Genomic DNA, 56,443 nt, shown 5'->3' on the forward strand with positions numbered 1-56,443 from the left:
CGAAATCATTGGGAATTTGTCTTACCCTGTTTTGTATGATTTTATTTTACGGTTAGGCGCTTTTTTCTGTTTTGGTTTCCTGTTGGGCTTCCTGTTCCAGTTTCTCAATGGCCAAAGGGGCGTTCTTTACTTCGTCCGGAATGACGACTTCTTTTCCCTGGTCGTAGAACAGCTGGATATCCAGGCTGGAGGTGGAGCTGTCAATCAGGCTCTGAATCATTTCCTTTTTCCGGTCATCCAGGTTCTTTTCCTTGGACACGGTTTCCAGAACGCTTTGGCCCAGGGAGTGGACCAGGGGCGTAAAGTTAAAGGAAATCCGGTTGTAGCGGGTCTTTTCCTTATCGATGGACACGTTGTAGCTGAAGTCCTTCATACTGGCCAGGGCCTTGCGCATTTGTTCGTGCTGTTTTTTCAAGGTCTTGGCCCAAAGGCTGTCGGAATTGTCACCAAAAAGCCGCTCGTTGTCCAGGGTAATCTTGATCAGCTGTTCCATTTCCGAATCCTGGAGTACTTGGACGGAACGCACCATTTTTTCAAAATCGGGCAGCATTTCTTCCTGTTTTTTGGCTTTTTGCAGGGTTTTCTGATCCAGTACTTGGACGGTTTTGGTCCAGCCTTTGCCGCTGTTGAAGTATTGGGTCACCTGCTTATCATCTTTGGACGCATAGAAAGAAAAAGGAATCTTTTTGCTGCCTACCCCGGCCAGGGGAACCACTTCTGCCGTGCCCTTGCCTTCCAGGATGTATTGGGGTTCGGCGGCTTTTTTGTCAGCCTGTTCCTGCTGCTGGACCATCCGGCCGTTTAGGGTCATGGTCCCCATCCCCAGCGGAGAAAAGATATTGCTGTGGATCTGGTATTGGATATATTTTTCCTGGTTGGTGTTTTTCTGGGCTTGGACCACTTCTTTTAACGCTGCCTGGTCCACTTTGGCGGCCTGGGCCGGAACCAGGGGAGAGAACAGGAAGCAGAGGGCTGCGGCCAGTCCTAAAACGCGTACGTTCTTAAAAAATGTCATAATAATCCTCCTTTGGCATATCTGACAATTACAGCATATAAGGATAGAATTACACATTGGAAGCAAAAAGTCAAATCCAGTTGCCCTAAATGGCAAATAAACTGAGAAAAGAATGGAAATATGGTATAATGAAACAAACGCTAAGAGAAATTTATTCTTAATTAATAGAACCCCATCTATAGATGGGAGGGAGGCTGATTTTTATGAAAATGCCCGTAATTTTTTCCGGTCACGGCAGTCCCATGGTGGCCCTGGAACATAATGCCATTACCCAGGAAATGAACCGGGTGGGGCAGGACGTATTGGCCAACTTTGGCAAGCCCAAGGCCATCCTGGCCATTTCTGCCCACTGGTTCACGCCAGGCACGTATATCCAGACGGCGGCGGAGCCCGACCAGATTTACGATATGTACGGTTTCCCCGATGCTCTGTACCAGGTAAAATACCCGGTGAAAGGCTATTTGCCCCTGTCCCAGGCCGTGGAGCAGCTTTTGGGAGAGAAAGTTTCCGTAAATGATGACTGGGGCATTGATCATGGCACCTGGGTGGTGCTGAAACATATGTTTCCCCAGGCGGATATTCCCGTGGTTCAGCTGTCCGTGGCCCAGGGCAGTACGAAAGAGGCCTATGCCCTAGGGCAAAAGCTGGCACCTCTTAGGGAACAGGGCTATTTGCTTTTTGCCAGCGGCAACGTGGTCCACAACCTGAGACGGGTGGAATGGGATAATCCCGGCGGCTCTCCTATGGCCCTGCGGTTTTCCCAGTACATTGCGGAGGCGGTGCTGAGCCGCCAGGACGAAAAGGTGCTCCACTATAAGCAGGCCCAGGACGCCGCCTATGCAGTACCCACCCTGGACCATTTTATGCCCCTGGTATACGCTTTGGGCGCTTCCCAGGGAGAGAAACCTCAGCTGTACAACCATTTGTGCAATATGGGGTCCATGGATATGACCGGCTATACCTTTGGTCTGGAAAAACCGGAAGCCTAGAAACCCAGCAAAATGGTGTGCTATAATAAAGCTGATTGCAGCAGGACCTGCGGTTTTCCCTGGGTCCTGCGTTTTCCTAAAGGAGGCTAATCCTATGAATAATGAAGTGTTGGAATCCATCCAGCTGCGCCGCAGCATCCGCAGCTATCGTCCAGATCCGGTACCCAAGGAGCTTTTGGAAGCGGTCATCAAGGCAGGCCTGTATGCTCCCAGCGGCAAAGGGTCTCAGGAAACCATCATCCTGGCCATTACCAATCCTGCTATGGTGAAACGGCTGTCCAAACTCAACTGCGAAATCGGCGGCTGGAAGCCGGATTTTGATCCTTTCTACGGGGCTCCGGCGGTTTTGGTGGTCCTGGCCAAGAAAGACCGTCCTACCCGGGTTTACGATGGCTCCCTGGTGATGGGAAACCTGATGCTGGCCGCCCATTCCGTAGGCTTGGGCAGCTGCTGGATCCACCGGGCCAAGGAAGAATTTGAACGGCCGGAAGGCAAGGCTCTGCTAAAATCCCTGGGCGTAGAAGGGGAATACGAAGGCATTGGCCATTGCATTTTGGGCTATGTGGACGGGGATATTCCTGTTGCCGCCCAGCGCAAGGAAAAACGGGTCTATATTTTGTCCTGATAAAAAAGCTCTGCACGTCCGGAAATTGCGGACGGCAGGGCTTTTTTCTTGGTTCAGGCTTTGGGCAGGAATACCACCGAGGGCGCAAGCTTCTGGTAATGGCTTTCCAGCATGGCCTTGTGGGACAGGAAACGGGCATCGTCAAAATACTTGGCCTTTTGGGGGCAGTACACCACGCAGGCCTGGCATTTGATGCAGATGCCGGGAACTTCATCAGTATTTTCCGGATTGATGGAGCCCATGGGGCAGACCTTGGCACAGATGCCGCAGTGGTCGCATTTTGCGCTGTCCGTCAGGGGTTTGGCTTTAAGGAATTTGGCGGGCTGTCCGTCTTCGCCCAGGGGAATGTAGTAGGGCGCTACGGGCTTTTCGTCCCCCAGGGTTACGGGCTTTAGGGGTTTGCCGCTTTTTAGGACTTCGGCGGCAGCCTGGGCAAGGGCTGCAAAAGCTTCCTTGTCCTGGGCGGTGGGGTGCTCTCCGCCAATTTGGGCAAAGGCATGGGGAGCAGCAAAAGCACCGGCTCCCAGCACCACAAAGCCATGGTCCTGGAGCTCATTGCGCAGTTCCGTCAGGGAACTGTCGTAGTTCCGGTTGCCGTAGGTTACCAGGGCAAGGGCCGGCGTACCCTTGCCTTCAAACAGGGTTTCAACAAAGGGCAGGGCTTTGTTGGGTACCCGTCCGGCGTAGGTAGGTGTACCAAAAACCACCAGGGTATCAGGGCCGTATTGGCGTTTTTCTTTTTGGCCAGCCGGCAGGGTAAAATCCTCGTGGTTAACGGGCAAGCCCAGCTTTTCGCCCAGGGTTTTGCCCAGCTGCTCCACCAGGGTCCGGGTTTGGCCGGTGGGACTGAAAACAACCGTTGTAATCTGTGTAAGCAAAATTATTCCTCCCCTAATCTAAAAACGACCTGAATTTTCACTCTTTTTGTATCATACCGCATTAACGGCCAATTGGCCATACTCTTTTTTTCTAGAGTGTTTGCACCGGGTAGCGGAATTTACTATAATAAAAGAGATTCGTACCTGACTTGGAGAGGGCGTGGAAAGAATGAGTGAGCTTGTGATTCGCGATGCAGCCTTAACGGATGCACCTGCTTTATGGAGCATTTATAAACCCTATGTGGAAAAAACGGTGATTACCTTTGAGACGGAAGTTCCCACGGTGGAAGAATTTGGCCGCCGGATCCAAAAGGTCCAGGAGCGGTATCCTTACCTGGTGGCTCTTTTGGAGGGACGCCCGGTGGGGTACGCCTATGGTCACCCGTTTGTGGGCCGGGCTGCCTACGATTGGGCGGCGGAACTGAGCATCTACGTAGCTGAAAACCTGCGCCATGCCGGAGTGGGGGGACAACTGTACGCAGCTCTGACAGACGCCCTGAAAAAGATGGGGGTGCTGAACCTGTACGCCTGTATTGGGGTACCGGACCAGGAAGACGAGTACCTGAACTTCAACAGTGCCCAATTCCACGCTCACCTGGGTTTTAAGGAAATCGGAACGTTTCATGCCTGCGGCTACAAATTTAACCGCTGGTACAACATGATTTGGATGGGAAAGACCATTGGGGAACATCTGGCCAAGCAGCCGCCGATTATTCCCTATCCCCAGCTGAGAAAAGGGTAAGGGAAACCAGGGCCTGGGAGTGGGGCCGGAAAGGAAGTCAGCAGCCATGGAACAAGAAGTGGTTTTGATTACCGGAGCCAGCAGCGGCATCGGCCGGGAAACGGCCATATTGCTGGCCAAGACCGGACATATTGTTTATGGGGCGGGACGGCGGATTGATAAGCTGGAAAGCCTGTCCGCCTTTGGGGTGATTCCCCTGTACATGGATATTACCAAGGAATACACCTGCGAAAATGCCATCAAGCGGATTTGGCAGGAACAGGGTTCCCTGGATATTCTCATCAACAATGCCGGCTACGGCTCCTACGGGGCCATTGAAGACGTGCCTCTAAGTGAGGCCCGGCAGCAGCTGGAAGTAAATGTGTTTGGGGCCATGCGGCTGGTCCAATACGTGCTGCCCATTTTCCGCCACCAGCATCGGGGCAGGATTGTTATGATTTCTTCCATTGCCGGCCGGGTGACGGGACCCTTTGGGGGCTGGTACCATGCCAGCAAGTATGCCCTGGAAGCCCTTACGGACGCCCTGCGCATGGAAACCAGCGGCACGGGCATCAAGGTGGTGCTGGTGGAGCCGGGCCTGGTAAAAACCGATTGGGGGCATATTGCGGCGGACCACCTGGAGTCTGTTTCCCAGGGAGGCCCCTATGCCCGGCTGGCAGCCCACGTGGCGGCGGGGATGCACAAGCTGTACAAAAGCCGCTGGTGCAGTCCTCCCGCGGAAGTAGCCAAGGTGGTCTTTCTGGCCGCCAACGCAGCCCAGCCCCAAAGCCGGTATCTGGCTGGCCGGGGTGCTTATCTGATTTTGTTCCTCCACGCTATTTTGCCCACCTCGCTGTTTGACGCCCTGGCCCGCCGGGTCATGAAAAAACTGTAAGAAGGTGAACCTATGGATGTAATTCGCTTGGGCAATCTGCAGCTTTCCCTGTTTCTCATGATCCTGATTGGCCTGGTGCTGATGAAACGGGGCATTATTGACGAAAGCGGCAAGCGCTGCCTGACGGATTTGTGCGTGAATGTGATTATTCCCTGCAACATCATCAAGTCCTGTTTGTTCCCCTTCAAGGGCAACCTGTTTGTAACCTGCGGCACCATTTTGCTGTGCGGGGCACTGCTGCAGCTTGCCTTTATGGTGCTGAACCAGTTCCTGTTCAACCGTTATCCGCCAGCCCGGAAAAAGGTGCTGCAATACGGCACCCTGGTGTCCAACAGCGGCTTTTTGGGCTACCCGGTGGCGGAAGGGGTGTACGGGACCCTGGGGCTGTTCTACGCCTCGGTCTTTCTCATTCCGCTGCGTATGGTCATGTGGTCCGTGGGGACTTCCTATTTCATGCAGCAGCCGAATCTGAGCCGCAGTGCCACGCTGAAAAAGGTGCTGACCCACCCCTGCCTGGTGGCCGTGTACCTTGGCATTGCCATTATGGTGACCCAGGTGAAGCTTCCGGGCTTTTTCACTATGACAGTGACCTACATCGGGAACTGCAATGCGGCCATTACCATGTTTCTTATTGGCACCATTTTGGCAGATGTGCCTTTCCGGACCATCTTTAACCGGGACAGCTTTCTCTACAGCCTGCTGCGGCTGCTGCTTTTGCCCGCCCTGGCGCTGGGTATCAGCCGGCTGCTGCACCTGGATCCTGTGGCCACGGGGATTGCCGTGCTGATGACCGGTATGCCGGCGGGGGCTACCACGGCTATTTTTGCCGCCCGCTACAGCAGTGATGCGCCCTTTGCTACCCAGCTGACCATTCTGTCCACCCTGCTGTCCATGCTGACCATCTTCTTCTGGTGCTACATTCTGCCTCAGCCTTAAAAAAACGGATGCCGTAAGGGCATCCGTCAAAATACTTCTTGGTCGATTCCTGTGGGAATCGGCTTTTTTTTTAGGGGCTATTCCACCCGCTGGACAAACTGCTGGACCGCCCGGGTGTACGCTTCCGGGTCCTCCGGCATTTCCATGGCGTGGGCTACCCCCTGGAACAGGACCAGCTGTTTATCTTTGCTGGTGCACTGGTCCGCCAGCTTCTGGGCAATGTCCGGGGGAATCAGGGTATCCGCGCTACCGTGGAGAAACAGTACCGGAGTGTCCATGTGGGCCACCTGGGAAAGGGGATCCAGGTCGGACATCCATTTGTGGGTATGGTAGTAAAGGGCCAGCTGGAAGAAGGGGTTCAGGGCGTCCATGCCCAGCACGTAATGGTCATCTTCCGTGTACTTGTATAGTTTTTCCTTGCCCAACTCCAACAGGTTTCCGTAGGAACTGTCGGCCACATAAAATTTCATTTCATGGCCCTGGGGACTGGCGGCGTAAAGCAGGGACATCCCGGCCCCCAGGGAAATGCCGTGGAAACCAATCTGTACCTGGGGGTCCCGGCTGCGCAGGAAGGCCACCCAGCCGTCCATATCCTCAATATCGTGGACACCCCAATCCGTATGGGTGCCATCACTTTCCCCATGGCCTCTCAGGTCCGGCATCAGCACGTTGTAGCCCAGGTTACGGTAAATGGAGGCGTAGCCCAGGCACATGGTCCGGTTCTGGAACAGGCCGTGGAGCAAGATGACTGCCCGGTGGCTCTGGGGATCGTTTTCTATATAGGTGCCCCGGAGCTTGGTGCCGTCCTTGGAGGTAATGACCACCTGCTCCCAGCCGTAGCGGGCTTCGGCCCGGTGGACCTGGTCCAGGTCATCCCGGTGGTTTTCCATCCCCAGAATCTTGTCCCAGGGGGCGCTAAAAAGCTGGTTATAGGCCGTATTTCCGGCGTACAGCCCGGCTCCCAAAAGGAGCAGCAGGCAAAGATAGATTACATAACGGATAAAATCCCAAATAAAACGCATGGCGCTGCCATCCCCACTTTCACTAAACCTCTATGAATAACAATCATAGAAACTTTTCGTTAGGAATGCAACGAGAAAATTTGACGAAACCGTGAAAAATTATGAAATCCCTCTCTGGGGGATAGGAAATTTATCATAAAACCATTATTATGTAAAAAGGAGAAAAAAGTCAACTCTTGTAATTTTATAGTTTAGGGCTATGATAACAATGGGAGAATTTATTTTTTAGAAAGGAGGTTTGCGCCATGCTTTTCAAGGAACGGACCAAAAGTCTGTTTGCAGATGCGCTGACCCGACTGTTGGAAAACAAAAGCCTAGACAAGATACGGGTGTTGGATATGGCTAAAGAATGCGGCGCAACGCCTCAAACGTTTTACTATCATTTTCATGATAAGTACGAACTGTTAGCCTGGATGTTTTTACGGGACTTCATGGGCTTTATGGGGCTCTCCCGCATTACACTGTCTGCCCAGCGCCTCACGGCGATGATGCAGGAATTGGAAGAGAAACGCGGCTTTTACCAAAAAGCGCTGCCGGAGGAATTGATTCCCCAGGTGTATCCCTATGTGGCTGCTTTTATGGAACAGGTGACAGAAAAAGCGCTGACCCAGCAAAAAGGAGCAGAAGCTTCGCTGGAGGAACGCTTGGACATCCGCTACCATATTTATGGCACCATTGGGTTATTGGCCGATTGGATCCATGGGCGGATTCCTCTGTCCGCAGCTGAACTGCAGCAGGTTTTTACGGCCCATACGCCGGCAGAGCTGCAGGCTGCATTGGACAACACGGTTTATTTTCCCGGGGATCTTGCGTTAAACAAAAGTAAAAATAAGAAGGAAATCGAAGGGAAACGGGGAAATAAATAGTAGAGCATGTTGTGCGTAAGTTATGTACAAGAGTACATAGACAACCAAGGGTTTAGCCGCTTCCTATGAGGCCAAGCGGAAAATCCGAAGCTCCTTTGCATGGATTTATAGCCAAACGAGGAGGGTTATTATGGAATTTACGAAAACGGTTCTCACGAAGATTGTCCAGGAAACCAGTGATACCTATAGCTTTATCATGGACGTGCCCGCAGGTTTTACCTGGAAGGCCGGCCAGCATGTAGCCTGGCAGATTCCTGGTTTTCAGCTGGATCCGGAAGACCGGAATACCCGTGTCTTCACCATTGCTTCTGCTCCGGAAGATGGGTATCTGATGTTTACCACCCGGATTGCAGAACCCCATACCAGCCTGAAAGAAGTGCTGCTGCACCAGATCAAACCGGGGGCAGAAATTGGTGTTGCCAAACCCATGGGCAAATTTGCCCTGGATACAGAGCACTACAAGGAAACCCTGATTTTGGCCGGGGGCATTGGGGTAACGCCCATTCGTTCCCTGCTGCGGCACTATATGGAACAGCCGGTAAACGGGCACAAGATTACCCTTTTGTATTCCGATGACCGGGGCGAATTTGCCTACGGGGATTTCTGGAAGGAATTGGAAAAACGGGTACCGGGGCTGGACCTGAAATTGATCTCTGTGCGGGATGAATTTACTGACGGCACCGATGCCTATGCCAAAGCTCAGGGCAATGCTGCAGAGTACCTGGTAGCCGGGTCTCCGGGCATGAACAAAGCCTTTACGGAACGCCTGGAAAAACTGGGCGTAGCTGCAGAAAATATCAAGACCGATGTGTTCATGGGCTACAAAGACTAACACCATGTGCTGTGCGTATGAAACTGCATAATTGATAGGTATTATACATATGCCAAAACCTGAACTACAATAGAGATGCCAAAGGCATCTCTATTTGTTTATGCCTAGGGGATGCTGAGAAATACAAGTTTGTGGGGGAGTGAGCAGGGTGAACAAACAAATGCAAAAAATTGCCGGACTGGTGCTTACGGTTTTGGTGGTGGGAGGCCTGGCCTGGGGGATTCGGGCTTACCAGCAGAAGCCGGCGGAAACCTCTGGCAGCGGGGCAGCGCCCAGTACCCAGGCACAGGACGGACTGGTGCTGATTCCCCAGGGAACGTTTACCATGGGCAGCCCGGACAGTGAACGCCAGCGGGAAAAGGACGAAACCGCCCATGAGGTTTCCGTAAGTGCCTTTTATTTGTCCCCTACGGAAGTGACCCAGGAGCAGTACCAGCAGGTCATGGGGGAGAATCCCAGCCATTTTCAGGGCCAACAGCTTCCTGTGGAGAACGTGACCTGGTATCAGGCCGTGGAGTTCTGCAACAAGCTGAGCAGCCAGAAAGGCCTGACGCCGGCCTATCAGGTAAACGGAAATACGGTAACCTGGGACCGGAGTGCGGATGGGTACCGGCTGCCTACGGAAGCGGAATGGGAATATGCCGCCCGGGCAGGAACCCATTCCATCTACTATTTTGGGAATCAGATTAACAGTGATCAAGCCAATTTTGAAGGGGACTATCCCTACCTAATCGAAGAAAACTACGTGGTGCAAAGGGACCCCAAGGTGGTGCCTTCCGCCAACCGGGGCAAAACTATTCCGGTGGATCAGTTGCCGGCCAATGCATTTGGTCTGCACAATATGCTGGGCAACGTATCCGAATGGGTTTTTGATTACTATGGACCCTATGGGACTTCGCCGCAAAAGGACCCGGCAGGGGCGGAAAAAGGGTCGCTTCGGGTTAACCGGGGCGGGGGCTACAACGATTTTGGCAAGCACCTGCGGGCAGCCTACCGCTCGGCCACGAATCCCCTTGACCATGACCAGAACCTGGGCTTTCGCATCTGCCGCAACGCCCAGCCGGGAAAAGGCCTGGTAAAAACCACGGCCAGTCTGCAGCCGGCTATGCCCGCCCAGCCCCGGGTGCTGATTGCCTATTTCTCCTATTCGGGCAATACCCGGAAGGCGGCCCAGCTGCTGCAGGAAAAGACTGGGGCGGACCTGTATGCCATTACCATGGCCCAGCCCTATACAGGAGATATCTACGAGGCTTCCCAAAAGGATCTGATGCAGAACGTGCACCCGGCTTTGGCAGGGGCCATGCCGGATCTGTCCCGCTACGATGTGATTCTCTTGGGCTATCCCACCTGGTGGGCCACCATGCCCATGCCGGTGTTTACCTTCCTGGAAAGCGGGGACTTTAGCGGTAAGCTGCTGTTTTCCTTCAGCTCCCACGGGGGTAACCGGTTTGGGGACAGTGTGTCCGACCTGGCCAAGGAGATTCCCCAGACTTATGTGGGACGGCCCTTTGAATTCCATTATTCCGGGGGCAGCAGCCTGTCCCAGGAACTGTCTGCCTGGCTGGCCCAGTGCGGCCTAAAGGAGAAGTGAAACGATGCGAAAGTTGAAAATTACCGTGGATATCCTGATGCTGGGGCTGTTTCTGTACCTGCTCAGCTACCACCCGGGAATGGGCCTTTTGGCCCACGGCATCTGCGGTATGGGCTTTTTTACCCTGGTCCTGCTGCACAACTGGCTAAATCGGAGCTTTTATAAGGTGCTTTTTAAGGGAAAATACCCTTTTCGGAGAAAAGTGCTGGTAACGGCGGATGTATTGCTGCTGTTGGCAACTCTGGTGCTGGCCCTGAGTTCTTATATGCTGGCAGGCATGGTTTTCCCCCTTGCCATTTTCCCCTTTGCCCCGGAATGGGGACGGGTCCATGGGGTGGCGGCCTACTGGGCGTTTTTGCTGATCGCTTTCCATTTGGGTCTGCATCTCCAGGGAGTATTGGGCAAGCTGGAACGGCGCTGGCACGATACGGCCTTTGAATATGCCGGGTACTTTTTGGAGTTTCTAGTACTGCTGCTGGGGCTGTATTGCTTTTTTGACAGTGGAATCTGGGCTCGGCTGGGTCTTCCCCTGGGCCGGGGACCGCACCCGGCTTTAGGGGCCTTTTATGGGGAAATGGCGGCCATCCTATTGGGGATGACCGTCCTGACCCACGGGTTCCTGGTGCTCACAGACCGCTAAAAGAAAATCCCCCGAGGAGAAGTGCTCTTCGGGGGATTTTTTTGTGCTATTAGGACATGCTTTTGAGAAAATGGCCGGTTTTGGAATTGGTGCAGGAAAGCAGCTGTTCCGGGGTGCCCTGGAACAGGATTTCTCCGCCCCTGGTGCCTCCTTCCGGGCCCATATCGATGACCCAGTCCGCCTGGGCAATCAGTTCCAGCCGGTGGTCCACAATCACCACGGTGTTGTGGTTGTCCACCAGCTTGCGCAAAAGGGCGTACAGGGTTTCTACGTCCCGGTTGTGCAGCCCGGTGGTGGGCTCGTCCAGAATATAGATATTGCCCTTTTTCTGGAGTTCGCTGGCCAACTTTACCCGTTGGACCTCGCCGCCTGACAGGGTGCTGGTGGGCTGACCCAGGGTCAGGTAGCCCAGGCCCACGTCCAAAAGGCTTTGCAGGGAGGTGCGGATCTTTTTGTCCTGGAAAAAGTCCATGGCCTGTTCAATGGTCAGGTCCATGATATTTTCAATGTTCCGGCCCTGGAACTGGTAGCTGAGCGCGGTGGGGTTGAACCGGTGCCCGCCGCATTCCTCGCAGACCTCTTCCACCGCATCGGCAAAGGCCATATCGTAGGTGATTTTCCCTTTGCCGTGGCAGACCGGGCAGGCTCCTTTGGAATTGGAGCTGAACCAGCTGGCCGGCACGTTGTTTTCCTTGGCGAACAGCTTGCGGATCTGGTCCATGATGCCGGTGTAGGTGGCCGGGGTGGACCGGATGGAGGTGCCAATGGGTTTCTGGTCGATGACAATGGCCTCTGGATAGCGGCTGGCAAATTCTCCGCAGACCAGGGAGGTTTTTCCAGAGCCGGCTACCCCGGTTACCGCCGTGAAAACGCCTTGGGGGATTTTCACGGTCAGGTTCTTCAGGTTGTGGAGGGTGGCATTTTCTACCAGAAAGGCTTCGCTCCAGGGTTTGGGCTGGCGGTTAATTTGGATTTTATGGAAAATGGCCTGGCCGGTCAGGGTTCCGGCCTGCTTCAGGCCGGCCACATCGCCCTGGTAGACAATCTGGCCCCCGTGGGAACCGGCCAGGGGGCCCAGTTCGATGACCTGATCTGCCAGTTCAATCATCTGCCGGTGGTGCTCCACAATCAGCACGTTGTTGTGCTGGTCCCGCAGCTGGAGCAGCAGGTGGCCAATGCGCTGGGCATCTGCGGGATGGAGGCCGGCAGTGGGCTCATCTAGGATATAGGTAATGTTGTTGAGGCTGTTGCCCAGGTGACGCACCAGCTTCAGCCGCTGGCGCTCTCCGCCGGACAGGGTGTCCGTGGGCCGGCCCAGGGAAAGATAGCCAATGCCCAGGTTCACCATGCGTTCCAGGGTATAGGAAAGCTGCCGGGCCAGGGAAATGCCCATGGGGCTTTGGATGGCTTCCAACAAAGGCAGCAGTTCGCTGACGGAAAGGTTCTGGTAGTCCACAATATTGTAGCCGTTGATTTTGGAGGCCAGAGCCTTGGCGTTGAGCCCGGTGCCGTGACAGCTGGTGCAGGGGCCTTTGTGGACGTGGGTCATAATTTCGTCCTGAAGGCTCTTTTTTAGTTTGCTGATGTCCCGGTTCAGGTACAGCCGGCGGAAACGGGGGAGTACCCCTTCGTAGTCCACATAGTCCACCCGGCCGGTCTTGTTGGAGCGAATCTCGATTTCCGTTTTTTCCGGGGTACCGTTCCGGAGTATTTCCCATTCTTCCGGGGAGAAGTCCCGGAGTTTTTTGTCCGGATCCAGGTACTGGTTGGTTACATACAGGTCCGCCTGCCAGCCTGCAGCAAATTGGCTGAAGCAGATGGCGCCCTCCCGCAGGGTCTTGTTCTCGTCAAACAGGCTGTCCTCGTCCAGGGTCAGCCGTTCTCCCAGGCCGGTGCAGTCCGGGCACATCCCCAGGGGATGGTTGAAGGAGTAGGCCATGGAGCCCCCGGCACTGGGGACCCCAATGCGGGAAAACAGCAGCCGGAGCAGGGGCGCAGCGTCCACGGCGGTTCCCACGTTGGAACGGCTGCTGCTGCCCAGGGTCCGCTGGTCCACCACTACGGCCGGGGTCAGGTTTTCGATAAAGTCCACCTTGGGCCGTTCATAATGGGGCATCCGGTTCCGCAGGAACAGGGGGTAGGAGGCCTGCCATTCCCGGCTGCTTTCCACCGCAATGGTGTCGAAGGCCAGGGAACTTTTGCCGGAGCCGGAAACGCCGGTAAAGACCACAATCTTGTCCTTGGGAATATCCACATCAATATTTTTCAGGTTATTTTCAGAAGCTCCGCGGATGCGGATCACATCTTCCTGGTTTGGCATATACAATCTTCCTTTCAGCAGTTATTCCAATGCTATTTTAGCATAGCAAAAGAAAGTTCCCAGGAATTGACCCGGAATCTGCATCCTTTGCCGCAGCTCATTTCTTAGAAAAAAGGGGGTGTGAAATAATACCCCCGTAAGCAAAAACGGCTTGCGAGCTCAAAAGAGTTCGCAAGCCGTTTTTGTTATTCTTTATAACCGTATCCTAATAAACTTCCTCAGTCAGTCCTGCGGACTGACTGCCCACACGCTTTGCGCTCATATCCAATTCTCAAGGCTGTATGCCGCAGAGAATTGGTTAATATGAGCCATGTGATAGCGGCCTGCAAAGTGAACCTGGAAGGTGAAGCTGAGCAGCATGCCGCGAACCACTCAGGGGCCAGTCTTAGGCCTATACGAGTCATGTGCAAAACGGGTATAGCAAAGGAGCATAGTTTGTAAATACCTGCACTACCCTAGTCTATTGCTTGACCAGTAGCGGCATAGAAGGCTTCCTGAGTGGTTCGCCGTGCTCCGTTCTCCTTCACCCTGCGGGTTCGGCTCACGGACGGCTATCACATAGGTCGCATATTCCAAATGTCATCGGGAAAATGATTGACATTTGGATGCGACCGTAAAGCGTGAAGGAAGTGTCGCCGTAAGGCGACGATAGAAGTTTCCTTATTTCACACCCCCAGATTTTTTAGGAATTTTCACTGCGGCTGAACAGGGCCACGCTTTCCACATGGCAGGTGTGGGGGAACACGTCCACGGGCTGGACTTTGCGCAGCACAAAGCCGTGGTCCCGGAGAATGGCGGCATCTCGGGCCAGAGAGGCCGGATTGCAGGATACGTACACCACCCGTTTGGGGCGCACCTGGGCGATGGCGTCCAGAACACGCTTTTCGCAGCCGGCCCGGGGCGGATCCAGCACCACCACATCGGGGCGGCTGCCGTGACGCACCAGGTCAGGCAGTTCCTTGGCGGCATCGGCGCAGATGAACTCCGTATTGGTTACGTGGTTGTGTTTGGCGTTTTCGTGGGCGTCGTGGATGGCGGCGGGCACAATTTCAATGCCCAGGGCCCGGCGGGCCTTTTGGGCCAAAAACAGGGTAATGGTTCCTGTGCCGCAGTAGGCATCGATGACGTTTTCCTTGCCGGTCAGAGCGGCGTACTGGAGGGCGGTTTCGTACAGCAGTTCCGCCTGCTCTGTGTTTACCTGGAAGAAGGAATGGGGAGAAATGGCAAAGGTGAATTTGCCCAGTTGGTCATGGATGAAGCCGGGGCCCCAGATGACCTTGTTTTTCTGGCCCATGATTACGTTGGTATGCCGGGTATTGATGTTCTGGACCAGAGTGGTGAAACCGGGAATCTGGGCCCTCAGCAGCTGGGCCAGTTCCTTCAGGTGGGGCACCACAGATTCGTTGGTGATGAGCACCGCCATCACTTCCCCGGTTTTTACCCCGGTGCGGCCCATAATGTGACGGACCAGGCCCTTCCGGCTGTCCTCTTCCAGCGCGGCAATATGGTATTGGGTCATCCACTCCCGGGTAATCTGGGCGATTTTGTTGTTGGTTTCCTGCTGAATCAGGCAGTCTTTCACATCGATGACCTGATGGGTTCCAGCGGCAAAGCAGCCAATCCGCAGCTGGTGGTTTTTGCTTTGTGCGACGGGCACCTGCATCTTGTTCCGGTAATGCCAGGGGTGAAGGGCTCCCAGGGTGTCCAGGACCTGCACCTTGTGGAAATGGCCAATCCGTTCCAGGGCATCTACCACGGTCTGCCGTTTATTGGCCAGCTGGGCCGGGTAGGACAGATGCTGGAGCTGGCAGCCCCCGCATTGCTTGTACACCGGGCAGGGCGGTTTTTCCCGGTCCGGGGAGGGTACCAGTACCTTTACCAGCTTGGCCTGGCCGTAGCTCTTTTTTACCAGGGTAACCTGGGCCTGCACCCGTTCCCCCGGCAGGGCACCGGGAATAAAGAAGGTGAAGCCGCTGACTTTGCCCACTCCTTCGCCGGAGCTGCCCAGGCCGTTAATGGTGCATTCGATATTTTCTTTGGGTTTAAATTGCATATGTGTATGTTCCATAGTCCTTCTATTATACCTGTGCGGCCCCTGGGACGCAACCGCAGGGCCGGGGAATTATTGGCAGCAGCCGGAATTCCCCTTCAGTGCATGAAAAAACGGGAAAAAGAAAGAAAAGAAGAATGATTATCAGGAATTGACAGATACCCTGTGGAATTGGTATGATAAAAACAGCAAGGACGCTGCCGGCTGTCGCAGCGCCCGTTTTTTCAAATCAGGGCGGCAGCTGAAAGAGTTCTTAGGAGGCGGTTATTGGATGGCAAAAGCATAGAGGAGGAACTACCATGGAAACGGATTTTCTTTTGTTGGTCTGCATTGGTCTGGGGGGTGCCCTGGGCTCCGTGTGCAGGTATTTGGCCGCAGCGGCGCTGAAGGGCGTTTGGGGCCACCATTTCCCCTGGGAAATGATTTTCGTCAATACCTTGGGCTGCGTGCTCATTGGCTTTTTCGCTTCGTATTTGTATGTCAAACTGCCCCATCCCCGTTGGGCGGCGTTTTTCTACTGGGGTTTTATCGGGGGCTTTACCGCGTTTTCTTCCTTCATTAAGGAGGGCATGCATTTCTTTTTGCATGGGGATCATGTGAGCGGATTTTTATATTTACTGCTGCAGAATACACTGGGGCTGCTGGCGGCTGGCCTGGCCTTTTGGGCCGGACGTTCGCTGCTCTGATGCTTGGATATAGGGGGACTGCCAAGGGCGGTCCCTTTCTCACTTATAGGGAAATCTAGAAAGAAGGCAAAAAATGAATCGATTTTTTCTCACCGTATTGGTGCTGGGCCTGGGCGGCTCGGCAGCGGTATGGAGTATGTACCGGACCGGGCTGTCCTTCCTCCGGCCCTGGTGGACGGCGCTGATTTTTCTCGTAATGCCGCTGCTTTTTGTGTTTAGCAATGTGTACCTGAATCTGCTGCCCCGGAGCATTACCCGGTTTCTGGCCTGGCTCAGCGGCCTGTGGGCGGGCTTTTGGTACTATTCCATCCTGACCCTTTTGGTATTTTTGCTGGTTTGGCTGGTGGGCTGGGTTGGCCATTTTCCCAAGGCAGCGCCTATGGCAGCCCGGCTGCTGTTTGCCCTGAACCTGGTGGTTGTAGTGGTTGGCTGCTGGCGGGCCACCCATCCGGTGGTCCGGGAGGAAACCTACCATACGGATTTGGCCCTTTCCGCACCCTACAAGGTGGTCTTTGTGTCCGACCTGCATTACGGCGGTTTGTTTGGCCGGGCTGATGCAGACCGTATGGTGCAGCGGATCAATAGCCTAAAACCCGACCTGGTGCTCCTGGGTGGGGATATGGTGGACGGGAATCTACTGCTTGTGCAAAAGGAAGGCACCCTGGATGCCCTGAAAAATCTCCAAAGCCGGGATGGGGTATACGCCGTGTACGGCAATCACGACCGGCGGATGGGTACGGGTCCCCTGGAACGGAAAATGCTGGAGCAGGACGGCATTCATTTCCTGGTGGATGAAAACCAGGAGGTAAATCCCCAACTGTCCCTGACCGGCCTGGACGATTACCTGTTTGGGGACAGACGGGTGCAGTTTGCTCCGGCTCCCGGCAAGTTCAATATTTTTCTGGAGCATGAGCCCCGGCATATTGAGGAAGCGGCCAAGGCGGGGTACAACCTGTATTTTGCCGGCCATACCCATGCAGGCCAGCTGTTCCCCAATCGCCTGATTACGAAAAAAATGTACTTCCTGGATTACGGCAGCCAAAAGGTGGACCAGCTGCTGGCCACCGTTTCCAGCGGCTACGGCCTGTGGGGCATTCCGGTACGGACGGGCCCCATGCCGGAAATCGTAGTGGTGAATATCGAAAAATAGAGAAAACAAAGCTCCCTTCCAAGGTGCGCCAAACACCTGGGAAGGGAGCTTTGTTTTTCTGTTACAGCAGGCCAAAGGCCTTGAAAAAATCCTGGTAGGCTGCGGCCTTCTTCTCCAGCTTCAGGGGGTAGGCCCGGGAAGTGGAGGGAAGGCGGGACAGGGTGTAGTGCCGGCCGCCCAAGGTAATGGGTACGCTGGCTCCCGATTTGGGCAGGGCCGGGGGATTTTCGCACTGGGCCAGCACTAGTTCCGTGGCTTTTTCCCCGGTGGTGGCCAGGGCCTGGCACTGGGGCAGCTGGTGCAGCATAGCCTTTAGGTCCGCCGGTTCTACTACCTGGAGAAATTTGTCGCTGGCGTTGCCCTTTTCCCGGATGGCCCGGAGCACGGTGGGGCCCAGGGCGATGCCCAGCCGGGACAGTTCCTGCTGGATTTTTTGGGGGTCAAAGGCCTTTGCTTCCCCTTTGCGGAAATAATCCGGGTTCTGGAAGAAAATCAGTCCCATAATCCGCCACATATCGTTTTGGAAGTTGGGATAATAGAAGTCCATGGCCCGCTTGCCGGCAGCCGGGGGAAAGGTGCCCAGCACCAGTACCCGGGCCTGGGGCGGCAGAAAGGGCGGAAAGGGATGGGTTTCGATGACAGGTTCTGTGGGTATTTTGGTCATGGCCGCCACCTACTCCGCATCCTTTAACAGATGGAATTCTTCCTTATGGTAATCCAGGATGCCTTCCTTTTTCATTTTGCTGAGCTCGCTGCTTAACGCGCTTCGGTCCACGCTGAGATAATCCGCCATCTGCTGTCGGTTAAAGGGCACGGTGATCCTGTCTTTTTTCTGCTTGGCGGCCAAGAAGGATAGGTAGGCAATGACCCGTCCCCGGATGGACTTGGACGAGGTGTGGAGAATCCGCCGGGACAGGGCCAGGTTTTTCCGGGCCAAGATGTGCAGCAGGTTTTCGATAATCTGGGTGTGCTGGGGGCAGCTGTGGGAGCAGGTGCGCATGACCTTGCTCAGGTCCATCATCAGCACGGTGGTGTCTTCCTCTGCCAGCACGTTGATCAAAAGCGGCTCGTTTTCCACGCAGGCGTAGGCTTCCGCAAACAAGGAGCCGGGTTCCGCCTGGCCGAGAAGGGTCCGGTTGCCCCAGACATCGTCGGTTTCGATAATCACCCGGCCGGTAAGCACCATGCTGACGGTGTGGACAATATCTCCGGCGTAGTGGATATAGGTGCCTTTTTTATAGGAACGTTCTACCCCGCCCAGGCAGTTCATCCGGCAAAGGATTTCCTGGGGCGGAACGTTTTTGAACAGGGCGGTTTTGCTTAGAAATGCAGTATCCATAGCTCCTCCTTTTCGTTGTTTTAACAACGTTTCTTTTCTCCAGTATACAACGGCTCCGGAAAGAAAGCAAGGCGGGTAAACCACTTGACGGGAAAACCATTCTGTGGTAAATTGTAAGCAATTTCATATGACATGAGCGATGAAAAGAAGAGTACCTTCGGCGCTGCGGCACAGAGAGCTTCTGTTTTGGTGAGAGGAAGAGCGGGCAAAGAGGAGAACATGGCCTTGGAGCTGATGGCTGAAGTGCAGTAAGCCGTCTGGGTGTGCCCATTACAGCACTGGAGTATCCGACCAAGTCACGTACTCGAGAGGCTTGGCCTGGCCAAGCGAAGCTGGGTGGTACCACGATGCTTTCGTCCCTGCAGGGGGCGGAGGCTTTTTTTATTGCAGAAAAGGAGTGGAAATTATGCCAATTAAAATTGCGAGTCATCTGTCGGCAAAAGCCAAACTGGAAGAGGAAGAAATTGTTACCATAGATAGCGATCGGGCTGCAACCCAGGATATCCGTCCTTTGCGTATTCTGATTCTCAACCTGATGCCCTTAAAGAAACCTACGGAATTACAGCTGCTGCGCCTTTTGGGTAATTCCCCCCTGCAGCTGGAAGTGGACTTCTGCCGGCCGGTAAGCCGGGTGGGCACCCATACGGACAATTCCTACCTGGAAAGCTGCTACCTGGAATTTAACGATATCAAGGACAAATACTACGATGGCTTCATTGTCACCGGGGCTCCTGTAGAAAAGCTGGAGTTTGAGGAAGTGGAATACTGGCCGGAAGTGGTGGAGTATTTTGAATGGGCCCGGGACCATGCCTACTCCGTGCTCCATTACTGTTGGGGCGCACAGGCCGGCCTGTACTATTACTATGGGGTTGCCAAACGGATGCTGCCCCAGAAAATCTGCGGCATTTATCCTTACGGCCTGACGGTGCGCAACCATCCGCTGCTCCGGGGCTTTGACGACCGGTACTTTATTCCCCAATCCCGGTACACCTCCGTGGATGACCAGGCGGTAGATGCTTCTGACAAACTGGATGTGCTCAGCCGCAGCGTGGAAAACGGCATCAATATCTGCTGCAGCCACGATATGCGCCATATTTTCGTTATGGGGCATTTTGAATACGAACGGAATTCCCTCCAGGATGAATACATCAGGGATAAGAATAAGGGCCTGAATCCTGCCCTGCCGGCCTTCTATTATCCGGACAACGACAGTAGCCAGCAACCCTGCTTCAAGTGGTGCAGCTATGCCCACCTGTTCTACCTGAACTGGCTGAACCGGGTGTACCAGGATACGCCCTATGATTTGACCAAACTTACCCGGAAAGAGTAAGAGGCCCTTGGAGAAGAAAGGACATTCCATGGAAGCACTAGCCGCAAAGGAAGATCTGTACTATATGGACCTGGCTCTGGAAGAAGCCCGGCAGGCGGCCCGGGAGGGGGAAATCCCCGTAGGGGCGGTGCTGGTTGTGGACGGGGCGGTCATTGCCCGGGACCACAACAGACGGGAACAGCTGCCCGATGCCACGGCCCATGCAGAGCTGCGGGTAATCCAGGCGGCTTGCAGCAAGCTGGGCCGCTGGCGGCTGCCGGACGCCGTGCTGTACGTGACCCTGGAACCCTGTCCCATGTGCGCCGGAGCCATCTGGAACGCCAGAATCGGCCGGGTGGTGTACGGGGCCTACGATAGTGCAGCGGGCTGCTGCGGCTCCCTGTTTAATTTTCCTGGGCAGCCTTCCCTCAGCGTAGGCACCCAGGTTACCGCCGGCGTCCGGGAAGAGGAGTGCCTTCAGGTACTCCAGGAGTTTTTCCGGGCCCGGCGGTCCGAATAGGGGTGCAGTAATTCAAGAATTTTAGATTTGTTTTCTTTCTAACAATTGTGTTATAATGAGAACTCACGGATGGGTGTCCGAGTGGTCGAAGGTGCTTGACTCGAAATCAAGTATACCGCAAGGTATCGTGGGTTCGAATCCCACCCCATCCGCCAATATTTGTTACGTAAGACCGGAAATTCTTTTTTCCTGCAAGCCAGGCTGTCTGCGGCTGTTTGGCTTTTGCAGGGAAGGGAGAGTTTCCGGTTTTTGGCATTTTGGGGGGAATTGTGCGCACAAGCTGCGCACAATGGACAAAAGGCCCTGCCAGAACAGCACACTTTTTGACGGAAGCCGGAGATGGAAAAAACTTGAACCTGCCCAAAGACTTTGCTATGATAAAGGATAACAGTGCAGGGACGTGTTTTGTATGCAAGCACCTGCCCGCTGGATTCTGGCTGGTCCACGGCAGATTCCGTGACCGCCAATTTTAGGAGAACGGTGGCGTCCAAATGAGAGTAAGAAATGTCTGGGCGGAAGTGGATTTATCCGCAATTGCCCATAACGTGCAGGTGACCCGGAAGGTATTGAAACCGGGAACAAAAATCTGTGCAGTGGTCAAGGCCGATGCCTATGGCCACGGAGCTGTGCCTGTTGCTACGGCAGCATTGGCCGCCGGCGTCAATTACCTGGCGGTTTCCATGACCCAGGAAGCCGTGGAACTGCGGGAAGCGGGGATTATGGCCCCCATCCTGATTCTGGGCACCATGACCCCGGAACACGAAAAAGCCATTGTGGATTATCAGATTACCCAAACGGTGTACGACCTGACAACGGCCCAGGCCCTTTCGGCCATGGCCTTGCAGGAAAATAAGACGGTGAAGGTCCATTTGGCCGTGGATACGGGGATGAACCGGATTGGCTGCCGTCCATCGGAAGCGGCGGATTTGGCCGAAGCCATCAGCCATCTGCCCCATGTGGAGCTGGAAGGCCTGTTCTCCCATTTTGCCACTGCTGATGAAACCAACAAGGATTACGCCCAGCATCAGGTTGCCTTGTTTAACCAGGCCGTGGAAAGCATCAAGGCTCGGGGCATTGAGATTCCCCTGATCCATTTGGATAACAGCGCCGGCATTACGGAAATGCCCGGCACGGAATTCAATATGGTGCGGCAGGGCATTACCCTTTACGGCTGGTGGCCTTCCAAGGAAGTGAAGCAGTGCCTGGACATTCGGCCGGTGATGAGCCTCAAGGCCGAAGTGGTCTTTGTAAAGCAGGTTCCCGCCGGGGAAAAGGTCAGCTACGGCTGCACCTACGAAACCAAGGAACCTACCCTGATTGCCACCCTGCCCCTGGGCTATGCGGACGGGGTTTCCCGGAAGCTGTCCAATAAGGGCTATGTGAGCATCCGGGGGTATAAGGCACCCATTATTGGACGGATCTGCATGGATCAGTTCATGGTGGATGTAACCCACGTGCCCAATGTGCACGCAGGGGATGAAGCCGTGATCTTTGGGGATGGCGCCATTTCCCTGGATCAGGTAGCGGATTGGTGTGGGACCATCGGGTATGAGGTGCTATGCTTACTGAGCACCCGGATTCCCCGGAAATATACGTACCACTATACCATCCGCCATTATGTGAACAACCATTTCTGAGAAGTGGCTGGCGTAGGAAAGCAGGAAGGCGCAGGACAGTAAGCAGAAAGGCAGCAAAGCAGCATGGAAAACTACAATCCAATTACCCAAGAAGTGCTTGAAAAATTAAACGCCCTGGTGGGCGAAAAGTATGTATGGACGGATCCGGACCATCTGGAGCAGTATAAAACCGATGAGGAAACGGATCCCCGGCTGTTCCGGACCCCTGAAGCGGTGGTGGCTCCGGAAACTACGGAGCAGGTGGCAGCCATTATGAAGCTGGCCAACCAGTACGGTTTCCCGGTTACGCCCCGGAGCGGGGGCACCAGTGTTTCCGACGGAGCCATTGCCGTGTGCGGCGGGCTGGTACTGCTGCTGGAACGGCTGGACAAGATTGAAAAAGTGGACGCGGACGGGATGTACCTGATTGCCCAGGCCGGGGTTCCCACGGTGAAGGTCCAGGAAGCAGCCCGGGCCGTAGGCCTGTTCTACGCAGGAGATCCCTGCAGCGCCGACAGCTGCCTGATTGGGGGCAACCTGGCCACCAATGCCGGGGGCGACAAGGCCGTACGCTACGGCACCACCCGGAACCAGGTCCACGCCATCGAAGTGGTGCTGCCCAACGGCGAAATCGCCAACCTGGGCACCCGGAGCAAGAAAAACAGCACCGGCTACTGCCTGGACCAGCTGGTGATCGGCAGCGAAGGCACCCTGGGCATCATTACCAAGGCAACCCTGAAGCTATTGCCCCTGGCACCGTATAAGGCGGACGTACTGGCGGTATTTACCGACCAGGAAAAGGCTGTCAGCCTGGTACCCATTTTACTGAAGGCAGGCCTAAATCCCACCAGCGTGGAATTTATGGACAATGGTTTCGTAAGGTCTGCCAGCGATTATTCCAAAATCCGGCTGGCCCATTACGAGGACGGCTCCTATGTGATTCTTACCCTGGAAACCTTTGATGAGGACGAACTGGAAAAGAAGCTGGAAAAGCTGGATGAACTGTGCCGGGAAAACGGCGCCGACGATGTGATGATTGCCGACGACCGGGTTTGGACGGTGCGGAAGAATTGTTTGGAAAGCGTCCGGGTACTGAGCAAGGTAATGACCAGCGACGATTTTGTGGTGCCCCTGGACAAGATTGCCCAGACCATCAACGAACTGTCCAAGGTAGCGGAATCCTATCCCTTCCAGGTATTTACCCTGGCCCATGCCGGGGACGGGAATCTGCATTTCTCCATTCTGAAGGGGAATATGACAGATGAAGCCTGGGAAAAGGCCCTTCATGATTTCCATGCAGAAGCCTATCCCTATATTTACGCCATGGGCGGCAAACTCAGCGGCGAACACGGCATCGGCGCCAAGAAGGTGAAGCAGCTGGCTTCCCTGGCAGATCCTGGGGAATTGTACATGATGCAGACCATCAAAAAAGCCCTGGATCCCAAGGATGTTTTGAATCCGGGCAAGGTGCTGGCCCAATACTAAGAAATAAAAAACGCTTTCTCGCAGGTTTGGCGGGAAAGCGTTTTTGATTAACTCAGGCTGAAGTGGGGGAGCGGCAACAAAAAAAGCCTGCAAACCGAAGTTCACAGGCTCTTTTTATTTTCCCGGCGGGCTGCAGCAACAGGCACCCCTGCGGCACATGAAGGGATCTGCTTATTGCTGCTTCCTTCCGGACCTGACAAGGTTCACAGGACTCCATTGCGCAGGACCCGCCGCTGCAGTCCGCCGGAAAAATAAAAGCCGCTTGACGCGGCTGACAGACAAAATGGCGGAGAGTGAGGGATTCGAACCCTCGATACGGTTTCCCGTATACACGCTTTCCAGGCGTGCTCCTTCAACCGCTCGGACAACTCTCCAGGTTGAATTGCTTAGATAAAGCTATTCAATTGTTTGCAGTAGTCTTGAAGACAACCACGAGGTACAGTATAACCAATTTGCGCTCACTTGTCAACATTTTAGTTGAATTTTTTTAGGGAAAAAAGGTATAATAGCTAAAGCACATTGTTCAGATAGAACAGAAAGGATGGGAAGTATGGCATACGTTGCTCTGTATCGCACCTGGCGGCCGCAGACCTTCGAGGATCTGGTGGGGCAGGCGCATATCAAAACGGCCCTTTCCAACGCCCTGGAATCGGGAAGAATTTCCCATGCGTATCTGTTTACAGGGCCCAGAGGGTCAGGGAAGACCAGTACGGCCCGGATTTTGGCCAAGGCCCTGAACTGTGAGCACGGCCCCACAGCCCACCCCTGCAACGAATGCACCCTGTGCCGGGAAATTACCGAAGGCACAGCCCCCGATGTCATTGAAATCGACGGGGCCTCCAACCGGGGCATTGAAGAAATGAAAAAGCTCCGGGATCAGGTGTTTTTTGCCCCGGCAGCCTGCCGTTATAAAGTCTATATCATCGACGAAGTCCATATGATTACCACCGATGCCTTCAATGCGCTGCTGAAGACCTTGGAGGAACCGCCGGAGCACGTGGTGTTCATATTGGCCACCACGGAGCCCCAGAAGATTCCGGCCACCATCCTGTCCCGGTGCCAGCGGTACGATTTTCACCGGGTAACGGTGCCAGAGATTGCCGAGCATCTGGAAAAGGTGGCGGAAGGCAGCCATATTCAGGCGGAAAAGGAAGCCCTGCGGCTGATTGCCATCCAGGCGGATGGGGGCATGCGGGACGCACTCAGTCTTTTGGACCAGTGCAGCGTCATGGCCAGTCCCATTACGGCCGAAGCGGTGCGCCAGATGATTGGCTCCGCCGGCCGGGAAAAAATCCGGCTTCTGACCGAGCAGATCGGCAAACAGGATTTGGCCGGCGCTTTGGCTACCCTGAACGCTCTTTTGGAGCAGGGCAAGGAGCTAGAGCAGATTTTGGCGGAGCTGATGGAATATTTCCGGGCTCTCCTGCTGTATCAGGTGGACCCGGCCTATCAGGATATTTACGTAACCGATGAGGAAACGGAACTGGCCCGGCTGGCCCCCTTGTTCAGCCGGCCCCAGCTGATGGCCAGCGAAGAAAAGCTGCACCAGGCAGCGGCCGAATGCAAGCGGTCCCTGCGCAAGAAAATCGTGGGGGAGCTTTGCCTGTATGACCTGTGTAAGCACCAGGGGTCGTCAGAAGCGGCTTTGGAAGCCCGGATCCGCAGCCTGGAAGAACAGGTGGCGGCCCTGACCGCCGGCGGCTTTACGGCTCCGGCAGCGGCACCCTTAGGCGGCAGTGCGCTTCCGGCAGCCCCGGCTTTTGCTTCGCCGGCAGCGCCGGCCTTTACGCCTAAAACTGCCAGTGTACCTGACGCACCGGCGGTGCCAGCCTGGACGCCGGAACCGGCCGTTTTCCCCAAGGCAGAGCCCAAGCCCCCGGCAGCTCCGGTGGTGCCTAGTGCGCCAGTGGTTCCTACGGCTGCGCCAGCAGCTGCTGCCGCAAATGTCACACCTCTGTCACGAGAAGGGGTTGCACAAGGGGAAGAACTATGGCAGACTGTGATACAGGGGCTAAAGCAGCGCCGGAAACGGGCGTTTTTGGTATACGCCAAAATGGCCCAGGTGGGCTCTTTTGCCAACCAGGTGCTGACTTTGGTAGTGGATTCGGAAAGCCTGAAAGAGCGCTTTGAAACCCCGGATCTGCACAATCTAATGACGGATATTTTAAAGGAGCGCACGGGACAGCCCATTGGGCTAGCCGTGGTGCTCCAGGCTGGAGGTTTGCCTCCGGAACCGGCCCGCTGGGCGGCGCCCCAAACGCCTCCCCAGCCCGCAGCTCCGGTTGCGCCCAAGGCCGCTCCCCAGGCAGCCCCGGAGCCTGCGCCTCAGGCAGCAGCTCCGGCCCCGGCCGTAAATGAGCAGCCAGCCGCCAAGGAAAAGCCGGCGGAACCGGAGGAATTGCCTCCGGGCGTAAAAAAGGCGCTTTCGGTATTTGGCGGTAAGGTATATAAAGAAGAACCATAACACAATTTCAGGAGGAATGAACCAATGTTTAAAGGCGGAATGGGTATGAACAACATGCAGGGCATGCTGAAGAAAGTACAAAAAATGCAGAGCGAAATGAGCAAGCTCCAGGAAGAGCTGAAGGAGCGCACCGTAGAAGCCACTTCCGGCGGTGAAGCCGTAAAGGTCGTGGTCAACGGCAACAAGAACCTGGTAAGCCTGACCCTGTCCCCGGACGCAGTGGATCCGGAAGACGTAGAAATGCTCCAGGACCTGATTGTGACGGCTGTCAACGAAGCCATGAAAATGGTGGACGACATGACCGAAAAGGAATTGGGCAAGGTTACCGGCGGCATGAAACTGCCCGGCATGTTTTAAGGCAAAATCATGCGAATGGTAAAACCCATGGCCCGGCTGTACGAACAGCTGCGGAAGCTGCCGGGCATCGGGTCCAAGTCCGCCCTGCGGCTGTCCTACCATGTGCTGGACATGAAGCAGGAGGATGTAGAGGCTCTGGCCCAGGCCCTTTTGGATGCGAAGAAGCACGTCCATCTGTGCCGGCAGTGCTTTGATTTGTGCGAAGGGGACCTGTGCGAAATCTGCCAGGACGCCAAGCGGGACCAAAGCCTGGTGTGCGTGGTGGAACAGCCCCAGGATGTAGCTGCCATGGAACGGACCCGGGGCTACCAGGGCCTGTATCACGTGCTCCACGGAGTCCTGTCCCCCCTGGATGGTATTGGGCCGGACCGGCTGAAAATCCGGGAACTGCTCCGCCGTCTCCAGGACGGAAAAATCAAGGAAGTGATCCTGGCCACCAATTCCGATGTGGAAGGGGAAGCAACGGCCAATTATTTGGCCGGATTGATCCGTCCCACCGGGGTGAAGGTCAGCCGGATTGCTCATGGTCTGCCGGTAGGCGGGGACCTGGAATATGCGGACGAACTGACCCTGTATAAAGCGCTGGAAAACCGGCGTGAGTTATGAAAGGTGAAATACCATGGAAGTTTGGGCTGTAGGCGCTGCGGCGCTGGTTGTGCTCTTTATTGTCATCAATATGTTTTCCCTGTCCCTGAAGCTTTTGTGGAACGGCTTCTGCGGCATGGTGCTGTTGTGGATTTTCAATATGGTAGGCTCCCTGGTGGGCGTAACGCTGCATATTGATGTGGTTTCCGCCCTGGTAGCCGGTTTCTTCGGCGTCCCCGGGGTTGTCCTGCTGCTGCTGTACCAGCTGGCGGGGCACTGAGCCTATGGAACTGCATAAATCGGATAACGAAAAAGTCCGGATTTTGTGCTACCTGATGATCGGCGGCACTGCGGCCCTGTTTGAATGGGCGCTGGTTTACCTGTTTAGTCAGGTCTGGGGCTGGAATTATCTTCTGGCCACAGCCCTGGCCTATTTCTGTTCCACAGTCTGCCACTACCTGGCCACCAATATCTGGGTTTTTACCAGTGGTGTCCGGTACAGCAAATCCAAAGAGTTTTCCCTGGTGCTGCTGGTTTCCACCATGGGATTGGTACTGAATGTGCTGCTGATGCGAATTTTCGTTGGAGCCCTGGGCTACAGCGTAATGCCGTCCAAAATTGCAGCCTCTGCCCTTGTGACAGTTTGGAACTATTGTTCCAGGAAAAAATGGATTTACTAAAGGAGTAAGTTTGCCATGCTTCGTCAAATCGTAGACATCGATGCATTTCACAAGGTGCTGCTGGTGCACAATTATAGTGCCGGAAAACAGACCTTTTTCAGCGGCATCCACAAAAACGTGGATAAGATGGCCAAGCAGCTGCTGCAGCTGTACGGACCGGATCGGTTCGAATACGTCCAGGTCTCTACTTTTGCCGCCACCCAGGAAGTGGGCCGGCGGATCTGCGAAGAAAAGGTGGAGTGGGTGATTGTGGCCGGCGGGGACGGGACCCTGCGGGCTTTGGTGGAAGTTTGTGTGGATGCGGATTACTGGCCCTATGTCAGTATCTATCCGGCAGGCACTGTGAACCTGGTGGCCAAAGAGCTCCAGCAGCGCACCGACGTGAACAACTGGATGTTCCAGGTTTCCAAGGGCTTTACCACCCCGGTCTGCCTGGGCCGGGCCAACGACAGGATTTTCCTGACCGTGGCCGGGATTGGGGTGGACTCCCTGGTGGTGGATAAGGTGACCCCCAAGGAAAAGAAATATCTGTCTACGCTGGCCTATGTGCGCCAGAGCGGCAAGGTGGTGGGCAGCGAAATGCTCCTTCATAACTGGAAGTACCGCTTCCAGGTAATGATTGATGATGATGGGGTTTGGCACGAGGCCAGCTCCGCCATTGTTACCAAAAGCCGCTACTATGCCGGCCGGTTCTCCCTGGTGAATGGGGGCTCCCTGTCCAATCCTGTGCTCCACGTGTGCCTGTTTACCAAGGACCGGTGCGTGGATTTCCTGCGCTATACGGCCCTGATTGCAGCCGATATGCTGAGCCTGGACAAAAGCGTGGAAATCTACCCGGCGTCCCGGGTAGAAATTCGCTGCAACGTGAAGCAGTTTGCCGCAGAGCTGGACGGAGACGCGGTGGTCACGTCGCCGTTGTCCATTTCGCTGCTTCCCAAAGCACTCCAATTTATTTCGTAAGGAGCGGCTACTGTGAAAAAAATATCTCTTGGGGGACTGATCGTACTCCTTTTTTTGGCAATTGAATTCGTCTACAACTGGACCCTGGTCCAGGACATTCGCCCCTTTCCCTGGGCAGAATGCTGGTACCATGCCCTGAATGGCTTCCTCCGGGACCTGCTGCTTATGGGGGTGGCCCTGTTCCTGTACCGGGAGCGGCGGAGAATCAAGGACAGAACCCTCCGGTATTTTCCGGTGGTAGTGGTGGGCATTCTGTATCTGCTGGATGCGGTGTTTATGGTCACCTACCTGGAAATGGATACGGGCTTTATGACCGTCCTTTCCGTAATTACCGGGCTGTTCAACAATATTGTCCTGGTACTGCTGTGCGCCATGCTGTACCACCACTGGCCCAACCGCCCTATGAAGGCCCTGTATTTCCTGGCGTACTATTTCACCTGCATCATTATGCTGGGGGACGCCATTTACTTCTGGAATACCTCCATGCACGTGGAAAGCGTGCTGTTTGAGAACCTGAACTGGTATGCGGCCAAGGGCATTCTGGAAACCACAGCACCCTGGCAGCTGGCCGTAATCGCAGTGGTGCTGCTGGCCTTTATTCCCCTTTTCCGGGTGGTGCATCCCAAACGGAAAAAGCCCAACCTGCCCTGGTCCCTGCTGTGCCTGGTGATGTTTGCCATGGGCCTGAATGTGGCCTATGCGCTTTTGGCGGAAGGCACCTACAAGGCCATTGACAGCGTCAGCGGCCTGGATATCGAGGTGGACCTGGAAAAGACCCGGAAACCTACCCGCAACAGCATTGCTTATCCCATTAACGTGAACTTTGTGGGCAAGGCCCTGTTCAAGACGGATAAGGTGGTCAAGGAGCCCTGGAAGTATACGGAACGGACCTTGACGGACCAGGATAAGGAAGCCCTGTCCAAGCTGGGCATCTATCCCAAACCGGAAGCGGTGCCCCGGCAGCAGCCGGCCTACGACCGGGTGGTGCTGCTGATTTTGGAATCCGTGCACCGGGACTACATTCATTACTACAATTCCAATATTCCGGCGGAAACCACTCCATACCTGGACTCCCTGCTGAAACGGTATCCCAAGGTGGACCATTACTACTCCTCGGCGGTGCCTACCACCCAGGGCCTGAATGCCACCTTCCGCTCCCAGCTGATCTACGATGGGGACCTGCCGGGAGAAAACCAGCCGTCCCTGTACCGCTCTATGCAGGGGGCGGGCTACACCGGCTATTTCCTCAGCGCCTCCAGCCGGTACTACAACAATGAGTACCGGGAGTATCCGGCCCAATTTGGCATGGAACATTACCTGGCCAAGGAAGACATTGCCGGTATGGGCTACAAGGGTGCTAGCGGCTGGGGCTTTCACAATGATGTGATGTACGATGCCGCCCTGCGGATCTTGAATGAGCACAAAAACGACAAGCTGCTGCTGGTCTGCAAGACCCTGGATATGCATCAGCCCTATCCCTATTACGGCTACAGCTATGCAGAAATGCCGGAATCCGTACGGGATCAGGGAACGGCCACGGTCTGCGGCATGTACTGGGTGGACAAGACCTTGCAGCACTTCTTTGCGGAAGCAGATGCGGAAGGACTGATGGATGACCGGACCCTGTTTATCGTTACGGCGGACCACAACCCCCATTCCGGGGGTGAATACAAGACCCTGGTGGATAATCCCCAGGATAAGCAGAGTGTAGCTCCCATTCCCTTGCTCTTTATCTCCAAAAATTTGGCGCCGCTCTTCCAGCTGGACGAAACCATGTATGCCAGCCAGGAAGATTTGGCACCTACCCTGCTGACCCTGGAAGGCCAGCAGGTGCCCAAGGAATTCATGGGCCGGGATCTGCTGACGACCGCAGCTCATCCCTATGGTTTGGGATACTTTGGAGGCAAGGCCTACTACTATGCAGCCGATGATTACATCATTGCCACCTTGGACGAGGAGCATCCGGATACGGAAGCCAAAGATGCCCTTGCCAACTACATTATGTACAACTACATCAATCGGCATATTGAATTTCAACCTAAATAAAAGGGCAGCAGGCCCCGCCGTTGGCGGCCCGCAGGCTGGGGGATACGTCCCCGGGAGGGTGTGCAGGCTGCGCACCCTCTTTCTTGTACCTGGCAGGTTCCAGACGGAGGCTGTTGCCCTTTCTGCTTATTTTTACCAAGGAGGTGTTTGCGTGGAAAACAGCAGCAGGGAAGGAACCTTTACTTCCCGGTTACGGCGCATCATGAGCGTTATGGTGCCCATCCTGATTACCCAGATGGCCATCCAGGGGCTCAGTTTGTTTGACACGGTCATGAGCGGTCACGCGGGCACCAATGAACTGGCCGGCGTGGCCATTGGCGCCAATATCTGGATGCCCCTGTTTACCGGTTTAAACGGCATCCAGCAGGCCCTGACCCCCATTGTGGCCAACTACCGGGGGGCCGGGGAGAACAAAAGCATTGCCGGAGCTGTGTTCAGTGGGCTGGTGCTGTCCTGCCTCCTGACGGTGCTGGTCATTACCGCGGGGATTCTCTTTTTGCCGTCCATTTTGGGCACCATGAACCTGACCCCGGAAGTATACCGGGTGGCCTACCGCTACCTGGGTTTTTCCGCTTTCAGCGTTCTGCCCCTTTTTGCCTCCAATATGCTCCGCTGTTTTGTAGACAGCATGGGCTATACCCAGGTGACCATGCGGCTGTTTCTTTTGACGGTGCCCATCAACGCCGCCATGAACTATATCTTTATCTTTGGCAAGCTGGGAGCCCCGGCCCTGGGCGGACCCGGCGCCGGGGTGGGGACCTCCATTTCCTGCTGGATCCTGCTTTTATGCTTTGTGGTGGTGTTAAAACGCCTGAAAGTGTTTGCCGGCTACCGGATTTTTGATCCTTCCGGTTTTTCCTTTGCCCATTTGCGGGAACACCTCCGGGTGGGACTTCCCATGGGCGTGGGAATCTTCCTGGAAACCAGTATTTTCGGGGTGGAATGTTTGTTTGTGGCCCGCTTTGGCACCATCGCTGTAGCTGCCAACCAAGCCGCTATGAGCTTTTGCAGTATGCTGTACATGATTCCTTTGAGCTTTTCCCTGGCGCTCACCATTTTGGTGGGGGCGTATGTGGGGGCGGCGGACTTTCGGCTAGCCAAAAAGTACGCCTCCACGGGCCGGCTGGCCAATCTGATGACCGGAGCCTTTTTCGCCGCTGTGCTGCTTTTGGGCCGGGACTGGATTGCGGCCCTGTACACCACGGATCCCAGCCTCATTGGACCCATCAAGCATTTCCTGATTTTTGCGGTAGCCTTCCAGTTCTGTGACAGTACCGCCGCCCCCATTCAGGGGGTACTCCGGGGCTACAAGGACGTAAAGGCCACCTTCTATTCGGCTCTGGCGGCCTACTGGCTGATTTCCCTGCCGGCGGGGCTGTTTTTGGACCACGGGGTGCACCTGGGTCCGGACGGCTACTGGCTGGGGCTGATTACGGGCATCTTTTTCTCCGCCCTGTTTCTGACCTTGCGGCTCCGGTATATTGAGCGCAAGTTCAGTGGGCCGGCGCTGGAGTAGGGAGCGTGTTCCAAAGCACGGCTGTCCTATGGTATACTAGAAAACATACTAGAGAACGGACGGGCCGGGGCGGAAACCCTGCGCCCGGCTGGCAGAGAAAGGGAGAGCTATCGTGGGATTATTTGATGCGTTAAAGGGTGCCGGTAAGGACGAAGCCATGCGGCCCAGCCCGGTACGGGAATTTCTGGGAGAAGAATTGTATGCGGTGGACTGCCGGGGCGCCAATTTGTATGTGCACCAAAATGCCGTGGTCATCGACAAGACCGGCGGCGGACTGTGGAACCTGGGGGACAACAATTTCAAGGTGATTCCCTTCCGGTCCATTGTGGCTATCCAGGCCAAGCTGGAATCCACAGTGCTAAGCGGCTATATCGAGTTTGAGACAGCCAACAGCCCCTTAAGTGTGGGCAGCGACAACGCAGAACGCTCCAGTGAAAACAGCGTCATCCTCAGCGGCAGTAAGGAAAGGTATGCCCAAGCCAAAGAGGCCTTGCAGTATATTTTTAGTCATATTTGTTAGTCCTAGCGGATGCGCCGGAAAAGGCGTTTCGGAGCATAAAAAAATCGGAAGCCTGGGAGCTTCCGATTTTTTTATGCCTGTTTTTAGCTGTGGGCTTCCGAGACCTGCAGCGTTTTTTCTTTCCGGGGCCAGTTTACGTAGAGCATTCCCGCCAGAATGCAGGCTGCTCCGATAAAGCCGTTGGTACCAAAGGTTTCCTGGAACACCAGGGTGCCCAGAATGGAGGCGGACAGGGGAGTGATGGCGCAGAACATACCGGCTTCGTCGCTGGGTACGTACTGCTGGGCCACTGGCTGGAAGGTAAAGCCAAAGCAGCTGCACATCAGAATCAGCACGGTCAGGCTCAGCAGGGTGGGGGTGTGGGTGGGAAGGGCTACTACACCCTGGAAGGCGGCAGCCCCCAGGCTGAGCAGACCCATCATGCCCATTTGTAGGATGCCCAGGGAGAAGGCATCGCTGTGTTCCACGGTAATCCCCGTGGCCACAATGTAGGCCCCGTAAAACAGCCCGGAACCAATGGCGAACAGGTCCCCTGCGGCAAAGCTCAGGGAGGCGCCGCCCAGGGTCAGGAAGCCTACGCCGGTAAGGATGGCCAGAACTCCAATGACGATGTGCCGGTCCGGCAGCCGCCGGTAGATGATGGCGTTCAGGATGGGGACAAAGGCCAGGGCCGTATTTTCCAAAAAGGCCACCATGTGCACGGCGGAAGTCCGCAGGCTCATCATTTCACAGCCCATAACAAAGAACAGGGTCAGTCCCAGAAGAAAGCTTTTGGGCAGCAGCTGAGAATCCGCTTTCAGTTCCCGGTACAGGTGACGGCAGAAGATCAGGGACAGGATCAGACAGGAAATGGTAAAGCGAATGCCCAGCACCATGAAGGGGGCCAGTTCCTGTAAGGAGATTTTGGAAAAAATAAAGGCACAGCTCCGGGTCAGGATAACAAAAGCCAGCAAAATTTTCGCAGCTCGGGTACTCATGGAACATTCCTTCTTTTCCTTAAATTTTCTCTATTATAAATCCAAAAAGGTATTGTGTAAAACGCAACTTATACAATATAATTGTGTGGAATCCGCATAATGAGCTGCTTCCTAAAGGGAGATGGAATCATGGAAACCAATAAATATAAAGCCCTGCTGAAGGCGGTGGAACTGGGCAGCATTACGGCAGCCGCCCAGGAGCTGGGCTATTCCCCTTCCGGGCTGACCCGGCTATTGGACGGGCTGGAAAAAGATCTGGGATTTCCCGTACTGACCCGGGGGCCCCAGGGGGTGGGCTTTACCCACGAAGGGGAGGAGCTGCTGCCGGTGTTTCGGGAGCTGTTGCATTGGCAGGGCCGGTTAAATGAGTACTGCGCTGCCATCCGGGGGCTGGAGCAGGGGGAATTGTTTGTAGGCAGCTACTACAGCATTGCTGCCCGCTGGCTGCCCACCATCCTCCAAAAATTCCAGCGGGATTATCCGGGCATCCGGATCCACGTCCAGGAGGCTGGCAACAGCCGGCTTTTGGAAGGCTTGCAGGAGCGGCGGCTGAGCTGCGTTTTGTTCAGCCGGCCCCAGAATTACAGTGGGGAATGGCTGCCTCTCTACAGCGACCGCTATGTGGCCTGGATTCCCGAAAGCTTTCCCCAGGCCCGGCAGGCAGCCATTTCCCCTGAGGAGATTGCCCAGCTGCCCTTTATTGAACCCTTTCCCCACCAGGGAACCACCATTGAGGCTTTTTTCAAGAAGTACCATATCCAGCCGGATGTGCGATTTACCACCAGCGATATGTACACCTGCTGGTGCCTGGTGGAAGCGGGGCTGGGCGTTTCCATGGACAATGAGCTCAGCTCTTCCCGCTGGCAGGGCAGGGTCAAGGTGCTGCCCTTTACCACCGGGGAAAAATTGGAACTGGGCATTGCCCTGCCTTCCTACCGGGATGCGTCCCCAGCCCTTAAAAAATTCATTGAGTATGTCCAGAATTTTGTGGCTGAGGTCAAGGCAAAAGAAAGAACCGCCGGCAAAGTCCAGCAAAAATAGGCAAAAAAATTCCGCCGGGGTATCGGCGGAAGGAAAAACGCTTACATCGAAAAATGGAACACAATGCCCACCACGGCAGAAGCTGCCAGGAACGCAATGGGGTGGACGCTTTTAAAGCGCCGGGTCAGGTACACAAGAATCAGGGCTACCAAAAGGGCCCGGCCGTTAAACAGGGCCATAACGTTTCCTGTGCCCCAGGCTTCCGGATGGAACAGGGTGACCTTGGCTACCAGGAAACCTGCCGCGGCAATCAGGCCCGCAGAAGCTGCCCGAAGCCCGTACATGACGGCCTTCACGTATTTGCTGTCGCCAAATTTTTTCAGAAACTGGAAAATAATCAGGATGACAATGACGGACGGGGTAATAAGCCCCAAAGTAGCAATCAAGGCACCCTGGAAACCGGCAATGTGGTAGCCCACATAGGTAGCGGTGTTGACGCCGATGGGGCCGGGGGTGGATTCGGATACGGCAATCATATTCAGCAGATCCGTTTCCGTAAACCAGCCGGTGGTGGAGGCCAGTTTGGTCAGAAAGGGAATGGTGGCCATGCCGCCCCCAATGGCAAATAGGCCAATTTTGGCAAATTCATAGAACAGTCGAAGCAGCAGCATCAGAGTTCACCTCTCACTTTCTTGGCAGCCAAGCCCACAATCCCGGCCAGGACTACCAGATAAGCTGGGGAAATATCCACGAACAGGTTCACCAGCATAATGACCAGAAATAGCCCAACGGTGAGTTTGTCCACCAGGGCGCTTTTGGCCAGCTTGAAGACGGCATTGAAAATCAGGACACAGACGCAGATCCGGATGCCGGCAAAGGCATCTTTTACAATCAACAGGTCTGCAAAGTTGGACAGGAATGCGGCAATGGCCGTAATGATGATCACCGAGGGAGTGGCAACCCCCAGGGTAGCCACAATGCCGCCGATGGGTCCTCTGCGCTTATCCCCAATGAAAGTTGCCGTGTTCACGGCAATGACCCCGGGAGTGCACTGGCCTACGGCAAAGTAGTCTGCCAGCTCTGCTTCCGTGGCCCAGTGGTATTTTTCCACCACTTCCGCCTGGAGAATGGGCAGCATGGCATACCCGCCGCCAAAGGTTACCGCCCCAATACGGGCAAAAACAAGAAATAATTGGATAAGTTCAGACATCATGCACCTCCGTTAACTTCCTTCAGTGTAACACCCAGGAAAGAAGCTGTAAATATAGAAACAGGTACAGCTGCGGACTGACAAAATATTTTCGCAAAAAATCACAAATTTGTCCGGGGAATCTCCGGGAAAAAATTGTAGATTTGTTCAAACTGTACTATAATGAACCTGTATAAGCTGAAGAAATTTGTAGGCGGTGTTCCGCAGAAAGGCTGCTTTGTGAAAACATATTTATTGGCGTTGACCATTTCGTTGATTTTAAGCTGGCTGCTTACTCCTTTTGTAAAGAAACTGGCATTCCGCGTAGGGGCGGTGGACCGTCCCAATGCCCGTAAGGTGCACCACCGGATTATGCCGAGAATGGGCGGCCTGGCCATTTTTATCGGCTTTATGGCGGCGGCGCTGACCTGTATGGAACTCACCCGGGACGTGGTGGGCATCCTGCTGGGCGGCACGGTGATTGCTCTTGTGGGCATCTTGGATGATATGTTCCAGCTGGCCGCCAAAGTTAAGCTCCTGGGGCAGATTGTGGCAGCTCTGGTACCGGTATTTTTCGGGGTCCGGATTGAATGGCTGAACAATCCTTGGGGTGGTTATTTTTATTTGAACTACTTATCCATACCGTTTACGGTATTTTGGATTGTCAGCTTCACCAATGTGGTGAACCTGATTGATGGCCTGGACGGTCTGGCAGCCGGCGTTTCCGCCATTGCCTCCGTTACGGTAATCATGGTTGCCCTGCAGCAGGGAATGTATCCGGTGGCTGTTCTTACGGCGGCCCTGGCCGGCGGCATCATCGGCTTTATCCGGTACAATTTCAACCCGGCCACCATTTTCATGGGGGATACCGGGAGCCTGTTTTTGGGCTATATGCTGGCGGCCATTTCCATTTTTGGTGCGGTAAAGAGCGCGGCTACGGTTGCCCTTCTGGTACCGGCCATTGCTTTGGGCCTGCCCATTATGGACACGGCCTTTGCCATTGTCCGCCGCTACAAAAATGGCCATCCCATTTTCAGCCCGGACAAGGGTCATATCCACCATCGCCTGCTGGCCATGGGCTTTAGCCAGCGGCAGGCTGTAATCTTTATGTATTTGATCAGCGCCGGCCTGTGCCTGACGGCTGTGCTGCTGACGGAAATGGAAGGGATGTATGCCGTGGGCCTGCTGGTATTCCTGCTGGCAGTGATTTTCATCGGCGCAAAGAAAATAGGTATCTTACAGGATAGATCTTGATATAAGGGGCGCGAGTGTTATGAACAAATTGAAAGTCATGATGATTTTCGGTACACGGCCGGAAGCTATTAAAATGTGTCCGCTGGTACTGGAAATGAAGAAGTATCCGGATTATTTGGAACCCATTGTAGCCGTTACGGCCCAGCATCGGGAAATGCTGGATCAGGTGCTGCAGCTGTTCCAGATCAAGCCGGACTATGATCTGAATATCATGACGGCCGGACAGACTTTGTACGACGTAACGGACAAAGCCCTGATGGGCCTGAAGGCTGTGCTGGAAGAAGCCAAACCGGACCTGGTACTGGTCCATGGGGATACCACCACCACCTTTGTGGGGGCGCTGGCTTCCTTCTATAAGCAGATTCCCGTGGGCCACGTGGAAGCGGGCCTGCGCACCGGCGACAAATATTCTCCTTTCCCGGAGGAAATGAACCGGAAGCTCACCGGCGCCATTGCCGACTACCACTTTGCTCCTACGGAAACCGCCAAGAGCAACCTGTTAAAGGAAAACATCAGCCCGGAAGGCATCTACGTTACCGGCAACACGGTTATTGATGCCTTAAAGACCACGGTGCGTCCTGGCTTTGATCTCCATAATCCTAAACTGGAGGAGGCCATCCGCAGCGACCATAAGCTGATTCTGATGACCACCCACCGCCGGGAGAACCTGGGTGCTCCCATGCGCCATGTGTACACGGCCCTGAAGGAAGTACTGAAGGACCACCCGGAAGCGGAAGCCATTTTCCCCATGCATAAGAATCCCAAGGTGCGGGAAGTGGCCGAACAGGTCCTGGGCAAAATGGACCGGGTACACCTGATTGAGCCCATGGACTATGAACCCTTTGTAAACCTGATGGCCGAGGTGGACATTGTTCTCACCGATTCCGGCGGCATTCAGGAAGAAGCCCCGGCACTGGGCAAACCTGTGCTGGTGCTACGCAATACCACTGAACGGCCGGAAGCCGTTACAGCCGGTACCGTAAAACTCATCGGCACCGGGAAGGAAGATGTATATGCGGCTACCAGCCGCCTGTTGGGAGATCCCAAATACTACAAACAAATGTCTGAAGCAGTCAATCCCTATGGGGACGGCAAAGCCTCCCAGCGGATTGTTTCCTTCCTGCTTCACACCCATGGATATCCGGTGGAACTGATGCCGGAGTTTACCACGGAGAAAAAATAAGCTGGTGAAGGATGGTCACGAAACAATTGGGTACTTTTGAACCCCAGGGCATTAGCCCTGCCGCTCAAAAAAATCTGAATTTACAGTTGAGACAGATTATGATCCGCCAGGGCCTGCTGGCTCTAGTGGCAATCCTGGCGGGTGCTTTGGTCTGGCACACCATAGCCGGTGCCCTGTGGGGCGCTCTGGCCGGCTTGGGAGACAGCGGTCTGGTCCTTTGGGGCATTGCCCGGGGTATGCGGAAAACGCCGGAGCGGGCTGCCGCGTATATGCGGCGTATGATGTTTACCCGCCTGGCTTATCTGCTGTTCCTGACGCTGCTGTCCCTGAAGCTCCAGGGTCAAACGGCGCTGGTGCTGCTGGGCTTTGTCTTTTTCAACGTTACCCTGTTGGTTCACATGGCCGTCTGCCATATAGAAATCTACAAAACAAAAAGGAAGTGATTGCGGTATGGGAATTGCAGAAGCTGCAAGTTCGGGAGTCATCGAGTACGGGACTACCGAAGTGCTGCCCGGCATTACACTGAACATGCAGACGCTCTACATGTCCTGGCTTACCATGTTTATTGTGGCAGCAATTGTTTTTGCAGCCACGCGGCGGGTACAAATGATACCCTATGGGATTCAGAACCTGGTAGAGATGTTTATTGAATGGCTGGATAAATTGATGGATGCCAACCTGGGAATCGAGGGACGACGGATTTCAACCCCGTTTGTGATTACCTTGTTCCTGTACATCTTTATTGGCAACGAATTGGGCATGATGCCTTCCATTTTTGTGCATCTGACCTCTCCCACCAACGATATCAACGTGGCTTTGGGCTTGTCTCTGACAGTTGCCGTGGCAACGTATATTATTGGTATCATCCAGCAGGGGCCGAAGTATTTCAAGCATTTGGTTTCCCCCTTTGCCTTGATGCTTCCCCTGAATTTGATCGAGGAATTGTCCAAACCGCTGACCATGGCCCTTCGTTTGTTTGGCAACATTCTTGCCGGTGAAATTTTGCTGGTAGTGCTTTACAAGCTGGTTCCCTGGGTTGTGCCCAACCTGTGGATTGGGTTCAGCTTGATCATCGGGTTCCTGCAGGCTTTCATCTTCACCATGCTGACGGTGATTGCCCTGGCGCCTATCTTTAAACAAGTGCATCACGAAAAAGAAAAATAAAAATTTTGCTGGAAAGGGTGTATAAACATGATTGACAACAACACGCTTATTATCGTAGCTTCCATTCTGGGAGCAGCTTTGATTGGGGTAGGTGCTTCCCTGGCAGCTAGCCGCGGGGACTCTACGGTAGCTTCCAAGGCTTTGGAATGCATGGCTCGTCAGCCGGAACAGGCCGGCAGCTTCCAGGTAAACATGCTGATTGGTATCGGCCTGGTTGAATCCATTCCTATCATTGCTTCCGTTATTGCCATTGTGCTGATTTTTGCCAATCCTTTTGTCCATTAATGGGCCGTTTTGAACCCCATAGGGAGAAAGGAAGTGTCGGTAAAGAATGGTAAGTATTAACTATACATTGATTGCGCAGATTGTGAACTTCATCATCCTCCTGTGGATTTTGGCCAAGTTTGCCTACAAACCGCTGCTGAAAACCATGGATGACCGCCGGACCAAAATCGTCAAGGATATGGACTCGGCAGAACAATCCCGGCAGCAGGCAGAACAACTGAAGGAAACCTATGCCAACCAGCTGAAGGAAGCCAAACAGCAGGCCAACGCCATTGTGGCCCAGGCCAATACCATGGCCCAGCAGCTCCATGACGAAGCCCTGGCAGCTGCCCAGAAGGAGCGGGAAGAACTCCTGGCTACCGGCCGGGAAACCGTGGAACTGGAAAAGAAAAAGGCCCTTCTGGATGTGCGGGAACAGATTATTGCGCTGAGCACGGAAATTGCCGGCCGGGTACTGGAGCAGAAACTGAATTCTGCCGAAGACCAGGCTCTCATCGCCAAAGTAACCGATGAGACAATGGCAGAGCAAAAGAAATAACAAAAGTCCCTGTAAAAAGGAACTGTGGAGGCAGTAAAACCTATGAACAGTGAAAATAAGGCAGCTCTGTGGAAACAGATCCTGGATCGCGTGACCCTCACTGACGATGACAAGGCTCTGTTTGAGAGGCAATCCATCCTGCCGCTCACAGTCAGTACGGCACAGCCTTTGTCGGCTGAGGAAGTGAAGCTGCTCCAAAGCCTGCTGGCCGAGAAGTTTGGCAAGCCGGTGATTTTGGACAGCCAAAAGGTGGATCCCAAGCTGGTAGGTGGTGTGCTGGTGCAGTATGGCGACCATATTTTTGACGCCAGCATGAAGCGGCAGCTGGAAAAGATGGACAACATCATGAAGGCCATCCACCTGAGCAACCAGGATTTGGATGCGTCCCAAAGCATAACGGATTCCCTGGCCAAAGGGGTCCAAGAGTATCAAGATAAGGTTGACCTGGAAGAAATTGGCGTGGTCGAAAAGGTGGGCGACGGTATTTGTACCGCCAGCGGCCTGGGCGGCGCCATGAGCGGCGAATTGGTAGCCCTCCGGGACGGCGTTTACGGCATGGTCCAGAACCTGCGGGAAAAAGAAGTAGGTATCGTGCTTTTGGGCGGCGCCGATAAGATTAAAGAAGGCGACATTGTGCGCCGGACCGGCGAAGTTATGGAAATCCCTGTGGGTTCCGAAATGCTGGGCCGGATCATTGACCCGCTGGGCCAGCCCCTGGACGGCAAGGGTGCCATCAAAACCACCGCGTTCCATGCCATTGAATCTCCCGCTCCGGGCATTGCCGCCCGGCAGCCTGTAGACGTACCGCTGCAGACCGGCCTCAAGGCCGTGGATGCCCTGGTACCTATTGGCCGGGGGCAGAGAGAACTGATTATCGGGGACAGAGGTACCGGCAAGACGGCCATCGCCATCGATACCATCCTGAACCAGAAGGATCAGAACGTTATCTGCATTTATGTGGCCATTGGCCAGAAAGCATCTTCTGTGGCCCGGCTGGCCCATACCTTTGAAAAGTACGGGGCTGCCGGCTACACCCTGATTGTGGCGGCTACCGCTGCTGATACGGCACCTATGCAGTATCTGGCACCCTATGCCGGTGCCGCAGTAGGGGAATATTTCATGGACCAGGGCAAGGATGTGCTGATTGTCTATGATGACCTGAGCAAGCACGCAGTGGCCTACCGTGCCATGAGTCTGCTGCTGCGCCGTCCCCCCGGACGTGAAGCCTACCCTGGCGATGTATTCTACCTGCACTCCCGGCTTTTGGAACGGGCCTGCCGGAGAAATGCCCGCCACGGCGGCGGCTCCATGACGGCTCTGCCCATTATTGAGACCCAGGCCGGGGACGTCAGCGGATATATTCCCACCAACGTAATTTCCATTACCGACGGCCAGATTTATCTGGAAACCGACCTGTTCAACTCCGGTGTCCGTCCGGCTATCAACGCCGGCCTGTCCGTATCCCGGGTAGGCGGCGCAGCCCAGACCAAAGCCATGAAATCCGTGGCCGGTACCCTGCGGCTGGCTCTGGCCCAGTATCGGGAACTGGCCGCTTTTGCCCAGTTCGGTTCCGATTTGGACAAAGCCACCAAGGCCCAGTTGGACAGAGGCGCCCGGGTAACGGAAATGCTCAAGCAGGGCCAGTACCATCCCATGAGCATGGCCCAGCAGGTTATTTCCCTGTATGCCGTAAACAACGGCTTCCTGGACGAAGTGCCTCTGGAAGATGTGACCCGGTATGAACATGAAATGCTGACCTATATGGAAAGCCATTGCGCCATTATCCTGACCCGGCTGACCAAGGAACAGAAAATGGCCGATGACCTGAAGCAGCAGCTGGAAGAAGCCCTGGACGAATTCGGCAAGCTGTTTGCACCTTCCAATCCGGACGCTGTACCCAGCGCTGCTGCCCCTGAAAGAGGGTGAGCCCAGTGGCAAACACCAGCGGCATTAGAGCCCATATGAAAACCGTGGGCAGTATCAGCAAGATTACCGGCGCCATGCAGATGGTGGCGTCGGCCCGGATGCACCAGGCCCAGCAGCGGGCCAATGCCAGCCTGCCGTACGCAGATAAGCTGCGCGGCCTGCTGCAGCTGGCCCTTAGTGACCCGTCCGTGATGGCGCACCTGGACTATTCCCAGAACCCGCTTTTGGAAAAACGTCCGGTGTACAAAACGGCCTACATCATTATGGGGTCCGACAAGGGCCTGGCCGGTCCATTTAACAACAACATCGTCAAGTTTACCGGCGTAGAGCTCCGGGGCAAGGAAGATTCCCCCCTGCTTACCGTGGGCAAGCAGATGCAGATTGGCCTGAACCATTGGGGCTACAGCATCGCCAAAAGCTGGAACGGTTTCTCCGAAAAGCCCACCTTTGAGGCGGCGGAAGAAATCGCCGACTACGCGGAGGCCATGTTTACCCATGGGGAAGTGGATGAGGTGAACATCATCTACACCTACTTCAAATCCGCCATGGTGCAGCTGCCCCGGACCATTCCTCTCCTGCCCCTGCAGCCCAAGGCTGGGGACAAGGCAGAAGAGGATGCCGTAAAAGTATGGGATACCCAGGACCAGAGCGATTTTACCACCCTGCTCTTTGAGCCGGAACCGGCACAAATGCTGTCCTACCTGGCCCATTACTATATGCGCAGCCAGATCTTTACGGCACTGATCCAAAGCTCCGCCTGTGAGCTGGCCGCCCGGATGACGGCCATGACCACCGCAACGGACAACGCAGAAACCCTGTTGGGCAAGCTGCAGGTCTACTACCAGAAGGTCAGACAGGCCAGCATTACCACCGAAATCAACGAAATTGTCGGTGGTGCAGAAGCTTTGAAATAAGGGAGGCACCATCGTGTCTGAAAAAAATAAGAATGCAATTGACGCGGCAGTGGCCAAACTTTCCGCCAAGACCAGAGGTCATGTGGGGAAAGTGGTCCAGGTCATGGGTCCTGTAGTGGATATCCGTTTCCCGGACAAGGAACTGCCTGCCATCTATAATGCCATCACCATTGATGCCCAGGCGTCTAAAGACGTCCATGTCAAGCTCACCGCAGAAGTGGTGCAGCATATTGGCAACGATGTGGTCCGTGCCGTAGCCATGAGCTCTACCGACGGCCTGACCCGGAACATGGATGCCCTGGATACCGGCAAGCCCATTACCGTTCCTGTAGGCAAGGGCTGCCTGGGCCGGGTTTTCAACGTGCTGGGGGAAACCGTGGACGACGATCCCACCCCGGTGGACGCTGCCGACTACTGGCCCATTCACCGGCCGGCTCCCAGTCTGGCTGACCAGGCTACAGAAACGAAAATCATGGAAACCGGCATCAAGGTCGTGGACCTGATTGCCCCCTATTCCCTGGGCGGCAAGATTGGTCTGTTCGGCGGCGCCGGCGTAGGCAAGACCGTGCTGATTATGGAACTGATCCATAACATCGCCACTAACCACGGGGGTTTTTCCGTGTTCTCCGGCGTAGGGGAACGTACCCGGGAAGGCAACGACCTGTGGGGCGAAATGAAGGAATCCGGGGTTATCGACAAGACGGCCCTGGTGTACGGCCAGATGAACGAACCCCCGGGAGCCCGTATGAGAGTAGGGCTGACGGGACTGACCATGGCCGAATATTTCCGGGATGTAGGCGGCCAGGATGTGCTGCTGTTCATCGACAATATTTTCCGGTTTATCCAGGCCGGTTCTGAAGTATCCGCCCTGCTGGGACGTATGCCTTCTGCTGTAGGCTATCAGCCCACCCTGGCCAACGAAATCGGCGGCCTGGAAGAGCGGATTACCTCCACCCGCACCGGTTCCATTACCTCCGTGCAGGCCGTTTACGTACCTGCCGATGACCTGACGGACCCGGCGCCGGCAGCAACCTTTGCCCACTTGGATGCAACTACGGTACTGTCCCGTGAAATCGTGGAATTGGGCATTTACCCGGCCGTGGATCCTTTGGCTTCCACCAGCCGGATTTTGGACCCCCTGGTGATTGGCCAGGAGCACTACCAGGTAGCCCGGGGCGTGCAGAAAATCCTCCAGCGCTACAAGGAGCTCCAGGATATCATCGCCATTCTGGGTATGGAAGAACTGAACGAGGCTGATAAGCTCACCGTGTCCCGGGCCAGAAAGGTCCAGCGGTTCCTGAGCCAGCCCTTCTTCGTGGCAGAACAGTTTACCGGCCAGCCCGGCAAGTACGTTTCCTTACAGGATACCATCAAAGGTTTTAAGGAAATCCTGGAAGGCAAGCATGACGACCTGCCGGAAAGCGCTTTCTACATGGTAGGCAGCATTGACGAGGCTGTGGCCAAGGGCAAGAAAATGAAGGGCGAATGATATGGCCAAGTTAATGAAATTGGAAGTCCTGACTCCGGATAAATTATTGGTCCGTAGAGAGGATATTTCCTATGTGTTGTTGAATACAGTCAACGGCGGCATCGGCGTTTTGGCCAACCATGGTCCGCTGATTGCCGTTTTGGGAGAGGGGACGCTGAAACTCCAGGACGCCCACAGCCAGGTGATCCTGGTGTACGTGGAAGGTGGTTTCGCCGAGGTCAAGGATAACGTGGTTACCATCCTGACGCCTCGGGCCCAGTATGCGGAAAACATCGATGTGGCCCATTATCAGGCGGTCCAGGCAGAAGCCCAGGCCCGTTTGGACCACCCGGATGCCCTGACCGATATTGAACAGACGGAAAAAATCTTGCGGCGGGCTGAGGCCCGGCTGAAGACGGCTTCTCTCATTGGCAAAGTGAAGCCCTATCCCATTAGCGAGTAACACAGATGTAAGCTCATTTGCAGACGGATGCGGCAGGCAGGAGAGGGGGAGCCGCCATGGACTTCATCAGTAAAATGGCTGCCAGTAAAATGGGGCAGCTGCGGTTGGAATTGGTTGAACTCAATGAAAGATTGGCTGCAGCCAGTACGGACGAGCAGAAAAAGAAACTACGCAAGACCATTCAGGAAAAAGAAGTGTATTACAATATTTTGGCTGACCGCCTGCGGATGCATACATCACGTTTTTAAAACGGGAGCTGTGGAACAAAAGGCTTTTCCTTTTGTCCACGGCTCTTGTTTTTTTAGGGTGTTCCTGCCATTTGTTTCCGCAAACAGGTACAGGTATGGTATAATAGTTTAGTTACAAAATTAGCGAGCGAAAAGTGGCCAGCAGTACCGTAGACATTCGAGGTGGGAGGTGCCGTACGGATTGCACAATTTTATCATTTTATTGATTACTGTCCTGCTCACGTGGTTTGTTTATGTGGATAGCCACAGACTGCCCATGAAGCACCGGAACTTTTGGATTATCGGCACCTTTTTAATGGCGCCGTTGGTATTTTTGGTGTATTTGATCCGCCGGGCACAGGTGAAGCATCATCAGGCCCTGTCCAAGCGGCAGCAGCGGGAAGCTGCGGCCCGGGAACGGTCCCGGCAGAGAAAGCAGCGGGCGGACCAGGCCCGGGCTTTGTGGAAGGAAAGACACCGTCAGCAGCTGGAAGCGCATCCTGAACTGGAAGCCCAGCGGAAGGCGGAGACTTATAAAGAACAGCATGAAATGCGATTACGCCTGGATGAACAATTGAGCACGCAGCAAGCGCGGCATGCCAAACAGATGGGCCTCAATAGCAAGTGATTTCAAGTAAGAGATGTAAGAAAGGTGTGGAACAAGGCGTGGAGAAATTGGTTGTAAGAGGTGGGCATCGTTTAGAGGGAACGGTGCGGGTCAGCGGGGCAAAAAATGCCGTGCTGCCGATTATTGCGGCATCAGTTTTGGGTACGGAAGGAAGTACCATTTTGGAAGTGCCGGAACTGGAAGACGTAGCCACCATTTGTAAAGTATTGGAATGTCTGGGTATGAAGGTTACCCATCCCCAGCCTCATGCACTAAAGATTGACAGCCGGACGATTACCAGCTGGGAAGCTCCCTATGAACTGGTAAGCACCATGCGGGCCTCCTTCCTGGTGATGGGTTCCCTGCTGGCCCGGGTAGGCCGGGCAAAGATTTCCCAGCCCGGGGGCTGTGCCATTGGCACCCGTCCCATTGACATCCATCTGAAGGGCTTTGAAGCCCTAGGTGCAAAAATTGAGCAGGGCCATGGCTATATTGAAGCTACGGCGCCCAACGGTCTGGTGGGCACCACCATTTATCTGGATTTTCCCAGCGTAGGCGCTACGGAAAACCTGATGATGGCGGCTTCCATGGCCAAAGGCACCACCATCATTGAAAACGCTGCCCAGGAACCGGAAATCGTGGACCTGGCCAACTACATCAATGTGATGGGGGGCAAGGTCCGGGGAGCCGGTACCACTGCCATCCGCATTGACGGGGTGGAAAGCATGAAGGGCGGGGAACACACGGTAATTCCCGACCGGATTGAAGCAGGTACCTTTATGGTGGCCGGCGCCATGACCCAAGGGGATATCAAGGTAGAAAATGTTCTGTGTGAACATCTGAAGCCCCTGATTGCCAAACTCCGGGAAGCAGGAGCCATTGTAGAAGAAGGCATCAACGATGTCCATGTGGTGGGCCCTAAGGAATTGCAGCCCATCACCATCAAAACCCTGCCCTATCCGGGCTTTCCTACGGATATGCAGGCTCAGGTAATGGCCATGATGTGCATTGCCAAGGGCCAGAGCTCCGTTCTGGAAACAGTATTTGAAAATCGCTTCATGCACGTAGATGAACTGCTGCGCATGGGTGCCAATATCAAAACCAGCGGCGGCCGGGCTGCCCTGGTAGAAGGCGTTCCCAAGCTGTATGGCTGCCAGGTGCGGGCTACCGACCTGCGGGCCGGGGCTGCCATGGTGCTGGCCGGACTGGTGGCCGATGGAGTCACCGAAGTGACGGATATCCATCACATTGACCGGGGCTACGAAAACCTGGTAGAAAAGCTGACCAAGCTGGGAGCCGATATCAAGCGGACAAAGTAAGGTGGAAGTATGAGAAAACGGATGGAGAGAAGTTTCTTTTCCCGTCTTTTGCATCAGACAGACGTGGGGATTGATCTGGGGACCTACCATATCCGGGTATACATGAAAAACCGGGGCATTGTCCTAAGGGAACCCTCCGTGGTTGCCTTTGATGACAGGCAGGGAAAAGCCGTGGCCATTGGGGCCAAGGCAGCCGCTATGGCTGACAAGGACTCTCCCCATATCCGGGTAATCCGGCCCTTGGTAAACGGGGTCATTGCCGAGTTTGACGGGGCCCAGGCTCTTTTGGAGGCGGCCCTGACCCGGGTGGTGGGACGGAATTTGTTCTTCAAGCCCCGGGTAATGCTGTGCGTGCCTACGGACGCCACCGGCGTGGAACGCCGGGCGGTCACGGAGGCTGCCATGCAGGCCGGTGCGTCCAAGGCCTATCTGCTGGAGGAGCCGTTAGCGGCGGCTCTGGGGGCGGGCCTTGCGGTACAGAAACCCCTGGGCTGCCTGGTGGTGACCCTTGGGGCGGAAACCACGGAAGCTGCGGTGCTCAGTATGGGGCAGCTGGTCAGCTCCGCTTCCCTGCGGCTGGGAGGGCAGGCCTTTAACCAAAGCCTGTCCCGATATATGAAAAACCACCTGAATATCCAGGTGGAGGATGCTTTGACGGAAGAAATCAAATTGGAAATTGGCACGGTGAATCCGGCTGCGGCCCGGGGCAATCTCATTGTCAAAGGCCGGGACATGATTACCGGCCTTCCCACCAGCCTGCGGCTGGACTCCCGGGATACGGCCCGGGGCATGCAGGAAGCCCTGGAAATGGTGCTGTCCTGTATCCATCGGGCGCTGGAAAAAATCCCGCCAGAACTGGCGGCGGATGTTCTGGCCCAGGGTATGGTCCTTACCGGCGGAGGCGCCCAGCTGGACGGCCTGGCACAGGTGCTGGGCGAGCAGCTGCGGATGCCCGTCCGGGTGACAGAACGGCCGGAGGACTGTGTGGCCATTGGAACAGGCCGGGCTTTGGACGAAGGACTTACCTTTCAGGAATAATGAAAACAATTTTGGGGTGCTGCTGCGGCAGCACCTTTTGTCTTAGGAGGCATACAAGTGAAGAAACGGTACACCAAATGGATGGGGCGGCTGCTTTTGGCCGGCCTTCTGCTGGGTGCGCCCTTGGGCGCCCAGGCAGCGGATATTGAGGCCATGCGGGGCGGGGTTACCCCCAAGCGGGCCCGAATCGTGCTGAGCCTGGACAAAACGGTAAAATACACGGCCCGCACCTCGGGCCGGCAGCTGATTATAGATTTCAAGGGGGATACAGAGCGGACCCAGATGGTACGGCTCCGGGATCCCCGGGTGAAACGGGCCACGCTTTCCCCCAAGGGAAAGGATAGCCAGCTGGTCATTGAGTTCCGGCAGCCGGTACCGGAGTATAAGATTTTTGCTTTAGGACGGCCCAAACGACTGGTGATTGATTTTCCCCGGGCTCCCGGGGACGAGAACCCTGCTGCGGCCAACTGGTCCAGCTCTTCCCAGTGGCTGGGCAAGGGCCTGACCTACAAGCAGAGCACCGTAAATCTGGGAGCGGGGAATGTGCGTACCTATGTACTGACCATGACGCCTAACAGCGAATTTAAGCTGGACTTTATTCCGGGCTACGGAAAAACCATCCAAAAGGGTACCCTGTCCATGATTGCCCGCCGTTCCGGGGCAGTAAGCCTGGTGAACGCCTCCTATTTTGACAGTGATATCTGGGTGGTGGGAAACCTGAAAATCCAGAACAAATGGTTGGCTTCGGAAACTACGCCTAGAACGGGTCTGGTGATTGACGCCAAGGGACAGCCTTCCATTGAAACGGGACTGGCCTACCAGGGTGTGGTGAAGGACCAGGAAGGGAACAGTATGCCCATCAGTGCGGTGAACCGGATGCGGCTGTCCAATGAACTGATTTTGTTTAACGATGGCTACGATACGGCCACGGATACCAATTCCTACGGTACCGAGGTGCAGCTCAACGGCAACAGCCGGGTAACGGCCATCAGCTCCCGGGGGGATATGCCGCTTACTGCCGGCTACAGCGTCCTGTCCGGAAACGGCCAGGGGGCCCGGTTCCTTAACGGTCTGCGCCGAGGGGAGCAGCTTACCGTAACCCAAAGCCTGGGGAACGCCCGGGCAGATGAAGCCCCTTCGGTGGGCTCTGCAGGGCCGCTTTTGGTGTGGGACGGGCTGGTGGAAGTAACCGCTGCCCAGGAGGAGATTGCCCCCGATATTGCCCAAGGACGGGCGCCCCGGACGGGCGTGGGCATCAAAAAGGACGGCACGGTGCTGGTAGTGGTGGCGGACGGCCGTTCCGACGTCAGCGCCGGCATGAGCCTGACGGAATTTGCCCGCTATTTTGTGAGCCTGGGGGCCGACCGGGCCATGAATTTTGACGGCGGCGGCTCCAGTGAAATGGTGGTCAATGGCAAGGTGATGAATGATCCTTCCGATGGGGAAGAACGGCCGGTTCGGGTGGCGTTGGGCTTCTTCCGGAAGTGACACTTCTTGCATAAGAATGGCCATTCGGTATATAATACTGGTACACTATAGAGAAACGAGGTGCTGATCATGTTGAATAAATTCATGAAAAGCAAGAAGATATGGGCGGCAGCCTTGATGATCGCCCTCCTGGCCTTTGGCATTGCCCAGGCCGCCGGCGGACGGCCCCAGAAAAGCAGCCTGTCCGGTCAGGTGGTGAGTACGGTGAACGTAGGCGCCCAGGTAACGGAAGGGGCGGTACTGGTTACCGTAAAGACTTTGGCAGGGACGGCACCCGCCGCCAGAGCCAATTGCAGCGGAAAGGTTGTTTCGGTAAGTGTAGCCCCCGGCGGACAAGTTTCGGCGGACCAAGTGGTTGCTGAAATCGAACCGTAAGACTTAGCGAAAAAGACCGACGCTTCGGCGCCGGTCTTTACCTGTATGGAGGGCATATGCACGTTTTGAACTGGAAGCGCATCTTGATTCTGACCCTGACAGGGGTTTTTGCTTTGGCGTCCCTGGTGTGGGCTGCCATTCCTACCATTGCGGTGGAAGAATTGAAACCCGGCATGACGGGCTACGGCAAAACCGTCATTGAAGGTGCCAAAATCGAAACCTTCGATGTGGAGGTGCTGGGGGTCACCGGTACGGAAACCGGCGGCTATAATATCCTGATCAAGGCCTCCGGGCCCCTGCTGCAAAAAAGCGGCGGCATTGCCCAGGGCATGAGCGGCAGTCCGGTGTACATCAACGGACGGCTGGCGGGCGCTGTGGCCTACGGCCAGGCCTTTTCCGACCCCAATTATTGCTTTCTTACCCCCATTGACGAAATGCTCCAGCTGTTTGCCCAGCCGGACCCCCGGCCTTCTGTGTTCCAGTCCGGCCAGCCCAGCCTGGCCAAGGGCACGCCGCTTATGGTCAGCGGCTTTACCACGGACGGGGTCAGCTACCTGAACGAACGGCTGAAGCCTTTTGGGCTGACTTCCTACGCCGTGCCTGCGGGAAATGCGGACCTGGACCAGGTAAAACTGGAGCCGGGCAGTTCCGTGGGGGTCTCCCTGGTACGGGGGGATATGGTGATCGGCGCCATCGGCACGGTAACCTGGACCGACGATGAGGGCCGGGTACTGGCCTTTGGGCACCCCTTCCTGCAGCATGGGGCTTCCGACTATTTTATGACCAATGCCTGGATTTTTGCTTCCGTGCCCAATATCCAGAGTGCCTTTAAGGTGGGCACCCTGGGCAAGACCCTGGGCCGGATCAGCCAGGACCGGTTGGTGGGTGTAGCGGGCCTAGAGGGGCAGAACGCCAACATCATTCCCATGTATGTTTCCGTAACCGACAAGGACCGGGGCGTGCACAAAAGCACCAATGTCCAGCTGGTAACCGATGAGGATCTGGTGCCCTCCCTGGTGGACGGGGTTACCTACAATACGGTGAGCCTGGCCAAGGACAGAAAGGGCGGCGGCACCTCCCGAATCCGCTTTACCATTACGGCCCAGGACGACCAGGACAATCCCATCCAGCTGCGCCGGGAAAATATGTTCTACAGTGCTTCCGATATTGGCAAGCTGACGGATTCCGAGCTGAACATCGCCACCGATATGCTGATGAACAACCGGTTCAACAAGGTGACCATCCAAGATGTCAACGTGGATGTGGAAACCACGGCCAGCTGCGAAGTGGCAGAGCTGGTAGGCGCTTCCATCCCTATGAAGCCAGTGGCTCCCGGAGACGTACTGCCTATTTCCGTAACCTTTAAACCCTACCGGGCAGAAGAAATTACTCGGACCATCAACTTCAAGGTGCCGGATAAGCAGCCCAGCGGGCCCATGACCCTGATTGTCCGCAGCGGCAATGCCACCAGCTGGGTGACCCGGGCCATTTCCAGCCAGCAGAAGAAAAATAACAATGACGGAGATCAGCTGGTGACCGAGGATAATCCCATGACCCAGCAGCCTCAGCGGAAACTGAAGGACTTTATTGATGAATTCAATACCATGGATGCCAACAACGAAGTAATTGTGGACCTGATGCCCAGCTATGGCCCTTCCAGCCGGAAGAACCAGCAGCAGGAAATGGGGCTGACCAGTTCCTCCCTCAGCGGCATTCTGCGGGGCAGCAAGTACAAGCAGAAATTCCCCATGGACTTTATCATCAGTGGGGAAGCCACTATTACGGCCCGGGTAAAGGGCAAATAACAAAACCGCAGCGGCGGATATTTCCTGTCCCTGGATGGGAGAATCCGCCCTGTTTTTGGCCAAGAACTGACTGTACAGTCAGCTCTTGAAGGGGGAAAATCCCTGCTGTGGTGCGGCTGAGAAGCCGTACAGAAAAAAACTTGTTTCTGTTTTCCTTTTTTGCCCTGAATGGGTTATAATATTCTGTATATCAATTGACAAGCTGTAACAGTGTTAAGGAGAATTTTATGGGGATACAACAACTTTGCCGCTGGGTGGGCCGGAAAATGCTGGATCTGTGTGCCCGCACCGGCCGCGTAGTGAATTTGTTTCTGGAGACCTGCGCCCTGGTGCGCCAGGCGGACCCCAAGGAAGTGGTGCGCCAAATGGGCAAACTGGGGGCGGACTCCCTGCCCATTGTGGGGATGACCATTTTGTGTACGGGCATGGTCATGTCGGTTCAGACAGCCAAGGAATTTGTCCGCTTTGGGGCGGCTGACTCCGTAGGCGGCATTGTGGCCATTGCCATGGGCCGGGAACTGGCCCCCATCCTGACCGGGGTGGTAGTGGCTGGCCGGATCGGCGCTGCCATTGCCGCTGAAATCGGCACCATGAAGGTGACCGAGCAGATTGATGCCCTGCGGGTGATGGCCGTAAGTCCGGTCCAGTATCTGGTGGCCCCCCGTTTTATTGCCATTATCCTGATGATGCCCATCCTGGTGGTCTATTCCAACCTGGTAGGGGATTTCGGGGGCTGGTTTGTGGCAGAAAATTATGCGGACATCAGCACCCAGATGTTCCTGGATTCCATCCAGGGCTTCATTGAGCCCTGGGATATTATCGGCGGGCTGATCAAGAGCACCTTTTTTGGTGCCATCATTGCCATCATCGGCTGCCACAAGGGCCTGACGGCCAAGCAGGGCGCCGAAGGCGTAGGGCTTGCTACCACGGCTTCCGTGGTGCTGTCCATTATCCTGATTTTTATCTGCAATTATTTCCTGTCCGTGATTTTGTACGTAAACGGAGGCTGACATGGAACAACCCATCATAGAATTTCAACAAGTGGATATGGCCTTTGGGCCTAAGGTGGTGCTGGACAAAGTCAGCTTTTCCGTGAAAAAGGGCGAAACCCTGGCGGTGATCGGCCCCAGCGGCACCGGCAAAAGTACGGTGCTGAAGCTGCTGATTGGCCTTTTGAAACCCCAGGGGGGGCACGTGGTAATCCAGGGCAAGAACGTGGAAAACTACGACGAGAAGCAGTGGAATGCCCTGCGCCAGCATATGGGCATGGTCTTCCAGTATTCGGCCCTGTTCGACTTTTTGGACGTCAGCGAAAACGTAGCCTTTGGCCTGCGGCAGCACACCAAGCTGAAGGAAGACGCCATTCAGCAGCGGGTCAGTGCCCTTTTGGCCGCAGTGGGTCTTAGCGGCAACGAACATGTGTACCCGGCAGCCCTGTCCGGGGGGATGCAGAAGCGGGTGGGGCTGGCCAGGGCGCTGGCCCTGCAGCCGGATATCATTCTCTATGATGAGCCAACAGCGGGACTGGACCCCATTATGGCCACCAACATCAGCCAGTTGATTTTGGAAGCCAAAAAGCGGCTGGGGATTACCTCCCTTTTGGTTACCCACGACATGGCTTCCGCCTTCTTGTGTGCGGACCGGGTGCTGATGCTCAGCGAAGGCCACATTGTATTTTCCGGTACGGTGTCCGAGGCCAAGCGGACCCAGCAGCCGCTAGTGCGGGCATTTATCCGCAGCGATATTTATGAAGATACCGGTGAAGGGAGCAAATGATGAAAACAGATGAGGTAAAAGTCGGAGCCGTCACCCTGGGCGGCCTGGTGATCCTGGCGCTGATGCTGACCTTTTTGGGAGTATTCAGCTTTGCCGGCAAAACGTATAAACTGAATGTAATTTTTGACGATGTGAATGGCCTGAAGGCAGGCAACGAAGTCCGGTTCGCCGGGGTGCCCGTGGGCAAGGTGGAAGACATTGTGGTGGACGGCTCCAAGGTCAAGGTGGTCATGAAGCTGGACGAGAAGCAGAAAATCCCCCGCAATTCCCAGTTCAGCATCGGCATGGACGGGGTTATGGGCACCAAATTTGTAACCATTGCACCCCCGCAAATCGCTACCGGGCTGAGCTTTAAGGCGGGCGAAACCATTACCGGCCAGCAGTCCAGCGGTATCAGCAAGATGATGGATACCTCCGGCAAGGTACTGGATAAGCTGGAAGTGGTGGTGGATGCCTTCAGCAACGTGTTTGGGGACAAGGACGTGCAGAAATCCATGCGCCAGGGCTTTGTCCAGACCGGGGAAGTGGCCAAGAACCTGAACGACTTCACCCGTTCCCTGGCTGAAATGTCCCAGCAGAACCAGGGAGATATCCACACCATGGTTACCCAGATGCGGGATATGTCCGTGCATATGAACAGCATTATGACCCAGGCGGATGCCAATGGGGCCACCGGCCAAAACGTGGCCGTTATGGCCGCCAATATGGCCGATGCCAGCCGGAAAATCAAACAGACGGCAGAATCCTTGAACAGTGTGGTTTCCGACCCGGAGATGAAGAAAGAGCTCCAGGAAACGGTCCATCACGCCAAGGCCACCTCGGAAAAGGCGGATAAGATTCTGGGCATGGTTTCCGATGCCCAGCTCCAGGCCGATGTCCTGTACGGGGACAAAAAAGGTAAATGGCGCACGGATATGGGCGCCAAACTGCCCCTCAACAAGGATGACTTTGTCTACCTGGGAGTTTCCGATATCGGGGACCGGGACCGCTTGGATTTCCATTACAATAAACGGCTGAACAAATTTATGCTGGGCCGGGCCGGAGTTATAGAAGGGGACTTTGGTGTGGGCATGGATTGGAACCTGAGCCCCAAATTTAAATTGTTCACAGATTTTTACGATTTTGACGATGCCAAACTGAAAGTCGGCGCAGAATGGGCCTTCAGCCCCAATTTATCCCTCTTGGGCGAGAGTCTGGATGTGCTGGACAACGGTTCTGAGACCGCTTATGTGGGCCTTCGGGCACATTTCTAAGCAGATTCTCAATTGACTTTAAAAATCTTACTGTTTATAATAAATAAGGCTGACTAAGTAGTCAGGAAAAACAGGAGGGCATAAACGTGAAGCACTTGCATACAAAGAAATTATTACTGAGTGTGGCTATTATGAGCGCGCTTACTCTACATACTGCGGGCGCAGCGGCTCCGGAGACCGTCAATCTGGATCTGGGCAAAACCGTGCGCATGGCACTGGAAAACAATTCCGATGTGAAGATTTCCGCTGCCGAACTGGATGCGGCCAAGGCCCAGAAGGACCAGGCAGAAGGGGCTCGCTGGGGCACTGTTTCCTTTAACCATTACAGCGGCCGGGGCGGTCAATACCAGACCACTACCGGGCGGCCTCATTTCGCCAATTCCCATACCAACGAAGTGAGCATTTCCGTGCCTATTTATTCCGGTGGTTCCCTGGAAGGCGCCATTGACCAGTCCAAGGAAAACCTGAAATACTACCAATACGGCATGGACAGTTCCTACCAGACCACCCGCTACAACGCATCGAAGGACTACTACGATGTACTCCAGGCCGCCAATACGGTAACCCTGGACAAGGAAACCGTGGACCGGCTCAGCGAGCATTTGAAGAACACCCAGGCCCAATACGCTGTAGGCGTGGTGGCCAAGGCTGACGTACTCCGTTCCCAGGTGGAACTGGTGGACGCCCAGCAGACCCTGACCCAATCCCAGAACAGCTATGAAGTGGCGGTTTCCACCTTGAACAACGAAATTGGCCTGCCCACAGCTACCCGGCTGAACCTGAGCCAGGGCCTGGAATACAAACCCAATGACTATAACCTGGACAACTGCGTAACCTACGCCATGGCCAACCGTCCGGAAATCCACCAGGCAGAAGCTTCCGTGAAAATGGCAGAAGCTGCCGAAAAGATTGCCAACGCTGGCAACCTGCCGAAACTGACCCTGGGGGCTTCCAACGAATGGAGCGATGATAATTTCCCCGGCAGCCACAAGAACAACTGGGCCGTAGGCGCTACGGTGAGCATGAACATCTGGGACTACGGCGTAACCGCCGCCAAGGTACGGGAAGCCAAGGCCAACATCATCAAGGCCCAGGAAAGCTACCGGCAGATTACCGATAATGTGCGCCTGGCCGTACGGACCAGCTACCTGAGCATGCGGGAAGCCGAAAAACGGATCAAGACCACGGAAGTGGCCGTTGCCCAGGCAGAAGAAGATTACCGTATTGCCCAGCTGCGGTACCAGGCCGGTGTGGGGACCAACACGGACGTAATGGATGCTTCCGTTTCCCTGACCACCGCCAAAAACAACTATATCCAGGCTTTGTATGACTACAACACCAATACGGCTCTCCTGGAGCAGTCCATGGGTGTTCCTGTCGAAAACCAATAATCACTTCTGCGCTCTGGACCCTGCGGTCCCAGTGCTGCCGCAGTGGTTTCAGCCTGACTAACGGAATAATATACCACCTGCATGAGCCACAAATTTGTGGACTTTTGCAGGTGGTGTTTTTATTTTCTGGCGGAGTCTGTTATACTTATAGGGTAAACAATGTCTGATTTTTCAGGAGGATGCAGATGCGGGCCAAGAAAACAAAATGG

58 protein-coding genes, 2 tRNA genes, 1 other RNA gene and 1 other annotated feature (1 of these 62 cut by a window edge) are annotated in these 56,443 nt (G+C 55.1%); of the genes, 49 read left to right on the forward strand and 12 right to left on the reverse strand.

Going from position 1 to position 56,443, the window contains the following annotated elements:
* Nucleotides 1-52 precede the first annotated feature (52 nt).
* On the reverse strand, nt 53-1,015 hold the full coding sequence (locus tag DW089_RS04820) for a hypothetical protein (RefSeq protein WP_105326910.1): 963 nt from the start codon (nt 1,013-1,015) through the stop codon (nt 53-55).
* Between the two features lie 203 nt (nt 1,016-1,218).
* Between DW089_RS04820 and DW089_RS04825 the strand changes: the two genes are divergently transcribed.
* Nucleotides 1,219-2,004: a dioxygenase gene (locus DW089_RS04825; protein ID WP_118286878.1), complete on the forward strand. Its 786-nt coding sequence runs from the start codon at nt 1,219-1,221 to the stop codon at nt 2,002-2,004.
* 94 nt (nt 2,005-2,098) lie between these two features.
* Nucleotides 2,099-2,629, forward strand: coding sequence for a nitroreductase (locus tag DW089_RS04830; protein ID WP_105326912.1), 531 nt, complete (start codon nt 2,099-2,101; stop codon nt 2,627-2,629).
* Between the two features lie 53 nt (nt 2,630-2,682).
* On the opposite strand, the gene DW089_RS04835 is transcribed toward DW089_RS04830, so the two are convergent.
* Nucleotides 2,683-3,507, reverse strand: a complete 825-nt coding sequence (locus DW089_RS04835; RefSeq protein WP_105326913.1) for an EFR1 family ferrodoxin — start codon at nt 3,505-3,507, stop codon at nt 2,683-2,685.
* 169 nt (nt 3,508-3,676) lie between these two features.
* Between DW089_RS04835 and DW089_RS04840 the strand changes: the two genes are divergently transcribed.
* The 3 genes from DW089_RS04840 to DW089_RS04850 are packed head-to-tail and all read left to right on the forward strand — an operon-like array spanning nt 3,677 to nt 6,059.
* A complete protein-coding gene (locus DW089_RS04840; protein WP_105326914.1) occupies nt 3,677-4,249 on the forward strand; it encodes a GNAT family N-acetyltransferase in 573 nt (190 codons plus the stop codon).
* A gap of 46 nt (nt 4,250-4,295) precedes the next feature.
* Entirely contained in the window at nt 4,296-5,123 is an 828-nt protein-coding gene (locus tag DW089_RS04845) for an oxidoreductase (RefSeq protein ID WP_105326915.1), read from the forward strand.
* A 12-nt stretch (nt 5,124-5,135) separates the two neighbouring features.
* Nucleotides 5,136-6,059, forward strand: coding sequence for an AEC family transporter (locus tag DW089_RS04850; protein ID WP_105326916.1), 924 nt, complete (start codon nt 5,136-5,138; stop codon nt 6,057-6,059).
* A 77-nt stretch (nt 6,060-6,136) separates the two neighbouring features.
* Here the strand turns inward: DW089_RS04850 and DW089_RS04855 are convergent, their stop codons facing one another.
* Complete coding sequence (locus DW089_RS04855) at nt 6,137-7,081, reverse strand: alpha/beta hydrolase (RefSeq protein WP_105326917.1); 945 nt, start codon at nt 7,079-7,081, stop codon at nt 6,137-6,139.
* 245 nt (nt 7,082-7,326) lie between these two features.
* On the opposite strand from DW089_RS04855, the gene DW089_RS04860 reads away from it, so the two are divergent.
* From DW089_RS04860 to DW089_RS04875, 4 genes are all read left to right on the forward strand, one after another.
* Nucleotides 7,327-7,947 (forward strand): TetR family transcriptional regulator, encoded by a 621-nt coding sequence (locus DW089_RS04860; RefSeq protein WP_105326920.1) that lies wholly within the window; start codon nt 7,327-7,329, stop codon nt 7,945-7,947.
* A gap of 130 nt (nt 7,948-8,077) precedes the next feature.
* Nucleotides 8,078-8,779 (forward strand): ferredoxin--NADP reductase, encoded by a 702-nt coding sequence (locus DW089_RS04865; RefSeq protein WP_105326921.1) that lies wholly within the window; start codon nt 8,078-8,080, stop codon nt 8,777-8,779.
* Between the two features lie 148 nt (nt 8,780-8,927).
* The gene (locus tag DW089_RS04870; RefSeq protein WP_199614578.1) at nt 8,928-10,370 is read left to right on the forward strand and encodes a flavodoxin; all 1,443 of its coding nucleotides are present in this window, start codon (nt 8,928-8,930) and stop codon (nt 10,368-10,370) included.
* Between the two features lie 4 nt (nt 10,371-10,374).
* The gene (locus tag DW089_RS04875) at nt 10,375-11,010 is read left to right on the forward strand and encodes a DUF4405 domain-containing protein (RefSeq protein ID WP_105326923.1); all 636 of its coding nucleotides are present in this window, start codon (nt 10,375-10,377) and stop codon (nt 11,008-11,010) included.
* Between the two features lie 49 nt (nt 11,011-11,059).
* Here the strand turns inward: DW089_RS04875 and DW089_RS04880 are convergent, their stop codons facing one another.
* Together DW089_RS04880 and rlmD are read right to left on the reverse strand one after the other, a co-directional pair.
* Nucleotides 11,060-13,330 (reverse strand): excinuclease ABC subunit UvrA, encoded by a 2,271-nt coding sequence (locus tag DW089_RS04880; RefSeq protein ID WP_118286879.1) that lies wholly within the window; start codon nt 13,328-13,330, stop codon nt 11,060-11,062.
* A gap of 682 nt (nt 13,331-14,012) precedes the next feature.
* Complete coding sequence (gene rlmD / locus DW089_RS04885) at nt 14,013-15,383, reverse strand: 23S rRNA (uracil(1939)-C(5))-methyltransferase RlmD (RefSeq protein WP_231086085.1); 1,371 nt, start codon at nt 15,381-15,383, stop codon at nt 14,013-14,015.
* Nucleotides 15,384-15,531: 148 nt separating this feature from the next.
* Between rlmD and DW089_RS11720 the strand changes: the two genes are divergently transcribed.
* From DW089_RS11720 to DW089_RS04895, 3 genes are all read left to right on the forward strand, one after another.
* A complete protein-coding gene (locus DW089_RS11720; protein WP_255419937.1) occupies nt 15,532-15,666 on the forward strand; it encodes a hypothetical protein in 135 nt (44 codons plus the stop codon).
* Between the two features lie 13 nt (nt 15,667-15,679).
* Nucleotides 15,680-16,066: a CrcB family protein gene (locus DW089_RS04890; RefSeq protein WP_105326926.1), complete on the forward strand. Its 387-nt coding sequence runs from the start codon at nt 15,680-15,682 to the stop codon at nt 16,064-16,066.
* 73 nt (nt 16,067-16,139) lie between these two features.
* Nucleotides 16,140-17,216 carry a metallophosphoesterase gene (locus tag DW089_RS04895; protein WP_105326927.1) on the forward strand — a complete coding sequence of 359 codons (1,077 nt, stop codon included), beginning with the start codon at nt 16,140-16,142 and terminating at the stop codon, nt 17,214-17,216.
* Nucleotides 17,217-17,277: 61 nt separating this feature from the next.
* On the opposite strand, the gene DW089_RS04900 is transcribed toward DW089_RS04895, so the two are convergent.
* Together DW089_RS04900 and DW089_RS04905 are read right to left on the reverse strand one after the other, a co-directional pair.
* Nucleotides 17,278-17,880, reverse strand: coding sequence for a DNA glycosylase (locus tag DW089_RS04900; RefSeq protein WP_105327431.1), 603 nt, complete (start codon nt 17,878-17,880; stop codon nt 17,278-17,280).
* Nucleotides 17,881-17,889: 9 nt separating this feature from the next.
* Nucleotides 17,890-18,555 carry a Crp/Fnr family transcriptional regulator gene (locus DW089_RS04905; RefSeq protein ID WP_105326928.1) on the reverse strand — a complete coding sequence of 222 codons (666 nt, stop codon included), beginning with the start codon at nt 18,553-18,555 and terminating at the stop codon, nt 17,890-17,892.
* 130 nt (nt 18,556-18,685) lie between these two features.
* Nucleotides 18,686-18,919: a binding site (T-box leader), on the forward strand.
* Nucleotides 18,920-18,961: 42 nt separating this feature from the next.
* On the opposite strand from DW089_RS04905, the gene metA reads away from it, so the two are divergent.
* The 5 genes from metA to DW089_RS04930 all read left to right on the forward strand — a co-directional run bounded on the left by metA (nt 18,962) and on the right by DW089_RS04930 (nt 23,485).
* Nucleotides 18,962-19,885: a homoserine O-succinyltransferase gene (gene metA, locus DW089_RS04910; RefSeq protein WP_105326929.1), complete on the forward strand. Its 924-nt coding sequence runs from the start codon at nt 18,962-18,964 to the stop codon at nt 19,883-19,885.
* 28 nt (nt 19,886-19,913) lie between these two features.
* Nucleotides 19,914-20,384, forward strand: coding sequence for a nucleoside deaminase (locus DW089_RS04915; RefSeq protein ID WP_118286880.1), 471 nt, complete (start codon nt 19,914-19,916; stop codon nt 20,382-20,384).
* A 67-nt stretch (nt 20,385-20,451) separates the two neighbouring features.
* Nucleotides 20,452-20,539 (forward strand) — tRNA-Ser (locus tag DW089_RS04920).
* 336 nt (nt 20,540-20,875) lie between these two features.
* Nucleotides 20,876-22,021 (forward strand): alanine racemase, encoded by a 1,146-nt coding sequence (alr, locus tag DW089_RS04925; protein ID WP_105326931.1) that lies wholly within the window; start codon nt 20,876-20,878, stop codon nt 22,019-22,021.
* 63 nt (nt 22,022-22,084) lie between these two features.
* Nucleotides 22,085-23,485 (forward strand): FAD-binding oxidoreductase, encoded by a 1,401-nt coding sequence (locus DW089_RS04930; protein WP_105326932.1) that lies wholly within the window; start codon nt 22,085-22,087, stop codon nt 23,483-23,485.
* A gap of 133 nt (nt 23,486-23,618) precedes the next feature.
* Here DW089_RS04930 and ffs read toward each other — a convergent pair.
* An RNA gene (ffs, locus tag DW089_RS04935) (signal recognition particle sRNA small type) lies at nt 23,619-23,718 on the reverse strand.
* 51 nt (nt 23,719-23,769) lie between these two features.
* A tRNA-Ser gene (locus DW089_RS04940) sits at nt 23,770-23,859 on the reverse strand.
* A 176-nt stretch (nt 23,860-24,035) separates the two neighbouring features.
* Between DW089_RS04940 and dnaX the strand changes: the two genes are divergently transcribed.
* The 9 genes from dnaX (at nt 24,036) to DW089_RS04985 (ending at nt 32,613) form a co-directional block, all read left to right on the forward strand.
* Nucleotides 24,036-25,949 carry a DNA polymerase III subunit gamma/tau gene (gene dnaX, locus DW089_RS04945; RefSeq protein WP_105326933.1) on the forward strand — a complete coding sequence of 638 codons (1,914 nt, stop codon included), beginning with the start codon at nt 24,036-24,038 and terminating at the stop codon, nt 25,947-25,949.
* Between the two features lie 24 nt (nt 25,950-25,973).
* A complete protein-coding gene (locus tag DW089_RS04950) occupies nt 25,974-26,306 on the forward strand; it encodes a YbaB/EbfC family nucleoid-associated protein (protein WP_105326934.1) in 333 nt (110 codons plus the stop codon).
* 9 nt (nt 26,307-26,315) lie between these two features.
* Nucleotides 26,316-26,912, forward strand: coding sequence for a recombination mediator RecR (gene recR, locus DW089_RS04955; RefSeq protein WP_105326935.1), 597 nt, complete (start codon nt 26,316-26,318; stop codon nt 26,910-26,912).
* 13 nt (nt 26,913-26,925) lie between these two features.
* The gene (locus tag DW089_RS04960; protein WP_105326936.1) at nt 26,926-27,171 is read left to right on the forward strand and encodes a pro-sigmaK processing inhibitor BofA family protein; all 246 of its coding nucleotides are present in this window, start codon (nt 26,926-26,928) and stop codon (nt 27,169-27,171) included.
* A gap of 4 nt (nt 27,172-27,175) precedes the next feature.
* Nucleotides 27,176-27,571 carry a GtrA family protein gene (locus DW089_RS04965; protein ID WP_105326937.1) on the forward strand — a complete coding sequence of 132 codons (396 nt, stop codon included), beginning with the start codon at nt 27,176-27,178 and terminating at the stop codon, nt 27,569-27,571.
* A gap of 15 nt (nt 27,572-27,586) precedes the next feature.
* Nucleotides 27,587-28,531, forward strand: a complete 945-nt coding sequence (locus tag DW089_RS04970; protein ID WP_105326938.1) for a diacylglycerol kinase family protein — start codon at nt 27,587-27,589, stop codon at nt 28,529-28,531.
* A gap of 54 nt (nt 28,532-28,585) precedes the next feature.
* Complete coding sequence (locus DW089_RS04975) at nt 28,586-30,577, forward strand: LTA synthase family protein (RefSeq protein WP_233547554.1); 1,992 nt, start codon at nt 28,586-28,588, stop codon at nt 30,575-30,577.
* A gap of 151 nt (nt 30,578-30,728) precedes the next feature.
* Entirely contained in the window at nt 30,729-32,093 is a 1,365-nt protein-coding gene (locus tag DW089_RS04980) for an MATE family efflux transporter (RefSeq protein WP_231086084.1), read from the forward strand.
* Between the two features lie 112 nt (nt 32,094-32,205).
* Nucleotides 32,206-32,613 (forward strand): hypothetical protein, encoded by a 408-nt coding sequence (locus tag DW089_RS04985; RefSeq protein ID WP_231086083.1) that lies wholly within the window; start codon nt 32,206-32,208, stop codon nt 32,611-32,613.
* A gap of 83 nt (nt 32,614-32,696) precedes the next feature.
* Here the strand turns inward: DW089_RS04985 and DW089_RS04990 are convergent, their stop codons facing one another.
* The gene (locus DW089_RS04990; RefSeq protein WP_105326940.1) at nt 32,697-33,590 is read right to left on the reverse strand and encodes a DMT family transporter; all 894 of its coding nucleotides are present in this window, start codon (nt 33,588-33,590) and stop codon (nt 32,697-32,699) included.
* Between the two features lie 129 nt (nt 33,591-33,719).
* Here DW089_RS04990 and DW089_RS04995 point away from each other — a divergent pair, with 129 nt between their 5' ends.
* Complete coding sequence (locus DW089_RS04995) at nt 33,720-34,631, forward strand: LysR family transcriptional regulator (protein WP_158572324.1); 912 nt, start codon at nt 33,720-33,722, stop codon at nt 34,629-34,631.
* A gap of 41 nt (nt 34,632-34,672) precedes the next feature.
* Here DW089_RS04995 and DW089_RS05000 read toward each other — a convergent pair whose 3' ends face one another.
* On the reverse strand, nt 34,673-35,242 hold the full coding sequence (locus tag DW089_RS05000; RefSeq protein WP_231086082.1) for a chromate transporter: 570 nt from the start codon (nt 35,240-35,242) through the stop codon (nt 34,673-34,675).
* Complete coding sequence (locus DW089_RS05005) at nt 35,242-35,781, reverse strand: chromate transporter (RefSeq protein WP_105327434.1); 540 nt, start codon at nt 35,779-35,781, stop codon at nt 35,242-35,244. Before DW089_RS05005 ends, DW089_RS05000 begins: the two co-directional genes overlap by 1 nt.
* Nucleotides 35,782-36,000: 219 nt before the next feature.
* Between DW089_RS05005 and DW089_RS05010 the strand changes: the two genes are divergently transcribed.
* The 22 genes from DW089_RS05010 to DW089_RS05115 form a co-directional block, all read left to right on the forward strand.
* A complete protein-coding gene (locus DW089_RS05010; RefSeq protein ID WP_105327435.1) occupies nt 36,001-37,014 on the forward strand; it encodes a glycosyltransferase family 4 protein in 1,014 nt (337 codons plus the stop codon).
* Nucleotides 37,015-37,033: 19 nt separating this feature from the next.
* A complete protein-coding gene (wecB, locus tag DW089_RS05015) occupies nt 37,034-38,197 on the forward strand; it encodes a non-hydrolyzing UDP-N-acetylglucosamine 2-epimerase (protein ID WP_118286881.1) in 1,164 nt (387 codons plus the stop codon).
* 86 nt (nt 38,198-38,283) lie between these two features.
* Nucleotides 38,284-38,640 (forward strand): hypothetical protein, encoded by a 357-nt coding sequence (locus DW089_RS05020; protein ID WP_158572325.1) that lies wholly within the window; start codon nt 38,284-38,286, stop codon nt 38,638-38,640.
* Between the two features lie 7 nt (nt 38,641-38,647).
* Entirely contained in the window at nt 38,648-39,361 is a 714-nt protein-coding gene (atpB, locus tag DW089_RS05025) for a F0F1 ATP synthase subunit A (protein WP_105326945.1), read from the forward strand.
* Nucleotides 39,362-39,388: 27 nt separating this feature from the next.
* A complete protein-coding gene (gene atpE, locus DW089_RS05030) occupies nt 39,389-39,646 on the forward strand; it encodes an ATP synthase F0 subunit C (RefSeq protein WP_105326946.1) in 258 nt (85 codons plus the stop codon).
* Nucleotides 39,647-39,692: 46 nt separating this feature from the next.
* Nucleotides 39,693-40,184 carry a F0F1 ATP synthase subunit B gene (gene atpF, locus DW089_RS05035; RefSeq protein ID WP_105326947.1) on the forward strand — a complete coding sequence of 164 codons (492 nt, stop codon included), beginning with the start codon at nt 39,693-39,695 and terminating at the stop codon, nt 40,182-40,184.
* A 42-nt stretch (nt 40,185-40,226) separates the two neighbouring features.
* The gene (gene atpA / locus DW089_RS05040; protein WP_105326948.1) at nt 40,227-42,110 is read left to right on the forward strand and encodes a F0F1 ATP synthase subunit alpha; all 1,884 of its coding nucleotides are present in this window, start codon (nt 40,227-40,229) and stop codon (nt 42,108-42,110) included.
* A gap of 5 nt (nt 42,111-42,115) precedes the next feature.
* Nucleotides 42,116-43,024, forward strand: coding sequence for an ATP synthase F1 subunit gamma (atpG, locus tag DW089_RS05045; RefSeq protein WP_105326949.1), 909 nt, complete (start codon nt 42,116-42,118; stop codon nt 43,022-43,024).
* A gap of 49 nt (nt 43,025-43,073) precedes the next feature.
* A complete protein-coding gene (gene atpD, locus DW089_RS05050) occupies nt 43,074-44,513 on the forward strand; it encodes a F0F1 ATP synthase subunit beta (RefSeq protein WP_255419938.1) in 1,440 nt (479 codons plus the stop codon).
* A 13-nt stretch (nt 44,514-44,526) separates the two neighbouring features.
* Entirely contained in the window at nt 44,527-44,955 is a 429-nt protein-coding gene (gene atpC / locus DW089_RS05055; protein ID WP_233547556.1) for an ATP synthase F1 subunit epsilon, read from the forward strand.
* Nucleotides 44,956-45,011: 56 nt separating this feature from the next.
* On the forward strand, nt 45,012-45,203 hold the full coding sequence (locus tag DW089_RS05060) for a hypothetical protein (RefSeq protein ID WP_105326952.1): 192 nt from the start codon (nt 45,012-45,014) through the stop codon (nt 45,201-45,203).
* Nucleotides 45,204-45,438: 235 nt separating this feature from the next.
* On the forward strand, nt 45,439-45,810 hold the full coding sequence (locus DW089_RS05065; protein WP_146109058.1) for a hypothetical protein: 372 nt from the start codon (nt 45,439-45,441) through the stop codon (nt 45,808-45,810).
* Between the two features lie 38 nt (nt 45,811-45,848).
* Complete coding sequence (murA, locus tag DW089_RS05070; protein WP_105327436.1) at nt 45,849-47,108, forward strand: UDP-N-acetylglucosamine 1-carboxyvinyltransferase; 1,260 nt, start codon at nt 45,849-45,851, stop codon at nt 47,106-47,108.
* A gap of 48 nt (nt 47,109-47,156) precedes the next feature.
* Complete coding sequence (locus DW089_RS05075) at nt 47,157-48,146, forward strand: rod shape-determining protein (protein ID WP_233547557.1); 990 nt, start codon at nt 47,157-47,159, stop codon at nt 48,144-48,146.
* 57 nt (nt 48,147-48,203) lie between these two features.
* Nucleotides 48,204-49,634 (forward strand): phosphodiester glycosidase family protein, encoded by a 1,431-nt coding sequence (locus DW089_RS05080; RefSeq protein ID WP_231086079.1) that lies wholly within the window; start codon nt 48,204-48,206, stop codon nt 49,632-49,634.
* Nucleotides 49,635-49,718: 84 nt separating this feature from the next.
* Nucleotides 49,719-50,009, forward strand: coding sequence for a hypothetical protein (locus DW089_RS05085; protein ID WP_233547558.1), 291 nt, complete (start codon nt 49,719-49,721; stop codon nt 50,007-50,009).
* A 56-nt stretch (nt 50,010-50,065) separates the two neighbouring features.
* Complete coding sequence (locus DW089_RS05090) at nt 50,066-51,814, forward strand: SpoIVB peptidase S55 domain-containing protein (RefSeq protein WP_118286882.1); 1,749 nt, start codon at nt 50,066-50,068, stop codon at nt 51,812-51,814.
* 227 nt (nt 51,815-52,041) lie between these two features.
* Nucleotides 52,042-52,824, forward strand: coding sequence for an ABC transporter permease (locus tag DW089_RS05095; protein ID WP_105326957.1), 783 nt, complete (start codon nt 52,042-52,044; stop codon nt 52,822-52,824).
* Nucleotide 52,825: 1 nt separating this feature from the next.
* Complete coding sequence (locus tag DW089_RS05100; protein ID WP_105326958.1) at nt 52,826-53,590, forward strand: ABC transporter ATP-binding protein; 765 nt, start codon at nt 52,826-52,828, stop codon at nt 53,588-53,590.
* On the forward strand, nt 53,587-54,843 hold the full coding sequence (locus tag DW089_RS05105) for an MlaD family protein (RefSeq protein ID WP_231086074.1): 1,257 nt from the start codon (nt 53,587-53,589) through the stop codon (nt 54,841-54,843). The genes DW089_RS05100 and DW089_RS05105 overlap by 4 nt, the downstream gene beginning before the upstream one ends.
* Nucleotides 54,844-54,974: 131 nt before the next feature.
* The gene (locus DW089_RS05110) at nt 54,975-56,234 is read left to right on the forward strand and encodes a TolC family protein (RefSeq protein ID WP_105327438.1); all 1,260 of its coding nucleotides are present in this window, start codon (nt 54,975-54,977) and stop codon (nt 56,232-56,234) included.
* Between the two features lie 185 nt (nt 56,235-56,419).
* Nucleotides 56,420-56,443 carry the beginning of a translocation/assembly module TamB domain-containing protein gene (locus DW089_RS05115; RefSeq protein WP_105326960.1) on the forward strand. It continues 4,308 nt past the right edge of the window, so only the first 24 of its 4,332 coding nucleotides appear in the window; its start codon is at nt 56,420-56,422; its stop codon lies off the right edge, out of view.

The sequence above is a fragment of the Acidaminococcus sp. AM05-11 genome, from assembly GCF_003472805.1.
GTDB classification, from domain to species: domain Bacteria; phylum Bacillota; class Negativicutes; order Acidaminococcales; family Acidaminococcaceae; genus Acidaminococcus; species Acidaminococcus hominis.

What these genes read in the sequence shown, in the direction of transcription:
- DW089_RS04825 (WP_118286878.1), top strand. Translation starts at nt 1,219, where the DNA reads ATGAAAATGCCCGTAATTTTTTCCGGTCACGGCAGTCCCATGGTGGCC.
- DW089_RS04930 (WP_105326932.1), top strand. Translation starts at nt 22,085, where the DNA reads ATGGAAAACTACAATCCAATTACCCAAGAAGTGCTTGAAAAATTAAAC.
- DW089_RS04845 (WP_105326915.1), top strand. Translation starts at nt 4,296, where the DNA reads ATGGAACAAGAAGTGGTTTTGATTACCGGAGCCAGCAGCGGCATCGGC.
- DW089_RS04880 (WP_118286879.1), bottom strand. Translation starts at nt 13,330, where the DNA reads ATGCCAAACCAGGAAGATGTGATCCGCATCCGCGGAGCTTCTGAAAAT.
- DW089_RS04900 (WP_105327431.1), bottom strand. Translation starts at nt 17,880, where the DNA reads ATGACCAAAATACCCACAGAACCTGTCATCGAAACCCATCCCTTTCCG.
- DW089_RS05005 (WP_105327434.1), bottom strand. Translation starts at nt 35,781, where the DNA reads ATGTCTGAACTTATCCAATTATTTCTTGTTTTTGCCCGTATTGGGGCG.
- DW089_RS04840 (WP_105326914.1), top strand. Translation starts at nt 3,677, where the DNA reads ATGAGTGAGCTTGTGATTCGCGATGCAGCCTTAACGGATGCACCTGCT.
- DW089_RS04970 (WP_105326938.1), top strand. Translation starts at nt 27,587, where the DNA reads ATGCTTCGTCAAATCGTAGACATCGATGCATTTCACAAGGTGCTGCTG.
- DW089_RS04960 (WP_105326936.1), top strand. Translation starts at nt 26,926, where the DNA reads ATGGAAGTTTGGGCTGTAGGCGCTGCGGCGCTGGTTGTGCTCTTTATT.
- DW089_RS04950 (WP_105326934.1), top strand. Translation starts at nt 25,974, where the DNA reads ATGTTTAAAGGCGGAATGGGTATGAACAACATGCAGGGCATGCTGAAG.
- DW089_RS04895 (WP_105326927.1), top strand. Translation starts at nt 16,140, where the DNA reads ATGAATCGATTTTTTCTCACCGTATTGGTGCTGGGCCTGGGCGGCTCG.
- DW089_RS05060 (WP_105326952.1), top strand. Translation starts at nt 45,012, where the DNA reads ATGGACTTCATCAGTAAAATGGCTGCCAGTAAAATGGGGCAGCTGCGG.
- atpB (WP_105326945.1), top strand. Translation starts at nt 38,648, where the DNA reads ATGGGAATTGCAGAAGCTGCAAGTTCGGGAGTCATCGAGTACGGGACT.
- DW089_RS04830 (WP_105326912.1), top strand. Translation starts at nt 2,099, where the DNA reads ATGAATAATGAAGTGTTGGAATCCATCCAGCTGCGCCGCAGCATCCGC.
- recR (WP_105326935.1), top strand. Translation starts at nt 26,316, where the DNA reads ATGCGAATGGTAAAACCCATGGCCCGGCTGTACGAACAGCTGCGGAAG.
- DW089_RS04965 (WP_105326937.1), top strand. Translation starts at nt 27,176, where the DNA reads ATGGAACTGCATAAATCGGATAACGAAAAAGTCCGGATTTTGTGCTAC.
- DW089_RS04890 (WP_105326926.1), top strand. Translation starts at nt 15,680, where the DNA reads ATGGAAACGGATTTTCTTTTGTTGGTCTGCATTGGTCTGGGGGGTGCC.
- DW089_RS04995 (WP_158572324.1), top strand. Translation starts at nt 33,720, where the DNA reads ATGGAAACCAATAAATATAAAGCCCTGCTGAAGGCGGTGGAACTGGGC.
- DW089_RS04990 (WP_105326940.1), bottom strand. Translation starts at nt 33,590, where the DNA reads ATGAGTACCCGAGCTGCGAAAATTTTGCTGGCTTTTGTTATCCTGACC.
- rlmD (WP_231086085.1), bottom strand. Translation starts at nt 15,383, where the DNA reads ATGCAATTTAAACCCAAAGAAAATATCGAATGCACCATTAACGGCCTG.
- dnaX (WP_105326933.1), top strand. Translation starts at nt 24,036, where the DNA reads ATGGCATACGTTGCTCTGTATCGCACCTGGCGGCCGCAGACCTTCGAG.
- DW089_RS04865 (WP_105326921.1), top strand. Translation starts at nt 8,078, where the DNA reads ATGGAATTTACGAAAACGGTTCTCACGAAGATTGTCCAGGAAACCAGT.
- DW089_RS05085 (WP_233547558.1), top strand. Translation starts at nt 49,719, where the DNA reads ATGAAAAGCAAGAAGATATGGGCGGCAGCCTTGATGATCGCCCTCCTG.
- atpE (WP_105326946.1), top strand. Translation starts at nt 39,389, where the DNA reads ATGATTGACAACAACACGCTTATTATCGTAGCTTCCATTCTGGGAGCA.
- DW089_RS04875 (WP_105326923.1), top strand. Translation starts at nt 10,375, where the DNA reads ATGCGAAAGTTGAAAATTACCGTGGATATCCTGATGCTGGGGCTGTTT.
- DW089_RS05110 (WP_105327438.1), top strand. Translation starts at nt 54,975, where the DNA reads ATGAGCGCGCTTACTCTACATACTGCGGGCGCAGCGGCTCCGGAGACC.
- DW089_RS05090 (WP_118286882.1), top strand. Translation starts at nt 50,066, where the DNA reads ATGCACGTTTTGAACTGGAAGCGCATCTTGATTCTGACCCTGACAGGG.
- DW089_RS04915 (WP_118286880.1), top strand. Translation starts at nt 19,914, where the DNA reads ATGGAAGCACTAGCCGCAAAGGAAGATCTGTACTATATGGACCTGGCT.
- DW089_RS04850 (WP_105326916.1), top strand. Translation starts at nt 5,136, where the DNA reads ATGGATGTAATTCGCTTGGGCAATCTGCAGCTTTCCCTGTTTCTCATG.
- DW089_RS05095 (WP_105326957.1), top strand. Translation starts at nt 52,042, where the DNA reads ATGGGGATACAACAACTTTGCCGCTGGGTGGGCCGGAAAATGCTGGAT.
- alr (WP_105326931.1), top strand. Translation starts at nt 20,876, where the DNA reads ATGAGAGTAAGAAATGTCTGGGCGGAAGTGGATTTATCCGCAATTGCC.
- wecB (WP_118286881.1), top strand. Translation starts at nt 37,034, where the DNA reads ATGAACAAATTGAAAGTCATGATGATTTTCGGTACACGGCCGGAAGCT.
- metA (WP_105326929.1), top strand. Translation starts at nt 18,962, where the DNA reads ATGCCAATTAAAATTGCGAGTCATCTGTCGGCAAAAGCCAAACTGGAA.
- DW089_RS04905 (WP_105326928.1), bottom strand. Translation starts at nt 18,555, where the DNA reads ATGGATACTGCATTTCTAAGCAAAACCGCCCTGTTCAAAAACGTTCCG.
- DW089_RS05000 (WP_231086082.1), bottom strand. Translation starts at nt 35,242, where the DNA reads ATGCTGCTGCTTCGACTGTTCTATGAATTTGCCAAAATTGGCCTATTT.
- DW089_RS05105 (WP_231086074.1), top strand. Translation starts at nt 53,587, where the DNA reads ATGATGAAAACAGATGAGGTAAAAGTCGGAGCCGTCACCCTGGGCGGC.
- atpF (WP_105326947.1), top strand. Translation starts at nt 39,693, where the DNA reads ATGGTAAGTATTAACTATACATTGATTGCGCAGATTGTGAACTTCATC.
- DW089_RS05100 (WP_105326958.1), top strand. Translation starts at nt 52,826, where the DNA reads ATGGAACAACCCATCATAGAATTTCAACAAGTGGATATGGCCTTTGGG.
- atpC (WP_233547556.1), top strand. Translation starts at nt 44,527, where the DNA reads ATGAAATTGGAAGTCCTGACTCCGGATAAATTATTGGTCCGTAGAGAG.
- DW089_RS04820 (WP_105326910.1), bottom strand. Translation starts at nt 1,015, where the DNA reads ATGACATTTTTTAAGAACGTACGCGTTTTAGGACTGGCCGCAGCCCTC.
- atpA (WP_105326948.1), top strand. Translation starts at nt 40,227, where the DNA reads ATGAACAGTGAAAATAAGGCAGCTCTGTGGAAACAGATCCTGGATCGC.
- DW089_RS04855 (WP_105326917.1), bottom strand. Translation starts at nt 7,081, where the DNA reads ATGCGTTTTATTTGGGATTTTATCCGTTATGTAATCTATCTTTGCCTG.
- DW089_RS04860 (WP_105326920.1), top strand. Translation starts at nt 7,327, where the DNA reads ATGCTTTTCAAGGAACGGACCAAAAGTCTGTTTGCAGATGCGCTGACC.